The sequence below is a fragment of the Pandoraea sp. CB10b_02 genome (genome assembly GCF_002216225.1).
Taxonomy (GTDB): Bacteria; Pseudomonadota; Gammaproteobacteria; order Burkholderiales; family Burkholderiaceae; genus Pandoraea; species Pandoraea nosoerga.
This window is the reverse complement of the sequence record NZ_NJGW02000003.1, coordinates 287,644-343,230: the sequence shown is the minus strand read 5'-3', so window position 1 is coordinate 343,230 and position 55,587 is coordinate 287,644. Positions and strand designations below refer to the sequence as shown.

The 55,587-nt window shown below is 66.4% G+C and carries 53 protein-coding genes and 1 tRNA gene (1 of these 54 only partly in view); 25 read left to right on the top strand and 29 right to left on the bottom strand.

All coding sequences use genetic code 11. The features are described 5' to 3' along the window. Positions 1–54: 54 nt before the first annotated feature. The 4 genes from CDN36_RS05025 to CDN36_RS05010 all read left to right on the top strand — a co-directional run bounded on the left by CDN36_RS05025 (position 55) and on the right by CDN36_RS05010 (position 4,253). Entirely contained in the window at positions 55–1,194 is a 1,140-nt protein-coding gene (locus CDN36_RS05025; RefSeq protein ID WP_287496137.1) for an extracellular solute-binding protein, read from the top strand. Between the two features lie 121 nt (positions 1,195–1,315). Further along, positions 1,316–2,395: an ABC transporter ATP-binding protein gene (locus tag CDN36_RS05020; RefSeq protein WP_150554549.1), complete on the top strand. Its 1,080-nt coding sequence runs from the start codon at positions 1,316–1,318 to the stop codon at positions 2,393–2,395. Then, positions 2,392–3,291 (top strand): ABC transporter permease, encoded by a 900-nt coding sequence (locus CDN36_RS05015; protein ID WP_150554548.1) that lies wholly within the window; start codon positions 2,392–2,394, stop codon positions 3,289–3,291. The genes CDN36_RS05020 and CDN36_RS05015 overlap by 4 nt, the downstream gene beginning before the upstream one ends. Before the next feature lie 53 nt (positions 3,292–3,344). Further along, the gene (locus tag CDN36_RS05010) at positions 3,345–4,253 is read left to right on the top strand and encodes an ABC transporter permease (RefSeq protein WP_241013917.1); all 909 of its coding nucleotides are present in this window, start codon (positions 3,345–3,347) and stop codon (positions 4,251–4,253) included. A gap of 110 nt (positions 4,254–4,363) precedes the next feature. On the opposite strand, the gene CDN36_RS05005 is transcribed toward CDN36_RS05010, so the two are convergent. Then, positions 4,364–5,398, bottom strand: coding sequence for a cation diffusion facilitator family transporter (locus CDN36_RS05005; RefSeq protein ID WP_287496136.1), 1,035 nt, complete (start codon positions 5,396–5,398; stop codon positions 4,364–4,366). A gap of 205 nt (positions 5,399–5,603) precedes the next feature. Here CDN36_RS05005 and CDN36_RS05000 point away from each other — a divergent pair, with 205 nt between their 5' ends. The 3 genes from CDN36_RS05000 to CDN36_RS04990 all read left to right on the top strand — a co-directional run bounded on the left by CDN36_RS05000 (position 5,604) and on the right by CDN36_RS04990 (position 7,834). Further along, a complete protein-coding gene (locus CDN36_RS05000) occupies positions 5,604–5,996 on the top strand; it encodes a COG4315 family predicted lipoprotein (RefSeq protein ID WP_287496135.1) in 393 nt (130 codons plus the stop codon). 264 nt (positions 5,997–6,260) lie between these two features. Continuing rightward, entirely contained in the window at positions 6,261–6,863 is a 603-nt protein-coding gene (locus tag CDN36_RS04995; protein ID WP_287496134.1) for an RNA polymerase sigma factor, read from the top strand. Further along, on the top strand, positions 6,863–7,834 hold the full coding sequence (locus CDN36_RS04990; protein ID WP_287496133.1) for an anti-sigma factor family protein: 972 nt from the start codon (positions 6,863–6,865) through the stop codon (positions 7,832–7,834). Before CDN36_RS04995 ends, CDN36_RS04990 begins: the two co-directional genes overlap by 1 nt. A gap of 73 nt (positions 7,835–7,907) precedes the next feature. Here the strand turns inward: CDN36_RS04990 and CDN36_RS04985 are convergent, their stop codons facing one another. Both CDN36_RS04985 and kdgD read right to left on the bottom strand, forming a co-directional pair. After that, entirely contained in the window at positions 7,908–9,482 is a 1,575-nt protein-coding gene (locus CDN36_RS04985) for an aldehyde dehydrogenase (NADP(+)) (protein ID WP_287496132.1), read from the bottom strand. 9 nt (positions 9,483–9,491) lie between these two features. Continuing rightward, the gene (kdgD, locus tag CDN36_RS04980) at positions 9,492–10,403 is read right to left on the bottom strand and encodes a 5-dehydro-4-deoxyglucarate dehydratase (protein ID WP_150556632.1); all 912 of its coding nucleotides are present in this window, start codon (positions 10,401–10,403) and stop codon (positions 9,492–9,494) included. Positions 10,404–10,868: 465 nt separating this feature from the next. Between kdgD and garD the strand changes: the two genes are divergently transcribed. Then, positions 10,869–12,401, top strand: coding sequence for a galactarate dehydratase (garD, locus tag CDN36_RS04975; RefSeq protein WP_287496154.1), 1,533 nt, complete (start codon positions 10,869–10,871; stop codon positions 12,399–12,401). Between the two features lie 74 nt (positions 12,402–12,475). Here garD and CDN36_RS04970 read toward each other — a convergent pair whose 3' ends face one another. Further along, positions 12,476–12,952 carry a nitrate reductase associated protein gene (locus CDN36_RS04970; RefSeq protein ID WP_287496131.1) on the bottom strand — a complete coding sequence of 159 codons (477 nt, stop codon included), beginning with the start codon at positions 12,950–12,952 and terminating at the stop codon, positions 12,476–12,478. A 430-nt stretch (positions 12,953–13,382) separates the two neighbouring features. Between CDN36_RS04970 and CDN36_RS04965 the strand changes: the two genes are divergently transcribed. The 3 genes from CDN36_RS04965 to CDN36_RS04955 all read left to right on the top strand — a co-directional run bounded on the left by CDN36_RS04965 (position 13,383) and on the right by CDN36_RS04955 (position 15,709). Beyond that, the gene (locus tag CDN36_RS04965) at positions 13,383–13,697 is read left to right on the top strand and encodes a hypothetical protein (RefSeq protein ID WP_287496130.1); all 315 of its coding nucleotides are present in this window, start codon (positions 13,383–13,385) and stop codon (positions 13,695–13,697) included. Between the two features lie 23 nt (positions 13,698–13,720). Continuing rightward, positions 13,721–14,692, top strand: a complete 972-nt coding sequence (locus CDN36_RS04960; RefSeq protein WP_287496129.1) for a hypothetical protein — start codon at positions 13,721–13,723, stop codon at positions 14,690–14,692. 123 nt (positions 14,693–14,815) lie between these two features. Continuing rightward, positions 14,816–15,709 carry a DMT family transporter gene (locus CDN36_RS04955; protein ID WP_287496128.1) on the top strand — a complete coding sequence of 298 codons (894 nt, stop codon included), beginning with the start codon at positions 14,816–14,818 and terminating at the stop codon, positions 15,707–15,709. 36 nt (positions 15,710–15,745) lie between these two features. On the opposite strand, the gene CDN36_RS04950 is transcribed toward CDN36_RS04955, so the two are convergent. The 6 genes from CDN36_RS04950 to CDN36_RS04925 all read right to left on the bottom strand — a co-directional run bounded on the left by CDN36_RS04950 (position 15,746) and on the right by CDN36_RS04925 (position 21,014). Beyond that, positions 15,746–16,579 (bottom strand): DUF4088 family protein, encoded by an 834-nt coding sequence (locus CDN36_RS04950; protein ID WP_150556637.1) that lies wholly within the window; start codon positions 16,577–16,579, stop codon positions 15,746–15,748. Between the two features lie 485 nt (positions 16,580–17,064). Further along, on the bottom strand, positions 17,065–18,066 hold the full coding sequence (gene egtD / locus CDN36_RS04945; protein ID WP_150556638.1) for an L-histidine N(alpha)-methyltransferase: 1,002 nt from the start codon (positions 18,064–18,066) through the stop codon (positions 17,065–17,067). Then, on the bottom strand, positions 18,066–19,427 hold the full coding sequence (gene egtB / locus CDN36_RS04940; protein WP_287496127.1) for an ergothioneine biosynthesis protein EgtB: 1,362 nt from the start codon (positions 19,425–19,427) through the stop codon (positions 18,066–18,068). The genes egtD and egtB overlap by 1 nt, the downstream gene beginning before the upstream one ends. A 172-nt stretch (positions 19,428–19,599) precedes the next feature. Continuing rightward, positions 19,600–20,124: a chromate transporter gene (locus tag CDN36_RS04935; RefSeq protein WP_150556639.1), complete on the bottom strand. Its 525-nt coding sequence runs from the start codon at positions 20,122–20,124 to the stop codon at positions 19,600–19,602. Positions 20,125–20,211: 87 nt separating this feature from the next. Beyond that, the gene (locus CDN36_RS04930; protein WP_287496126.1) at positions 20,212–20,814 is read right to left on the bottom strand and encodes a chromate transporter; all 603 of its coding nucleotides are present in this window, start codon (positions 20,812–20,814) and stop codon (positions 20,212–20,214) included. Then, positions 20,811–21,014 carry a hypothetical protein gene (locus tag CDN36_RS04925; RefSeq protein WP_174966446.1) on the bottom strand — a complete coding sequence of 68 codons (204 nt, stop codon included), beginning with the start codon at positions 21,012–21,014 and terminating at the stop codon, positions 20,811–20,813. The genes CDN36_RS04930 and CDN36_RS04925 overlap by 4 nt, the downstream gene beginning before the upstream one ends. Before the next feature lie 93 nt (positions 21,015–21,107). On the opposite strand from CDN36_RS04925, the gene CDN36_RS04920 reads away from it, so the two are divergent. From CDN36_RS04920 to CDN36_RS04905, 4 genes are all read left to right on the top strand, one after another. Next, a tRNA-Leu gene (locus tag CDN36_RS04920) sits at positions 21,108–21,189 on the top strand. A gap of 222 nt (positions 21,190–21,411) precedes the next feature. Beyond that, entirely contained in the window at positions 21,412–21,753 is a 342-nt protein-coding gene (locus CDN36_RS04915; protein WP_287496125.1) for a DHCW motif cupin fold protein, read from the top strand. Between the two features lie 707 nt (positions 21,754–22,460). Next, positions 22,461–23,177, top strand: a complete 717-nt coding sequence (locus CDN36_RS04910) for an SDR family oxidoreductase (protein WP_150556640.1) — start codon at positions 22,461–22,463, stop codon at positions 23,175–23,177. A 1,068-nt stretch (positions 23,178–24,245) separates the two neighbouring features. Continuing rightward, the gene (locus CDN36_RS04905; RefSeq protein WP_287496124.1) at positions 24,246–26,402 is read left to right on the top strand and encodes an autotransporter family protein; all 2,157 of its coding nucleotides are present in this window, start codon (positions 24,246–24,248) and stop codon (positions 26,400–26,402) included. A gap of 55 nt (positions 26,403–26,457) precedes the next feature. On the opposite strand, the gene CDN36_RS04900 is transcribed toward CDN36_RS04905, so the two are convergent. The 3 genes from CDN36_RS04900 to CDN36_RS04890 form a co-directional block, all read right to left on the bottom strand. After that, complete coding sequence (locus CDN36_RS04900; RefSeq protein ID WP_287496123.1) at positions 26,458–27,369, bottom strand: bifunctional GNAT family N-acetyltransferase/nucleoside diphosphate kinase regulator; 912 nt, start codon at positions 27,367–27,369, stop codon at positions 26,458–26,460. A gap of 196 nt (positions 27,370–27,565) precedes the next feature. Further along, positions 27,566–27,718 (bottom strand): zinc ribbon-containing protein, encoded by a 153-nt coding sequence (locus tag CDN36_RS04895; RefSeq protein ID WP_150556643.1) that lies wholly within the window; start codon positions 27,716–27,718, stop codon positions 27,566–27,568. 17 nt (positions 27,719–27,735) lie between these two features. Then, the gene (locus CDN36_RS04890) at positions 27,736–28,206 is read right to left on the bottom strand and encodes a CBS domain-containing protein (protein WP_287496122.1); all 471 of its coding nucleotides are present in this window, start codon (positions 28,204–28,206) and stop codon (positions 27,736–27,738) included. A gap of 481 nt (positions 28,207–28,687) precedes the next feature. On the opposite strand from CDN36_RS04890, the gene CDN36_RS04885 reads away from it, so the two are divergent. Next, positions 28,688–29,287, top strand: a complete 600-nt coding sequence (locus CDN36_RS04885; RefSeq protein WP_287496121.1) for a hypothetical protein — start codon at positions 28,688–28,690, stop codon at positions 29,285–29,287. A 139-nt stretch (positions 29,288–29,426) separates the two neighbouring features. Here the strand turns inward: CDN36_RS04885 and CDN36_RS04880 are convergent, their stop codons facing one another. The 5 genes from CDN36_RS04880 to CDN36_RS04860 all read right to left on the bottom strand — a co-directional run bounded on the left by CDN36_RS04880 (position 29,427) and on the right by CDN36_RS04860 (position 33,134). Beyond that, positions 29,427–29,921 carry a c-type cytochrome gene (locus CDN36_RS04880; RefSeq protein WP_353846848.1) on the bottom strand — a complete coding sequence of 165 codons (495 nt, stop codon included), beginning with the start codon at positions 29,919–29,921 and terminating at the stop codon, positions 29,427–29,429. 232 nt (positions 29,922–30,153) lie between these two features. Then, entirely contained in the window at positions 30,154–30,954 is an 801-nt protein-coding gene (locus CDN36_RS04875) for a transporter substrate-binding domain-containing protein (protein ID WP_150556647.1), read from the bottom strand. Between the two features lie 38 nt (positions 30,955–30,992). After that, positions 30,993–31,721 carry an amino acid ABC transporter ATP-binding protein gene (locus CDN36_RS04870; protein ID WP_150556648.1) on the bottom strand — a complete coding sequence of 243 codons (729 nt, stop codon included), beginning with the start codon at positions 31,719–31,721 and terminating at the stop codon, positions 30,993–30,995. Beyond that, entirely contained in the window at positions 31,705–32,358 is a 654-nt protein-coding gene (locus CDN36_RS04865) for an amino acid ABC transporter permease (RefSeq protein ID WP_287496120.1), read from the bottom strand. Before CDN36_RS04865 ends, CDN36_RS04870 begins: the two co-directional genes overlap by 17 nt. Next, entirely contained in the window at positions 32,355–33,134 is a 780-nt protein-coding gene (locus tag CDN36_RS04860; RefSeq protein ID WP_150556650.1) for an amino acid ABC transporter permease, read from the bottom strand. Before CDN36_RS04860 ends, CDN36_RS04865 begins: the two co-directional genes overlap by 4 nt. A gap of 616 nt (positions 33,135–33,750) precedes the next feature. On the opposite strand from CDN36_RS04860, the gene CDN36_RS04855 reads away from it, so the two are divergent. The 6 genes from CDN36_RS04855 (at position 33,751) to ubiA (ending at position 38,860) form a co-directional block, all read left to right on the top strand. Then, positions 33,751–34,212, top strand: a complete 462-nt coding sequence (locus CDN36_RS04855; protein ID WP_287496119.1) for an Lrp/AsnC family transcriptional regulator — start codon at positions 33,751–33,753, stop codon at positions 34,210–34,212. 193 nt (positions 34,213–34,405) lie between these two features. Beyond that, positions 34,406–35,014, top strand: coding sequence for an iron transporter (locus tag CDN36_RS04850; protein WP_150556652.1), 609 nt, complete (start codon positions 34,406–34,408; stop codon positions 35,012–35,014). 97 nt (positions 35,015–35,111) lie between these two features. After that, a complete protein-coding gene (locus CDN36_RS04845; protein WP_241013913.1) occupies positions 35,112–35,435 on the top strand; it encodes a cupredoxin domain-containing protein in 324 nt (107 codons plus the stop codon). Positions 35,436–35,493: 58 nt separating this feature from the next. After that, positions 35,494–36,330: an FTR1 family iron permease gene (locus CDN36_RS04840; protein ID WP_150556654.1), complete on the top strand. Its 837-nt coding sequence runs from the start codon at positions 35,494–35,496 to the stop codon at positions 36,328–36,330. A 185-nt stretch (positions 36,331–36,515) separates the two neighbouring features. Then, a complete protein-coding gene (locus tag CDN36_RS04835) occupies positions 36,516–37,859 on the top strand; it encodes a 4Fe-4S binding protein (protein WP_174966451.1) in 1,344 nt (447 codons plus the stop codon). A gap of 128 nt (positions 37,860–37,987) precedes the next feature. Next, the gene (gene ubiA / locus CDN36_RS04830) at positions 37,988–38,860 is read left to right on the top strand and encodes a 4-hydroxybenzoate octaprenyltransferase (RefSeq protein ID WP_150556656.1); all 873 of its coding nucleotides are present in this window, start codon (positions 37,988–37,990) and stop codon (positions 38,858–38,860) included. Positions 38,861–38,887: 27 nt separating this feature from the next. Here the strand turns inward: ubiA and proC are convergent, their stop codons facing one another. Together proC and CDN36_RS04820 are read right to left on the bottom strand one after the other, a co-directional pair. Continuing rightward, positions 38,888–39,700 (bottom strand): pyrroline-5-carboxylate reductase, encoded by an 813-nt coding sequence (proC, locus tag CDN36_RS04825; RefSeq protein WP_287496118.1) that lies wholly within the window; start codon positions 39,698–39,700, stop codon positions 38,888–38,890. 113 nt (positions 39,701–39,813) lie between these two features. Then, entirely contained in the window at positions 39,814–40,527 is a 714-nt protein-coding gene (locus CDN36_RS04820; protein ID WP_287496117.1) for a YggS family pyridoxal phosphate-dependent enzyme, read from the bottom strand. 210 nt (positions 40,528–40,737) lie between these two features. Between CDN36_RS04820 and CDN36_RS04815 the strand changes: the two genes are divergently transcribed. After that, positions 40,738–41,235: a glutathione peroxidase gene (locus CDN36_RS04815; protein WP_287496116.1), complete on the top strand. Its 498-nt coding sequence runs from the start codon at positions 40,738–40,740 to the stop codon at positions 41,233–41,235. Between the two features lie 164 nt (positions 41,236–41,399). Here the strand turns inward: CDN36_RS04815 and CDN36_RS04810 are convergent, their stop codons facing one another. Continuing rightward, positions 41,400–41,768, bottom strand: a complete 369-nt coding sequence (locus CDN36_RS04810) for a hypothetical protein (RefSeq protein WP_287496115.1) — start codon at positions 41,766–41,768, stop codon at positions 41,400–41,402. Positions 41,769–42,006: 238 nt separating this feature from the next. Here CDN36_RS04810 and CDN36_RS04805 point away from each other — a divergent pair, with 238 nt between their 5' ends. Beyond that, entirely contained in the window at positions 42,007–43,551 is a 1,545-nt protein-coding gene (locus CDN36_RS04805) for an aminotransferase-like domain-containing protein (RefSeq protein WP_287496114.1), read from the top strand. A gap of 1 nt (position 43,552) precedes the next feature. Here CDN36_RS04805 and glcE read toward each other — a convergent pair whose 3' ends face one another. From glcE to CDN36_RS04785, 4 genes are read right to left on the bottom strand one after another with little or no spacing between them, the layout of a single operon-like run. Beyond that, positions 43,553–44,725 carry a glycolate oxidase subunit GlcE gene (gene glcE, locus CDN36_RS04800; protein ID WP_287496113.1) on the bottom strand — a complete coding sequence of 391 codons (1,173 nt, stop codon included), beginning with the start codon at positions 44,723–44,725 and terminating at the stop codon, positions 43,553–43,555. Then, positions 44,725–45,594 carry an ion transporter gene (locus CDN36_RS04795; RefSeq protein ID WP_150556663.1) on the bottom strand — a complete coding sequence of 290 codons (870 nt, stop codon included), beginning with the start codon at positions 45,592–45,594 and terminating at the stop codon, positions 44,725–44,727. Before CDN36_RS04795 ends, glcE begins: the two co-directional genes overlap by 1 nt. Before the next feature lies 1 nt (position 45,595). Then, a complete protein-coding gene (locus CDN36_RS04790; RefSeq protein WP_287496112.1) occupies positions 45,596–47,197 on the bottom strand; it encodes an FAD-linked oxidase C-terminal domain-containing protein in 1,602 nt (533 codons plus the stop codon). Between the two features lie 7 nt (positions 47,198–47,204). Continuing rightward, positions 47,205–48,626, bottom strand: a complete 1,422-nt coding sequence (locus CDN36_RS04785; RefSeq protein ID WP_287496111.1) for an FAD-binding oxidoreductase — start codon at positions 48,624–48,626, stop codon at positions 47,205–47,207. Positions 48,627–48,945: 319 nt separating this feature from the next. Here CDN36_RS04785 and CDN36_RS04780 point away from each other — a divergent pair, with 319 nt between their 5' ends. Further along, entirely contained in the window at positions 48,946–49,509 is a 564-nt protein-coding gene (locus CDN36_RS04780; RefSeq protein WP_287496110.1) for a cob(I)yrinic acid a,c-diamide adenosyltransferase, read from the top strand. Positions 49,510–49,602: 93 nt separating this feature from the next. On the opposite strand, the gene aroG is transcribed toward CDN36_RS04780, so the two are convergent. The 4 genes from aroG to CDN36_RS04760 form a co-directional block, all read right to left on the bottom strand. Then, positions 49,603–50,676 carry a 3-deoxy-7-phosphoheptulonate synthase AroG gene (gene aroG / locus CDN36_RS04775; protein WP_150556666.1) on the bottom strand — a complete coding sequence of 358 codons (1,074 nt, stop codon included), beginning with the start codon at positions 50,674–50,676 and terminating at the stop codon, positions 49,603–49,605. Positions 50,677–51,119: 443 nt separating this feature from the next. Next, positions 51,120–52,580 (bottom strand): metalloprotease TldD, encoded by a 1,461-nt coding sequence (gene tldD / locus CDN36_RS04770; protein WP_287496109.1) that lies wholly within the window; start codon positions 52,578–52,580, stop codon positions 51,120–51,122. A gap of 76 nt (positions 52,581–52,656) precedes the next feature. Next, positions 52,657–53,505: a carbon-nitrogen hydrolase family protein gene (locus CDN36_RS04765; protein ID WP_287496108.1), complete on the bottom strand. Its 849-nt coding sequence runs from the start codon at positions 53,503–53,505 to the stop codon at positions 52,657–52,659. 76 nt (positions 53,506–53,581) lie between these two features. Further along, positions 53,582–55,587, bottom strand: the end of a protein-coding gene (locus CDN36_RS04760; RefSeq protein WP_287496107.1) for a YhdP family protein. It continues 2,374 nt past the right edge of the window; only the last 2,006 of its 4,380 coding nucleotides appear in the window; its start codon lies beyond the right edge, outside the window; it ends in the stop codon at positions 53,582–53,584.

The window sequence follows — 55,587 nt, the reverse complement described above, 5'->3', positions numbered from 1 at the left end:
AACGTAAAGGAGACAGCATGGCCTTCAGCCGCAGGGGATTCTGGCAACGCACGCTTGGCGCACTGGCATGTGCCGCCGTATTGGGGGGGGGTCGCGACGGGCGCGTGCGCCGCGCCGGTTACGCTGAACATCGTGGACGTGGCGGGCAATCTGGCGCTCACGCAAAAGGGCTTCGAAGCCTTCCGCGATAAATATCCGGATCTCGTCTCGAAGATCACCTTCACGAACGCTCCCGCGCCTCAACTGCCGGGCAAGATCAAGGCCATGCAGGCCGCCGGGCGGTCCGATATCGACATCGTGCTGACCGGCACGGACGCGCTTGCCGCCGGCATCCAGCAAAACCTCTGGCAGCGTCTGCTGCCCGATTACAGCGCCAGGCTGCCGGGCGTGCTCGACAAGTACGCCCCGAACGTGCGCGCGATGCAGGAGCTCTCCAAGGGATATGGTTTGACGGTGACGTTCATGCCGGCCGGCCCCCTCGTCGAATACAACCCGGCCAAGGTGCCGAACCCGCCGAAAACGCCGGCCGAGCTGCTCGCGTGGTGCAAGGCGAATCCCGGCAAGCTGATCTATGCGCGTCCGGCCAACTCGGGCCCGGGCCGCACGTTCCTCATGGGGCTGCCGTACCTGCTCGGCGACAAGGATCCGCACGATCCGGTCAAGGGCTGGGACAAGACGTGGGCCTTCCTCAAGGAGCTCGACACGTGCATTCCGTATTACCCGGGCGGCACGTCGGCCGTGATGAAGGAACTGGGCGAGGGCAGCCGCGACATGACGCTGACCGTCACGGGCTGGGACATCAATCCGCGTGCGCTGGGTATCGTGCCGGCGGCTTTCAGGATTCAGGCGTTCGACCATATGACGTGGGTCAACGACGCGCACTACATGGTCGTACCTAAGGGCGTGCCGAAGGAAAAGATGGACGTCATCCTCAAGCTGATCAACTTCATGCTCGAGCCGGCGCAGCAGGCCCTCACGTATGACGACGGCTACTTCTATCCCGGCCCGGCGGTGAAGGACGTGCCGATCACGTCGGCGCCGGCGAAGAGTCAGGAAGTGATCGTCAAGTACGGCCGTCCGGAGTACCGGAAGATGATCGCCGACTTCCCGCACGCCGTGCCGCTCGATGCCACGGCAATGGTCGCCGCCTTCCAGAAGTGGGACGCCGAGATCGGCGCGCAGAAGTCGAAGTAACGCAGTGCGGCGGCGCCGGAGTGGCGCCGCGGTGGGGCGCGGCGGCAACCGGAGGCGGTTGCCGTCGTGCCGCGTAGGCCGGCGCACAGGGCGCCGGGGTGAGAGTCTCAAGGGTTTCGTCATGAAGCACAACTTTCAGCAACTGCGCCTCGATCACGTGGCGCGCAGTTTCACCAATGCCGAAGGACAGTCCGTGGCCGCGTTGAACGGCCTCGATCTGACCATCGAACGAGGTGAGTTCATCGCATTGCTCGGGCCGTCCGGCTGCGGCAAGTCCACCGCGCTCAATTGCATCGCCGGGCTCACGCCGCTGACCGGCGGCGCGATCTGGCTCGACGACGAGCGCATCGACGTGCTGCCGAGCGAGAAGCGCGGTTTCGGCATGGTGTTTCAGAACTACGCGCTGTTTCCGCACATGAGCGTGCTCGAGAACGTGGGCTTCGGTCTGCGCATGCGCGGCGTGCCGCGCGCCGAAATCGAGGCGCGAGCTCGCGAGGCGCTGCAGCTCGTGCAGCTCGTCGGCCACGAGCGCAAGCTGCCGGGGCAGCTCTCGGGCGGCCAGCAGCAGCGTGTGGCGATCGCGCGCGCCATCGTGATCGAGCCGCCGGTCGTACTGATGGACGAGCCGCTGTCGAACCTGGACGCGAAGCTGCGCATCGAGATGCGCGCCGAGATTCGCCGCATCCACGGCAAGCTCGACCGCGCGACGATCTACGTCACGCACGATCAGGACGAGGCGCTGTCGATGGCCGATCGCATCGTGGTGATGAAGGAGGGGGTGGTGCAGCAGATCGGCGCGCCGCGTGAAGTGTACGGCCGTCCGCGCAACCTGCACGTGGCGCGCTTCATGGGCTATCGCAATGTGCTCGACGTCTCGATCACGTCGGCGCAGGGCGATCATGCGCGCGTGTCGTGCGGCGGCGCGTCGTTCGAGGGCGTGCTGATGGAGCCGCCGGGCAACGGCAAGGTCAGCGTGGCGATTCGTCCGGACGATTTCGAGCACGCGCAGGCGGCCAACGATAATGCGTTCGAAGCGGTCGTCGAGACGGTCGAGTACGGCGGCCGCGATTCGTTGCTGCGCGTCGCCTCGCCTTTCGGGCCGCTGTACGCCCGCCTGCCCGGCGACTACGCCGTGGGCGAGCGGGTCCCGCTGCGCGTGCCCGCCGAGCGCACGCTCGTGTATGCGGGAGAACGCGCATGAGTGCCGTCGCTTCCACGGCTTCGAGCACCCGCGTGCTCACGCCGGCCGCGCGCTTCGATGGCCGGGGCTGGCTCGTTGCGCCGGCGCTCGTGTGCCTGCTCGCGATGTTCGTGTACCCGTTCGCCTACGGCCTGTTTCTGTCGTTTCAACCGATGGAAGGCGGGGGTGTCCTCGCGAACTATCTCAAGTTCTTCTCCGAGCCGACGCTGTGGCCGACGGTGCTCATCACGCTCAAGCTCGCCGTGCCGGCCACCCTCATCAACGTGGGCGCCTCGATTCCCGCGGCGTTCGCGCTGCGCCGAAGCACGCGCGCATCGAAGTTCGTGACGATGCTGCTGGTCGTGCCCGTCACCCTCGGCACCGTGCTCATCGCCGACGGCATGCTGACCTACTATGGCCCGAACGGCTGGTTCCCGCAGGCGCTCCACGCGCTGCATCTGTACAGCGATGAAGTACGGCTCACGCACAACTACTGGGGCGTGCTGATTTCGCTCGTGATCTCGGGTTTTCCGTTCGCGTTCTTGCTGATCCTGTCGTATGTCACCGGCATCGATCCGACGCTCGCCCGCGCGGCCGGCACGCTCGGCGCCGGCCCGTGGCAGCAGTTTCGCCTGATCTATCTGCCGCTGCTCGTGCCTGGGCTGACCATGGCCGCCTGCCTGTCGTTCGTGCAGGCCTTCTCGGTGTTCCCGTCGGCCGTGCTGCTCGGCGTACCGGCGGGGGCTACGCGGGTCGTGTCGATTGCCGCGTATGAGGCGGCGTTCGAGAGCTACGACTACTCGCTCGCCTCGTGCGTCGCGATCGTGATGGGCTTCGTCCAGCTGCTGATCGTGGCGGGCATGCTCGGCGCACGGCGCGCGTTCTACAGTGGCCCCACCACGGGAGGCAAGGGATGAGCACCGCAGACAAACCCATGGCCGGCACGCTGGCCGCGCAGAACGGAGATTTCATGACCACGCCTTCGCCCCTGAGCCGTCCGGCGACGGCCCCTGCTGCACCCGCAAGGCGCGCTCGCATGCGCCGCGAAGGCCCGGGTTCGCGCCTGTGGCGCGCGGTGGTGTGGGGCGCGATGATCTTCTTCCTGGTGAACGTGGGGTTGATGATCGCGACCGTGGCGATGAATTCGTTTGCCACACGCTGGTTCGGCACCCCGCTGCCCGAAGGCTTCACGCTGCACTGGTACGCGCAGGCGTGGCGCGACTTCCAGCTCGCCGATGTGCTGTGGGTCACGCTCGAAGTCGTCGGCGCCGTGGTGGTGCTGTCGATCGCACTGGGCGTGCCCGCGGCCTATGCGCTGGCACGGGCGCAATTCCCCGGCAAGAAGCTGGCGATGCTGGTATTCCTGCTGCCGCTGATGGTGCCGCCGGTCACCTACGGCATTCCGATGGCGACCGTGCTCTACAAGATCGGCCTGGGCGGCACGCTCGCCGGCGTGATCCTGGCGAACCTCGTGCCGTCGCTGCCGTTCGTGATTCTGGTGATGACGCCGTTCATCGAGCAGATCGACCCGAATCTGGAAGCCGCTGCCCGCATCTTCGGGGCCAATACGCTGAAGTACTTCCGTCACGTGTTGCTGCCGCTGCTGGTGCCGGGCATTCTCGCCGCCGGCCTGCTCGTGCTCGTGCGCACCATCGGCATGTTCGAGCTGACGTTCTTCACCGCGGGGCCCGATACGCAAACGCTCGTCGTGGCGCTTTACTACGCGGTATTCTCGACCGGGGTGCGCGCGCCGCAATCCATCGACGCGATGGCGATGATCTACATGGCCATCACGCTGCTGTGGGTGCTGATCGCGCTCCAGTTCGTGAGCCCGACGCAACTGGTGAGCCGCGTGAAGGAAGCGCCTAAGGGCGAGTGATTCCGGCAAGTCGTTGCGCGTTCGGGGCGAGTGCCCCGGGGCGTTTCGGGGCGCGCTCCAACGCGCTCCAACGCATTCCGGACGCACTCTGCGCCGGAAGGGATGTCCGTTCAGCACCGGCCCTCGGGTCCGGGGCCGTCCGGGCATCCTTCGTCTTCCACCTGCACCGTGACGTGATCGACCGCGAAGCGCGTCGCGAGACGCTGCTGCACGGCGACGACGGCCTGGCGGGTGCTTACGCCCGCCGCGGGATATACATGCAACGTCACCATGTGCCGCTCGCCCGTGATCGACCACGCGTGGATGTGGTGCGCATTCCTCACTTCGGGTACGTTGGCTTCCAGATCCCGTTTGATGTCCTCCGAGCTGAGTTCGGCGGGCGCGCCTTCGAGCAGGATGTGCGCCGAGGACTTCACGATGCCCCAGGCGCTCTTGAGGATGATCACCGCCACGAAGATCGACAGGATCGGGTCGATGGGCGTCCAGCCCGTGGCGAGAATCACGCACGCGGCCACGATGGCGGCAACCGAGCCGAGCATGTCGCCCAGCACATGCAGCCATGCGCCGCGCATGTTGAGGTTGTCGCGGTTGCCGCCGTGCAGCACGGCGAATGCGGCAATGTTCGCGAGCAGGCCGGCGAACGCAACGACCAGCATTGGCATGCCGACGACCGGCACCGGTTGGTAGAAACGCCGGATTGCCTCGAAAACGATCCACGCCGCAATCACGAATAACGCGCAGCCGTTCACGAACGCGGCAAGCACCTCCAGTCGCTTGTAACCGTATGAGAGTTGCAGCGTCGCCGGTCGCTTGCCGTAATGGATGGCGATCCAACTGAACGCCAGCGCCGCGGCGTCGCTGACCATGTGCCCCGCGTCGGCCAGTAGTGCGAGCGAGCCGGAGAGCAGGCCGCCGATGAGCTCCACGACCATGAACGCCGCGATCAGCACGAACGCGATGCCGATGCGCTTTTGGTCGGTAACGCCGCTGGTGTGGCTGTGCCCGTGCCCATGGCTGTGCCCATGCTCGTGCCCATGGCCGTGAGCGCCGCGGTTGGGAGGCTGTGCGTGGGCGTGCGCATGCCGCGACTCGGCGTCGTGACGGTGCGCATCCTGATTCACGGGGTCGTGGGGAGCATCGGGCATCGCGGTCCTCGCGCGGTGGCGGTGTACGTTGGGCTGAACGACATGCTAACCGAGCGGCCGGAAAATCGCTGCCGGCGGCGCCCCGGGGGTGGCCGCTCGCCGTCGACGCACGGCGCCCGAAAATAATCCGGGCCGAAGGGAATAAAGCCTGGTGGCCGCACGTTCTGAGAGTGTCGACCCCGACAAATCACTCAGGAGCCATGACATGAATCAACGCCAATCGATGTCTGCCGTCTTCTCTTCGCTGCTCGCCGCCGCAGGCCTGTTCGCGGCCGCCGTCGCTCACGCGCAAACGCCGCTCAAGGCCGCCGGCGGCATGCTCGTCGACAGCCAGAACCGCACCGTGTACACGTTCGACAAGGACGTGGCGGGCAGCGGCAAGAGTGTCTGCAACGGCCCGTGTGCCGAGCTGTGGCCGCCCGTGATGGCGCCGGCCGGCGCGAAGGCCGAAGGCGACTACACGCTGGTCACGCGCGACGACGGCAAGATGCAGTGGGCCTACAAGGGCAAGCCGGTGTACCTGTTCAAGAACGACGCGGCCGCCGGAGACACGAAGGGCGATGGCTTCAAGGACGTGTGGCACGTCGTCAAGCCCTGACGCGTCGCGCTGCGTGGCGCCGGGGGGCAAAGCGGGGAGCCGGCCGAAGGGCCTGAGGTGTAGTGGTTCAATGGCGCGCCAAGCGCATGAGGCAGCGCACAGGCTGCAAGGGCGGGTGAGCGGATGCGGGCGGGATGGCAGGCCGGGCGGCGCCATGCAAAGTCGACGCGGCTCAGTATAATTTCGCGGCAACCGTCGGCGATGGGCGCCGGCGCTGCTTCGGACTGGCTCGCCACCCCGCCCTCTTCGCCAGGAAACCCGCCGATGACCGGTCAGGACCTACCCGGGGCGCTCCCCGACTTGCTCCCGGGCTTGCTGCCGCGCCTCTGGGCGTTCTCGCTGCGCATTGCCGGGGATCGCCACGACGCCGAGGATCTCGTGCAACGTGCCTGCGTCCATGCGCTCGAGCGCGAACATCAGTGGCAGCCGGGCACCTCGGCGTTGAGCTGGATGTACCGCATCGTACACACCACGTGGATCAACGAGATCCGTGCGCGGCGCGTCCGCTCGCGAGGCAGCCTCGCGTGGGAGGACGCTGACATCGAATCCATCCCCGATTTCCATGCATCCACGCCCGAAGACCTGGCGAGCTGCCACCAGGTGTTCGGCGCGGTCGATCGTCTGCCGGAAGCGCAGCGCCTCGTGCTGCTGCTCGTGGCTGTCGAAGGGCTGAGCTATCAGGAAGCCGCACTGGTGCTCGACGTGCCGGTCGGCACCGTCATGAGCCGCCTGTCGCGAGCGCGTCGCACGATCGGCGATCAGTTTCGCAACCCGGAAGCCGGGCCCCGCCGCACCGACCGCACCGACCGCACCGACCGCACCGACCGCGTCGATCCGGCTAGCGGCGCACGTGAGGAGGACGCGTGATGCACGAAGACGATATCCGCCTGCTCGCGTTTGTCGATGACGAACTGCCCGCCGAGCAACGTGCCGAAGTGGAAGCGGCCATTGCCGCTTCGCCCGATCTGGCCGACGTGGTCGCGTCGTTGCACGCGTCGCGCCTGCCATATGCCGCGGCCTTCGCGGCACAGTCGATGCCGCCGCTGCCCGAACGCCTCGTCGCGAACGTGGAATCGCTGCTGCGCACACATGCACAGCGCAAGACCCCGGGTGTGCAGACGGCGGGCGCGACGCCGGACGCCCTCGGGTCGCCCGCGGCCGGCGCGCGCGTCGGCGAGGTGCGCGGGCCGGGCGGCCGCCGCCTGCGCGCCTGGTGGCTCGCGGCGGCGTTCGCGGCCGGCGTGGCGGCAGGCGCCGTGGCCTTGCCGCTGCTGTCCTCGCTGCCAGGGGGTGCGCACAAGGGTGGCCCGGGCGAAGCGAGTGTCACGACTGCGTCGGCCGCCCCGCCGAAGTCGCCCCAGGGGGTGACCTGGGTGCGAGCCGCCGCCGAATACCAGCAGATGTACGTGCGCGAGACGATCGCATCGCTGCGTGTGGACGAAAGCGAGACCGCGCGCACCGTGAGCGACATCCGCCGCGACGACAGGCTCGACGTGCGGGTGCCCGACCTGCGTGCGCAGGGCCTGACGTTCAAGCGCGTGCAGCGCCTGCGCTGGCAGGACCGCGCGCTGGTGCAGATCGTCTATTTGCCCGAGCACGGCGATCCCGTGGCGCTGTGTCTGGTGCCCGACGCGCGCGCCGATCAGGGCGTGGCCGAGCAGCGGATCGAGCGCATGGGCGTGCTCACGTGGCGCAAGGCGCAGATTGGCTACGCGCTGATCGGTGCGCCGGGATCGGTCGACCTCAAGGCCGTGGCCGACGCGCTCGCTAATGGGCCCGTCGCGCCGCTCTACGGCTCGCTGATGGAGCGCGATCGGCAGGGCGGACGGGCGTCGTGAGCCCTCGCAGCGCCAGGACGAAACGCCTTCGACATCGAGAAGACGTTCGTCCTTTGCGGCGCGGTGTTCGCGATCAGGCCTGTGAGAGCTCGCCGTCGCGCAGACGCCACAGACCCAGCGGGTTGCCATCGCGCAGGGCTTCGGGCAACAGGGCGTCGGGCAGGTCCTGGTAGCACACCGGGCGCAGGAACCGGTCGATGGCCGTCGCGCCGACCGACGTGAACATGGCGTTCGACGTCGCGGGGAACGGGCCGCCGTGCACCATGGCATGACACACCTCGACGCCGGTGGGCAAACCGTTGGCGAGAATGCGTCCGGCGCGCCGCTCCAGGCTTGGCAGCAGGCGCCGTGCGGCGTCGGTGTCGCCCGCGTCGAGCTGCAACGTGGCGGTGAGCTGACCTTCGAGCCGTTCGGTGACGGCGATCATCTCGTCGAGGGTGTCGCACGCGATCACGATCGACGCCGGGCCGAAGACTTCCTCGTGCAACGTCGGGGTGGCGAGAAACCGGGCCGCCGTCGTGCGAAAGAGCGCTGCCTGTCCCTGGTATCCCGCGCCTGCCTGACCACGGCCGAGCAGCGTCACGTTCGGTTCGCTCGCCAGTCGCGCAATGCCCTTGTCGTAGGCCTGGTGAATGCCGGGCGTGAGCATCGTGCCCGCCGCCTTGGCCGCGAGCGCTTCGGCGGCCGTGCGGCAGAAGCGCTCGAGGGCGTCGCCGGCAAGTCCCAGGACCAGTCCCGGATTCGTGCAGAACTGGCCCACGCCCAGCGTGAGGGAGTCGACGAACGCGCGTGCGATGGCGTCTCCTCGCGCGGCAAGCGCCTCGGGCAGCACGTATACCGGATTGATGCTGCTCATCTCGGCATAGACGGGAATGGGCACCGCACGCGCCTGCGCGATGCGTTGCAGCGCCAGGCCGCCCGCGCGCGAACCGGTGAAGCCGACCGCCGCGATTGCCGGATGCGCGACGAGCGCTTCGCCCACGGCGCGCTCGCCCACGAGCAGCGAAAACACCCCTTCGGGCAGATCTTGCTGTTGCACGGCCGAGCGCACGGCGCGCGCTACGAGCTCGGACGTGCCGAGATGCGCCGGATGCGCCTTGACGATGACGGGGCAGCCGGCGGCGAACGCCGATGCCGTATCGCCGCCCGCGACCGAGAACGCAAGCGGGAAGTTGCTCGCCCCGAACACCGCGACAGGGCCGAGCCCGATCTTCGCGAGACGCAGATCGCTGCGCGGCAGCGGCTCACGCGCGGGTTGCGCCGGGTCGATGGTGGCGCGCAGGAAGTGGCCGTCGCGAACGACGCGCGCGAACATGCGCAACTGACCGACGGTGCGGGCGCGCTCGCCTTGCAGGCGCGCGAGCGGCAGCCCGCTCTCGGCATGCGCGCGCTCGAGCAGCGAGTCGCCCAGATCGAGAATGGCTTGCGCGACAGCCTCGAGGAAAGCCGCTCGCTTGGCGAGCGGCAGCGAGCGGAACGGATCGAAGGCCGCGCGGGCGAGTTCGCAGGCGCGCTCGACATCTTGCGCCGTGCCCGCGCCGAACGTCGGCGTGAGCGTTTCGCCACGCGCCGGGTCGAACGCTTCGAGCGTTCCGGCGCTGCCGCGCACGTCGGCGCGGCCGATCAACATCTCACCGGTGATCTGCATGGGCGCCCCTTAGCCTTCGACTTTCTGGATGAGGGCGTCGAGCGCTTCGAGCTCGGCCGGCAGCAGGTCGGTCAGCGGCGCGCGCACCGGACCGGCGTCGTGTCCCACGAGCTTCGCGCCTGCCTTCACGATGCTCACGGCATAGCCGGCGCGGCGGTTGCGGATTTCGAGGTAGGGCAGGAAGAACGTGTCGAGCAGATGGCCGATCGTGTCCTGATCGTTTTCGCACACGGCCCGGTAGAACTTCATTGCCGTTTTCGGGATGAAGTTGAACACGGCCGACGAATAGACCGGCACGCCCAGCGCGCGATACGCCGCGGCATAGACTTCGGCCGTCGGCAGCCCGCCCAGATACGAGAACCGATCGCCCATGCGGCGACGAATCTGCACCATGCGTTCGATGTCGCCCACGCCATCCTTGAAGCCGATCAGATTCGGGCATTTCTCGGCGAGGCGCTCGAGTTCGTCGGCGCCGAGTTTCGAATTCGCACGGTTGTAGACGATCACGCCGATCTTCACCGAACGGCATACCTGTTCGACGTGCGCGGCGATCCCGTCGAGGCTGGCTTCGGTGAGGTAGTGCGGCATCAGCAGCACGCCCTTGGCGCCCAGGCGCTCGGCTTCCTGTGCGTATTCGATGGCCAGGCGGGTCGGGCCGCCCGCGCCCGCGAGAATCGGCACCTTGCCCGCGCAGGTGTCGACCGCGGTCTTGATCACGGCACTGTAGTCCTGCGGTGTGAGCGAGAAGAATTCGCCCGTGCCACCCGCCGCGAAGAGCGCCGTCGCGCCGAACGGCGCCAGCCACTCCAGACGCGCCGCATAGCCGCGCGCGTTGAAGTCGCCATTGGCGTGAAAGTCGGTCACGGGGAAAGACAACAAGCCGTCGGAGACGATCTGCTTGAGTTCTTGAGGTGCGGTCATTTCCAGAGTTCCTGTCGGCCCGCGGGGCCGGATTCGGTGATTGAGAAGGCGCTCGAACCCGCGCTTGGCGCTGAGTTATATGTCATCGTATAACATGTCATTCGAGGGAACAAGAGGTGAGTGCCGTCGGGGACAGTGGTATAAACCCGCAAAAGCTATCGAAAAGCGTGATCGAGGGATTCTCCCGCGGCGTCGAAGGCCATGAAAGGCCGCGCGCCGGGAGAATTCTAGATGTATGATGACGCATAAGTGACGGGTGGTTGAAGCGGCATCAACGACGCCCGCGGTCATTGCGACGTGTCGCGCCTCCTGGCAGGTGCGCGCGTCGTTTATCGTCAAGGAAAGTGCAGAGGAGCGAGCAACATGGCAGCAACGACGCCGAAGGGCGACTCAGGGCAGTCGGGCGGCAAGAACGTGGCCGGCGCGGCTGGCGCTGCGCGGGCGGACGCGCCGCGCTACATCCGCATGCAGTCGGAGGACAACGTCGCCATTGTCGTGAACGACGGCGGTCTGCCCGCAGGCAGCCGTTTCCCGGACGGGCTCACGCTCGTGGACGCGGTGCCGCAGGGGCACAAGGTGGCGCTGACCGATCTGGCGCAGGGCGCGCCGGTGATTCGTTACGGCGTGGTGATCGGCTACGCGGCGCGCGCGCTGCCCGCCGGCAGTTGGGTGAACGAGCGCAATCTGACGATGCCCGAGGCGCCGTCGCTCGACCGTCTGCCCATCGCGAACCGAGTGCCGGCCGCGCTGCCGCCGCTCGAAGGGTTCACGTTCGAGGGGTATCGCAATGCCGACGGCTCGGTCGGCACGCGCAACATTCTCGCCATCACGACGACCGTGCAATGCGTGGCAGGGGTGGTGGAGTTCGCCGTCAAACGCATCAAGGAGACGCTGCTGCCGCAGTATCCGAACGTCGACGACGTGGTGGCGCTGGAGCACACCTACGGCTGCGGTGTGGCCATCGACGCGCCGGATGCGGTGGTGCCGATCCGCACGCTGCGCAATATCTCCACCAATCCGAACTTCGGCGGCGAAGTGATGGTGGTGAGCCTGGGGTGCGAGAAGCTGCAGCCCGAGCGTCTGCTGCCGGCGGGCAGCATTCCTATCGAAAGCACGGACGACCAGGGGCGGCCCGACACCGTGTGTCTGCAGGACGAGGCGCACGTCGGCTTCCTCTCGATGATCGATTCGATCCTCGCGACCGCGCGCGTGCATCTCGAGCGGCTCAATGCGCGGCGTCGCGAGACGGTGCCGGCGTCCGAGCTCGTGGTCGGCGTGCAGTGCGGCGGCAGCGACGCGTTCTCTGGCGTCACCGCCAATCCCGCCGTGGGCTTCGCCACCGATCTGCTCGTGCGCGCCGGGGCGACGGTCATGTTCTCGGAGGTCACCGAAGTGCGCGACGGAATCGACCAATTGACCTCGCGCGCCGCGACGCCCGAAGTGGCCGAAGCGATGATTCGCGAGATGGCCTGGTACGACGCGTATCTCGAGCGCGGTCGCGTGGACCGCAGCGCGAACACCACGCCCGGCAATAAGCGCGGCGGCCTGTCGAACATCGTGGAAAAAGCGATGGGCTCGATCGTGAAGTCGGGCACCGGGCCGATTCATGGCGTGGTCTCGCCCGGCGACAAGCTCGATCGCACGCGCCAGCGCGGCCTCATTTACGCGGCCACGCCCGCGAGCGATTTCATTTGCGGCACGCTGCAACTGGCGGCGGGCATCAATCTGCACGTCTTCACAACCGGGCGCGGCACCCCCTACGGGCTGGCGGAAGTGCCTGTCATCAAGGTGGCGACGCGCTCGGATCTTGCGCGCCGCTGGCACGATCTGATGGACGTCGACGCGGGACGCATCGCGACGGGCGAGGCCACCATCGAGGACGTGGGCTGGCAGCTCTTTCACCTGATGCTCGCCGTGGCCAGCGGCGAGAAGACCTGGGCCGAACGATGGGGGCTGCACAACGCGCTCACGCTGTTCAACCCCGCGCCGGTGACCTGAGGCGAGGGGGTGACGCGCGACGCCGCATGCAGGCGCCACACACAGGTGCCGCATGCAGGCGCGGCGCGCGGGGCTCAGAGGTCCGCTTGCGTCCTCGCGAGCCCGAACTCGAGCATGGCCGGCACGAAGCAGTGATTGAGCGTGTCGCGGCGCGAGAGCTTCGTGAGCACGTAGCGTCGAAATGGCGTGAGCGTCGCCCAGTCGCTGACCTCGGGCGGCAGCAGGTCGGCCATCTCGCATTGCCTGAGCAACCCCGGGGGCAGGGCGTTCGTGTCGCGCCACGCTTCGGGCGCGGGGTCGACGCTGCGCTCGATCGCCTTGCCCAGATGCCGCCGTGCGATCTCGTCGAGGCGCGCGGCGAAGTCGTCGTCGCCAGGCGGGCACGACGCGAGCGTCTCGCGCGCTTGCTGCGGCAGTGACTGCCAGTCCGCCAGCGACAGGTGCTGGCCGTTCCGATCCAGATTGAAGCGAATCGCCATCGTGATGAATTTCAGGTTCTCGCAGGCTTCGATCTCGAAGACGAAGATCGGCAAACGCTGATAAAGATGCATGACGGATACTCCTCGCGTGGCGACGTATGGCGTGCCGTCGATTGTACTCGCGGCTTGGCGGGCGTGACGGTAGCCCGCGCCGTGTGACGGGATGCCGGCGGCCTTGCCGACGTCTTCTGCATCGATGGCTTGGGAAACGTCTGAATTTTGTGCGGGAGCAAAGGCTAGCGGAACCGGTCCCGAACCGACGCCGCACGGGGCGTGGGCTCGATCGGCACGTCGTTTCCCAAGGGGGAACGAGAGTGCGCGCTCTGCATCGTTGTGAATAATCCTAGCGTCCCAAAGTCTTCCGCAGGCGCCGCAGGCTTATTTGAGGTAGACGCTTTTGTCATCGCGCCGACGAGGTGTCTGGCGCGAGCGGCTGTCCCCCGGGGCACCGTCGCCTGCGTCACTTGCCATGCTGCAAACGCTGCATTCGCCAGGAGCCGCCATGCCCGCCCGTCCTTCGTCCCCGCCGTTCCCTTTCCTTCCCGTCGTGCTGACGTCGCCCCCGGCCGCGCGCACGCGTGCGTCGTCGTCATCTGACGCGACGGTGCGCACGAATCGTCCACCCACGACTCGTTCACCGAAAGCCGAGGCGGCCGACGCCTCGCGTGCTGTCGCCAACGCCAGGCCGCGCACGAGCCCACGCGCGGGCGTGGCGTTGGCGCCGCCCGCACCGGGCATCGATGGCGGAGTGCGCGTGGAGATCGTGCGCCGTATCGCCCGCGATGAAGTGACGTTGCTCGGCGCGATCGTTCGATGAGTCCGACGCCCGATACGTCAGCCATGCCCGCCACGTCCGCCGTGCCGGACGCCGGCGGCGCCCGGCGCATTGCCACGGCGTCGGGCAACGCGGTATGGGCGATGGTCTCGCCGCACGCGCGGTGGGCGAGCGACGCGAACACCGTCACGGTGTCGAGCTCCGAGGTCTCCTGCTCGGTGCATGGGGCCGCCGACGACGCCATGCTCTGGCTCGAGCGCATGCGGCACGGCGTGCTGCTCGCCGAAGCGCCCGCGCCGGGTACGTGGCTGGCGGCGCTCGTCGACGAAGATCTCGTGCATTTGCTGCCCGCCACGCACCCCGATGTGATTCCGGCCTTCGGGCGCATCTGCGACGCGTGGGTGCGCGGCGTTTTCGCCGTGCCGTTCTGGGCGCGGTTCCTCGCGGGCGAGTCGAGCGAGATCCAGGTGCTCGCGTTTCTCGCGCAGCTCTATCATCGCGCGGCGGGCGCGGACGTCCATTACCGGATCGCGGTCGAGCGATGCACCGACGCCGTGCTGCGGCCGATACTCCTGCGCCAGTATCGAGAGCAGCGCGGGCAGGCGACGATGCTCGCCGCCGGGCTGCTGCGCTGCGGACCCGCGGCGCGCACGTTTCTCGACAGCGGTGCCTTCGATGCCACGCATGCGCTGATCGATTTCATCATCGACGCGGCAGGCGACATGCCGACCTACGTCGGATGCTGCTCGCTATGTCAGGCTCCGGCCACGCTGCGCGCGGCGAGCGAAATCGAAGCGCAATTCGACGAGCTCGCGCAACGCTATCCATTTGCCGCCGAGGGCTTCGCGGCGGTGTGCGCGCACGCGCGGCACGATGCGAGCGTGTGCGGCGGCGCGCCGCTGCTCGCGCAATGGGTCGAGGAGGCAGGCGTGCCCGACACCGCGGCGCGACTGCGTTGGCTGCGCGGCGCCCATGGCGTTGCGGCCGCCTACCGGACGATGTTCGAAGCGCTGCACCGGCTCGACGAAGACGTCTGAGCGGGGCGCCGGGCAATATTCGATTCGGGCAACCCATCATGTCCCCGAACGGGGCGCGCGACTCGTATAATGGCGCTCCAACGGCGGGGGCGGTTGCGGCTTCGCGTCGTCTGCCCCCTGACCATGACAACCCATCTCGCCTACCTCGCCGCGCTCGGTGCCGCGCTCTGCTGGGCCTGCAGCGGCATGATCGCCATCACGCCCGTGCGCCAGGCCGGCTCCTTCCCGTTCAACTACGCTCGCATGCTGCTGGTCTTCGCGATGCTCCTCGCGGCGCTCGCGGTACTGCGCGGCTGGCCTTCGCTGACGCTGGAGCAGTGGCTGCGGCTGACGGCGTCAGGGCTGATTGGCATTCTGGTGGGCGACACGATCCTTTACACGTCACTCGGCCGGCTCGGGCCGCGACGCAACTCCATCATCTTTGCGACGAATGCCCCGATGACGGCGGTGCTCGGTTACTGCTGGCTCGGCGAGGCGCTGGGCTGGCAGGCCGTGGCGGGGGTGGCGCTGGTGACGGCCGGCGTCGCGATGGCGATCGCGTTCGGCGGCCGCCGCGAGGACGCGCATCACTGGGAGTCGGTGCGAGGCGACGTGCGTGTGGGCGTCGCCATCGGCCTGACGGCGGCGCTGTGCCATTCGATCGGCACGTTGATCGCGAAGCCGGTGATGGCGGCGGGCGTCGACCCGGTCGGTGCGTCGGCAGTGCGCGTGGGCGTGTCGGCGCTGGGGCTGACGATCGTGGCGGCGCGGCGCGGGCGCGCCGTGTTCTCGGCGTTCACGCCGGGCACGCTGGCATTGACGGCGGCGTCGGGCTTCGTGGGCGTGGCGCTGGGCATGACGCTGTTGCTCTACGGCATGGGGCACGGCAACACGGGCGTGATCGCGACGCTCTCGGCCACGACGCCGGTCATGGTCCTGCCACTGCTGTGGATGCGGACGCGTCAGCGCCCGGCGCCCGGCGCCTGGTGGGGCGCGCTGATCGCGAGCGCCGGCGTGGCGCTGATCTTCAACCGGTGAGCTGGCCGACCCGCGTGCTCCTGCGCGCTGACGCGCTCAACGCGTGAGCGGCGATTGCAGCGGATCGGAGTTTTGACGTGCGATATCGGGCGCGGTCACTGCGGCCATCGCGGGCGGGGCCGGCGGGGCGTCCGTGCGCGGGCGCGCCGGCGTGAGCAGGCGACGCAGCCAGGCGGCCAGGCGTTCCAGCACGCCCGGATCGTCGTTGAACAGTTCGGGGCGCAGCACGCGCAGGTAATCGAGAATCTGTTCGGCTTCCTGACTACCGACCGAGCCATAGATCACGGCGAGATCGAGCAGCGCGCGCAGTTCGCCGAGTTTCTCCCGCGCCTGCAGCGAGCGGGCAGTCTCCACGGCGCGCTTGGCCTCGAATACGCGCTCGCGCAGCACCGATGCGGTGCGCCACGCGGGCGTCTGCAGCGTGGCTTCGAGCGTGCGCAGGTCCTGTGCGGAGCTCACGATCTGCCCGGCGAGCGATTCGACGATGCGCTCCTCTCCCTTTGCCTCGCGCACGATGCCCTCGGCCCAGCGGCTCGCCTGGCGCGACATGTCCTCGCGCGTCCATTCGGGGCGGGAGACGAAATAGAAACCGTGCTGGCGCGCCTGATTGAGAATGATCGAGACGACGTCCGGAAACTGCTTGTCGAAGGTGCGTTTGGCCCACGCGTAGTGACCGCCCGCGAGCAATTGCGCCACGGCGGCTTCGGTAAGCGGCACGGTGCTGTCGAGCAGCCGGGCGCGCAGGAAGTCGTCGAAGGGCGGCGGCGTGAAGTGACGGTCGACGGCGGCGGAGATGCGCACGAAGGCGTCGAAATCCTTCTTGAGGTCGGCGAGGGCGCTATCGGACAGGGTGAGGGCAATGCGGCTCATCGTAACGGGCTCCCGGCCACTGCAGCGATGGCGCGAGGCCCGCGCATGCGCGAGCCTGCGTCGGCCCGTCGGGCGTCTGCCTGAGTGCAGCGGGCGAGAGGCGCTGTCGCCGAAGCCCGTGCCACGTGCATCCCCATTGCGCGTGAAGTCATGTGCAGCGATACGTGTAGTCGGTGCGTCGCGGTCGTGGCCGCGCGCTGTGAAGACAGCCTCCGATGTACCGCGCAGCGTCGCGGCATGCGTGGCCCCATCTGGCGCTATTGGCGGCGATTCTAGCGTATGCGCCGCCAGCGAGTCACCGCATGCCGGCCGTGCGCGCGCGGAATTCACAATTCGCGTTTCCGCAAGGCATACGGCATGGCCTGCCTGCTTAACGGCATATCGGCGCAGAACTTTAGCGATTCTGTCGTTATTTTTCGTCAACGCACTGGTCGTGCCCGACAAGGCGACGCGGGAACCCGGCGCCGCCCCAATGGAGCGCGCTCTCAGGGGGCCTCGACGCTTGCCGCGGGACGCAGCAGATAGACGGCGAACCGCTCGCGGGTGTCGAGCCAGACGCGTTCGATGTCCCAGCCCGCGGCGCTGGCCAGCGCCCGGAACTCGGCCTGCCCGTACTTGTAGGAGTTCTCGGTGTGGATGGATTCGCCGGCGGCGAACGCGAAGCGGCGGCCCAGCACGCTCGCCTCGCACGGGCGCTGCGCGACCAGATGCATCTCGATGCGGCTCGCCTTGGCATTGAAGCGCGCTTCGTGCCGGAAGGCGTCGAGCGGAAGATTGCCGTCGAGCTCGCGGTTGATGCGGGCGAGCACGTTCAGGTCGAACTCGGCGGTCACGCCCCGAGCATCGTCATAGGCGGGCAGCAGCACGGCCGGATCCTTGCAGGCGTCGACGCCTACCACCATTCGACGGCGCGCACCGAGCATCTTGGCCACGTGCGCGAGGAAGGCGGCCGCTTGCGCCGGCGCGAAGTTGCCGATCGTCGAGCCGGGGAAGAAGCCCAGGCGCGGGCCATGTGCGGTGGCTTCATCCTGCAGTTGGGGCGGCAGCCGGAACGGTCGCGTGAAGTCGGCGCGCACGGGCAGGATCGGAATGCCAGGGCAGCGGCGGGCCAGCGTGGCGACGGCGTCGTCGAGAAAATCGCCGGCGATATCCACCGGCACGTAGGCGCGCGGCGTGATGAGGGCGTCGAGCAGCAGCGGCGTCTTGCGGCTCGACCCGCTGCCGAATTCGACGACGACGGCGTCCGGCCCGACCACGTCCGCAATGGCGGCGGCGCACTGAGCGAGCAGGGCGGTTTCGGTGCGCGTCTGGTAGTACTCGTCGAGTTCCGTGATGGCTTCGAACAGTTCGCTGCCGCGCCGGTCGTAGAGCCAGACACTCGGCAGCGACTTGGGCGTGTGGCCCAGACCGGCGAGCACGTCCGTGGCGAAGGCGTTCTCAGGCAGTGACGGGCAAACGAACGCCGTAGCTTGGGTAGCTTGCGACATCAGCGATCCTCCGCGAGCCTCAGGCCGCAGAATTGCCAGCGCTGATGCGGGTAGAAGAAATTGCGATACGTGGCGCGCGCGTGACCGGGCGGCGTGGCGAGCGAGCCGCCGCGCAGCACGAACTGGCCGCACATGAATTTGCCGTTGTATTCGCCGACGGCCCCCGCTGCCGTCCGAAACCCCGGATAGGCGACATATGGACTCGCCGTCCATTGCCATACCGGGCCGAAGCACTGCTGCATCCGTGAGGTGGGCGACGCCGGCGACGATGCCGACGCGTCATCCACGGCGATTGCCGCAGCCATCGCCGATCTCACCGCGACTTCCCACTCCTGCTCTGTCGGCAGCCGCTTGCCCGCCCAGCGCGCGAACGCGTCGGCCTCGAAATAGCTCACGTGCTGCACCGGCGCGTTGTCGTCAACGGGCTGCATGCCGGCGAGCGTCATCGATTGCCATTGGCCGTCGTGCAGTTCCCAGTAGAGCGGATGTGCCCAACCTTCACGTTGCACTGTCGCCCACCCGTCCGAGAGCCAGAGGCCCGCCATGCGGTAGCCGCCGTCTTCGATGAATGCGCGCCATTCGCCGTTGGTCACCACGCGCGACGCGATCGCAAACGGCCGCAGCAGCACGTCGTGCGCGGGTGTCTCGCAGTCGAACGCGAAAGTGTCCCCCGAATGCCCGATGCGATGCTGCCCCCCGTCGTGAGCGATCCACTGCAACGGGCCGGCGTCGTGCACCGGAACGGAGGGCGGGCGATGGGCAGGACGCAGCGGGTTCTGCGCGAACAGGTGCAGCAGGTCGGTGTGCATGAGCTCCTGATGCTGCTCCTCGTGATGGAGGCCAAGCGTGACGAGCGCGGCGACCTCGCGCGGCAGGTCCGCGTGCAGGAACCTCTCGTGCATGGCCGCGTCGACGTGATTGCGATAGCGCAGCACTTCGTCGAGCGTCGGGCGCGTGAGCAGGCCGCGTTGCGGACGCGGGTGGCGCGGGCCGGCGGCTTCGTAGTAGGAGTTGAAGAGGTAGGCGAAGCGCGCGTCGTAGGGGCGGTAGCGCTTGCCGAAGCGCGCAGCCGACTCGCTGAGCAGGAACGTCTCGAAGAACCAGGTCGTGTGAGCGAGATGCCACTTGACGGGACTGGCGTCGGGCATCGACTGCACGGTGGCGTCGGCGTCCGAGAGGCCCTGGGCAAAGGCGACCGACGCGGCGCGCACGGCGTCGTAGCGCTCGGCTAGCGTCCCCGTGCGGCTCGTGTCGCCGTGTGGCGCGACGCGGGGCGTGCCGAGCGCGGCGCGTGCAGGGGAATCATTGAGGGAGGTGCCGGAGGGCGCCTCGGCTTGCGACGTACAACAGGGGAGGGTCATGGGACACACCGTGTTGTGAAACGTGCTGCCTATTGTAGACCCGTTGCTCCGCGGGTGTGTGACGGTTCGTAACGAGACTTGCCAGCCGCTTGCGGGCGGCCACGGGCGGCCGGCGAGCGGTCGGGGAGGCGTTGACGCCGGCCGGCAGGCCGGTGCATCGATGCATCGCGCCTTACATCAGCCAGCCCGTCAGCCCTAGCAGACTGCCGCCTGCGACGAGCCACAGCGGATTCCAGCGCGTGCGCAACGTGATGACGATGGCTGCGATTGTGACGAGTCCGCGCGCGACGTTGACGTCGACTTCGCGCGCGAGCACGGCGCTGCTCGCGGCCAGCAGACCGACGGTGATGGGGGCGAGGCCCGCGCGCACGGCGCGCACCCATCGCGAGCGCTCGTGCCGGTCGACCCAGCCCCCGACGAGATAGGCGAGCAGTGAGCTCGGCGCGCATTTGGCGAGCGTGGCGCTAAGCGCGCCGGGCAGTCCCGCCGCCTGCAGGCCGATCAGCGTGACGGCCATGCCGTTCGGGCCGGGAGCGGCCTGTGCGAGCGAGAAGAACGTGACGAACTGGGCATCGGTGATCCAGTGGCGCGTTTCCACTGCATAGCGGTGGATATCGGCAAGCGTGACGTTGGTGCCGCCGACGGCTAGCAGCGACCAGAGCGAGCCGTGCAGGAACAGGTCGATGAGTGTGTTCATGAGACGCGGTGTGGGCGATGGCGGTCCGGCGATGTCGGATTGGCGCGGCCGGGTGGGCGGTGTCGGATGGGGGGCGGATGGACGCTCTCAGCAGGGCGGTGTGGCGGCGTCGCGGCGCTGCGACCGGTACGCGGTCACGACGGCACACGGGCCGAGCACGGCCAGCACGAGCAGCAGCGGCAAACCGAGCAGGAAACTGGCGATGAAGGTGGCCGCCGCGAAGGTCAGCGTGCTCCAATGCCGCTGCAGTCCTGCGAGCAAGCGCACGGCCGTGGCGATCACGAGGCCGGTGGCGGCGGGCATCAGCCCCGAGAGCAGGTGCTGGACCAGCGGCGTTTGTCCCCATTGCGCGTAGGCGAAGCCGATCAGAATGATGACGATGGTCGGGCAGAAGTACAGTCCTGCGACAGCAGCCGCGGCGCCGCGCGGGCCGCGAAAGCGCCGGCCGAGGACGGTGGCGATATTGGCGACGTTGGGGCCGGGCAGGAGTTGCGCGAGCGGGAGGAGTTCGGCGAATTCGCGGTCGCTGAGCCAGCGGCGCTGGTCGACGACCATGCGCCGGGCCCATGGGAGGACGCCGCCGAAGCCGGTGGCGCCGACCGAGCCGAAGGCTACGGCCAGTTCCCAGCAGGACGGGCGATGTGCGGTGGCGTTGTTGTCAGAGGTGCCTGATGTGGCGAGTTGCGTCACGATTGTCCGTTGCCGATCGAGCCATGAATTTCGTGTTCGAGACGCACGACTTCCTGAGCGACGAGCGCAATGGCGTTCCGGATTTCCATGAGCGCGACGTAGAGGGCCTGCGCGTTTTGCGGGGATTGCTGGGCGACATCGCGCGCGGCGGTTTCGATGGCGTCGAGCGACAGGGCGATGCGGTCGAGATTCTCCAGCATGGGATCGATCTCCATTGACGCGCACGGAGCGTGCATACGCCCATGATACCCAACTGACGTATCCCGGTGGGGGATGTTAGAATGCGTGCCCTTGCCGGGGTGATGAAATTGGTAAACATAGCGGACTTAAAATCCGCCGCCTTCGGGCTTGCCGGTTCAAGTCCGGTCCCCGGCACGCCTACTCCAATTTTGATGCAGTTTGAAGGGCCTTTTTTGAAAGGCTGAAGTCGGCCATGAAGGGACGTTCGACATTGCCACGTAGTTCGTTGACAATAAGCCCCCCGATTGCGTAACACTCTTGCTCGAGCCAAGCCGTCGGACTGCCGCAATGACGCACCGAGCGCGATGGCTAATCAGCTGATGCTTACGAGACTAATTTAGACGGGGAAATAGCGCCATGAAAATGGACGCATTTGTATTCGGCACGACCAACTGGGCGGAAGTCGAAAGGACAGAGCACAGAGGGGAAACTGGTGTAGCTTATTGGCGTACGCGATTTTTCGGGGAAAAGCCGAATCAAATCCGAGTGCGGATGGTGGAATATACCCCCGGCTATCTGGCGGACCATTGGTGTCAAAAAGGGCACGTTCTCTTCTGCCTGGAAGGCGAGTTGGAAACAACCCTCGAAGATGGACGGAAATTCGTTTTGACAGCCGGCATGAGTTATCAGGTTGGCGATAACGCGGAGCCACATCAGTCCTATACGAAGACGGGTGCCAAGCTCTTCGTTGTCGACTGAGCGGCCGCTATTGAGCGCGTCAAAGGACCGCTGAGGTCGGCCGAGGCCCAGCGGGCGCCAGGCTGGCGGGGTCCGTAGTAGAGGGGGCTGCGGTCACCCTTATGCCGGCCGGGTCGGCGTCAGAGTCCGGCCAGAAACGGACATCGCTCCAGGTATTCCCAATACTCCTTCCGCTCAGAAGTTGGCTTTCGTGAGACGTTGGGGGGTGTGAGGATGCCCCGCCTCGTATCGGTGCTGCCACAAATGGAGAAGTGCCAGCAGACTCACGGCCCGGAGAAAAGCAACGCGCTGTTCCAATGTATCAAAGCTGCTGTCCGTAGCGCCGAGCCACAATCTTGAATGCCAGTCCTCAACACTTAAGCGGACATTCGCACCCGGCCGTGAGCCGTCCGCTTCGGGTCGGAATCGGCCAGTCATGACGAAAAATTTTCCTCGGCGAGAACTCCAGCATCGGTGCACCAAACGTGCACCGATTGACCATAGGTTATTGATATTACTGCTTATTGGATTCTGGTCCCCGGCACGCCTAGCCCGCCATATCTCGAGGGCTTGGGCTTCTCTCCTTGTCCGCATTCGGCCAGCCGCGGTTGATCAGGCGGCGAGATCAAGTTCGTTCACGCCGCCACACGAAGTGCGGGACGCCGCGTGCCTTTTCAGCGAAAATGGGGATCCTCGTACCATTACCGACTGATTCGATTGGGGGGAAAGTGGCAGAGCAGCGAACCGCACTTGTAACTGGCGCAACGAAGGGGATTGGTCTAGCCCTGAGCAAGCATTTGCAGGAGACCGGATGGAGCGTCATCGGCGTCGCGCGCCATGCGGCGGAGGGCTTCCCCGGGCGGCTTTTTACGGCGGATTTGGCCGATGTTCGACAAACAGGCGAGGTAATGGCGCAAATCCTGGCGGCATCAAGAATTGATGCGGTGATCAATAATGCCGGTATTGCCCTTCCGCAAAAACTCGAATCTCTGGATCTGCCATCTCTTGAGGCCGTATTTGACTTGAACGTCCGGGCTGCGGTCCAAGTTACTCAGGCCTGCCTTCCCTCACTGAAACAGTCGTCGGCGGGGCGCATCGTGAATGTATGCAGTCGCGCGATTCACGGTGCGCGTGACAGGACTTCATATGCTGCCGCAAAGAGCGCATTGGTCGGGGTCACGCGTACTTGGGCGCTCGAACTGGCGCCGCTAGGCATTACCGTCAACGCCGTGGCTCCCGGCCCCGTTGAAACGGAGCTTTTTCGTTTGACGCGCCCGGTTGGCGGAGACGAGGAAAAAAAGATTCTCGCTACCATTCCCATGGGGCGCTTGGGCAAGCCGGAAGAGGTGGCGTCCTTGATCTCATACCTCATCTCAGACGGCGCATCCTTCGTTACGGGTCAGGTAATTGGCGTAGACGGAGGCGGAAGTTTGGGGGGGCGCTAGGACACGGCCTCGTAGCCACAACTGACCGCTTGGGCAGGAAGCCTCGTTCTGCTCATGACAGTTTGGGAAAGTCTGCAATGCGTCGGAATCGGCCCTCCGCGACGATCCATTTCCCTCGGTGAAAACTTTCGCATTGGTGCACCAAACGTGCACCGATTGCGGGCGGTTATTGATCCAATTGGCTATAGGTTTCCTGTTCCCGACACGCCTCCTCCATTTGATGCAGTTCAAAGGGACTCCTATGAACGGCTGAAGTCGGCCGGAAGCGGTCCGTCGACGTGATCGGGCATCTGCGTAGGACTTTAGTCCAATGCGGTCCGCTCGGCACTGGGGCACATTCCCTTCATTCGAAAAGAAAAAGAAAGGAATTAGGGAATGAACAACACTCATCCGCGTACAACGGGCGCCAAGGCTGAGGGCATTCAAACAAAGGAATCGGCACACCCGCCGCTCAGACTTGGTCTGAGGCAAAGTCGTCTGCGCGTCCCGCTTGTTGTCACTACGCTCAGTCTCTTCGTAAGTTCAGGACCGGCACAGGCGCAAAGTCTCGGTGGCGCGGGAGGTCTCGGTAGCGTACGGGGAGGCGCCGGGGGGGTACAGGGATCTAACGGCGAGACGTTAATGATATGGGGCAGTCCTACCGCCTATGGTGGGGCCGGAGGTTCAGGCGTGTTTCTCGGGCCAACCGGAGTCATCATCGGCAACTCTGGCGGAGCCGGGGAAAGCTATGTGCAATTTGGTAGCCCCCGCGGCGGCGGCGGCGGCGGTGGCGGTGCCGCTGCGGCATCAGGTTCCGATCAGGTCTTGGACGGCGAATTACTGGGCGGAAGCGGCGGGCGTGGAGGAGACACAGTGCTTTTATCCGCTTCGGGTGACGTCTCCGCCTCGACTAACGTCGGAGCGGGAGGGGGTGGCGCGGGCGGTAATGGAGCGGACGTACTCTCAGGGCGCGCTACGGTTCTCCGAAACGCCACCATTGGTGGCGGCGCCGGGGGAAGCGGTGGAGACGCTCAGATGGGGGATGCCGGAGGCGGTGGTGACGGTGGTGTAGGTGTTCATCTTAGCGGTATGTCCGCCCTCCAAAACGAGGGAAGCATTATTGGCGGCAACGGTGGTCTTGGCGGGCGCAACTATGATGATGTGTATGGCCACGTCATCTCTCGCGGCCGTGCGGGCGCGGGAGGCGTCGGCGTCTACGCGGACGGCGGCAACTCGATCATTAACGCAGGCACAATTGCCGGTGGTATGAGCGGTGATGGCGTGACCCAAGCCCCGGCGATTCTCTTTGCAGGTAGCAATAATTCGCTGGAGCTTTGGGCAGGGTCCGCTATTTCCGGAAACGTTGATGCGACGGCGGGCACGAACAATGCCCTCATCCTCGGGGGCGCCACGGATTCGAGTTTTGACCTCTCGCAGATCGGTCTCACCGCGCAGTATCGCGGCTTCCGCGTTTTCAGGAAAACCGGCACGAGTCTCTGGACGTTGACCGGAACCGGCGCGTCGATCACACCATGGAGCGTTGAAGCGGGGACGCTGCAAGTTGGCAGCGATGCCAGCCCGAACACCCTACTCAACGGTGATGTACAGGTCGACAGTGCTGGTACGCTGCGCGGTCGTGGCACGATTGTTGGCAATGTCACAAACAATGGCATCGTGCGCCCGGGTGCTTCCATCGGTACGCTGACCATCGATGGCAATTACGTCCAAAATGCCAACGCGACATTGCTCGTCGACGTATCGAATGCCCCGACCACGAAGGGGCAGACAAGCGACACCGGCTACAGCCGATTGGTCGTTACCGGCAACGTCACCCTCAGTCCCGGCGCTAGCATCAGCCTGAGTGGTACCGGCGCCGCTTACGGTTTTGCCCTCGCGCAGCGCTTCGTGGTGATCCAGGCGAGGACTGGTGCTACCGTGAGCTACAACGCCGGTTTGCTGAACTACGGCGTGAGCGATGCACGTTATGCGCTTACGGGCGCCGACGTGACGGACGCTGCGTCGGGGGCGAGGAACCTCGTCGTCACCGTAGGTGCTCAGCCCGCTGAGCCGACAATTCCTTCCGATGCGGGTGCCACCCCGTCGATCCCGTCACCGATCCGGCCAACCACGCCCGCTGCTATCGCCTCGCTTGGCGGCCTGCAAAGCTACACTGGGGTCGGCAATCTTGCGCTGCTCAATCTTTACAATGCGTCGCTTGCTATTGGCAGCGTGAGCGAAGCCAATCATGCGGGGGCACAGCTATCGCCTGCGCACCAACTTGCCGCCTCACGGGCGGCCGCCGCGCCGACGTTCAACACGTTGAGCCTTGTGGGCGCCCGCGCCGACTCGTTGCGTCTGGCGCAGTCCGGGAGTCGCGGTGTCGCCACGGGCGATGGCGCACCAGTGTTCGGTCTATGGGGGCAGGGCTTTGGCGGTCATGCGAGTCAGGGCATGGTTGACGACATCGCAGGCTACAGCGCGAACTATGGCGGCCTGATGCTCGGTGTCGACCGGGCGATCGGCGACAAATGGCTCGCGGGCGGCGTATTCTCGTTCAGTCACACGAAAATCAACGGTTCGGACGACAACTCGGGCAGTTCAACGCAGGTCAACGGCTATGGCTTGCTCGCTTACGCCAGCTATTTTGGTTCGCCGTGGTATGTGAACCTGTCCGGCGGCGTCGTGCAGCAGCGTTACAACACCACGCGCGTAATGGATTTCACGGGATTCTCCGGTGTCGCGAAGGGTGCGTTTTCCGGACAGCAGTACGTCGCGCGCACCGAGTTCGGGTATCCACTTGCGCTGGGCAGCGGCACGCTCACGCCGCTCGCGAGCCTGACCTATAGCTATCTGCATCAAGGCAGCTATACGGAGACCGCAGGCAACGGTGCGGCACTCTCCGTTGGCACGGCACACACCAGTTCGCTTCGCAGTGCATTGGGCGCACGACTGGAGAAGGCGTATGCGACACGTTATGGCGACATCATGCCGTTCGTGCAGGTGCAGTGGATTCATGAGTTCGTGAACTCGCGTGCGCTCACCGGTGCGAGCTATGCCGGTGACTTCACCGGCGAGACCGCCTTCACCGCAGTCGGTCCGTCACCGGTTCGTGATCTGGCTGACATCACGCTAGGGGCGACGCTGATGCGTCGGAACAATCTCTCACTCACCGCTCGCTATGAACTTCAGGCGGGCGCGCGGTTCGTTTCCCAAACGGGTAGCCTGCGGTTGCAGCAGCGGTTCTGAGGCGCTGGCGTGCTGTGGTGCGGTGCGACGCAAGGGCTCGCTTGCAACGGCGTGCCTATCGATGAAAATCGCCCGCCGCTTCAGGCTGATACAGCACCTTCTCGATCCGGATGCAACGCGTGCGCTCGCGCACCCGCCAGTCGATGACATCGCCCTCCCGGTAGCCGAGAATCGCGGAGCCCACCTCTGAGCGGATCGACAGTTTCCTGGCGCTGCCGTCGGCGTCCTGCGGGTAGACCAGGTCCACCTCCATTTTCTCGTCGTCCAGATGCAGCACCGCCCGCGAGTTCATCGTGATCACGTCGCCGGCGACTTCCCGCGCGCCGACGATGACGGCTCGCTCGATTTCGTGCTCGAGTTCGACCACTTGGGGGCCCGGCTCCCGCGCCACCAGACGCCTGAGCCGCGTCTGATCGATTTCCGTGACGTAAATATCCGCCGGCCCGCCGAGCGCGCCTTCGCGCAGGCGTTGGAGATAACGCTCCGAGCGCATGACGTATGACCTGAGCGTTGGCGTCTCGGTGTCGAGCACAAAGCCGCAGCGCAGAAAGGCCTTGAGCGAGCGCGTGTTGTCCGGGTGAATCTTCGCGATGACCTTCTGGGCGCGCATATCGAAAAACGCGAGCTTCATGCCTTCGCGCAGGGCGCTCGCGCCGAGCCTGCGGCCCCAGTTGTCGCGATTTCCGATCACCAGGACGATCTCGCAGTCCGAACCGGTCTTCACGAGGCGCACGAATCCCACCGGCTGGTCGTGCCGGTCGCACGCCATGAAGAATCGGCCGCCCTGGTTGAACAGATGCGTGAGGATCGGCAACTGGACGCGATCCACGACTTGCTCGATGAAACGGCAGACGTGACGCGAATCGCTCAGATAGCGGACGACATTTTCGTCTTCCAGCCAGTCCATCAGATTTCGCGCGTTGGCCCGGGTGATCTCCGGGCAAAGAGAAATGAAAGGCTCGCTCATCTTCGCCACACGGGGTTGCAAGAATGAAAGCCTTTCACGGCTGCGGCCATGACGGTTCTTTCGACAGAGCGGCCATTCTAAGGCATCCGAACGAAAGGCGCGAGCCGCGCACGCCGCGCGGGCGGCGGCGGGCCCCCTTGGGGCGGCGGACCCGCCCCTGCGCGCGGCGTTGCGCGCGAGCCGGGCGGTGCGCGATCTAAGGCTCGTTACGTCGCGTATCGAACGTGGCGTGGCCGCAGTGCGGGCAGCGGGGAATCGTGTGTCCCTTTGTCACGTGCGTCGTGCGATGGCAGTGGGCGCACCGGAAGTCTCCCGTCTGTTCGGCTTTTTCGCCGGCTTTGGCGGACATGGCAGGAGGCTCCCGGTTCAGCGGTTCGGCTCCGACGGCGACGACACCTCGGCGACCATCTTGCCGCAGGTGGCTTCGTCCGCGGCCTTGGTCGCGATGTCGCCCATCGAGACCATGCCGACGAGCTTCTGGTTGTCATCCACGACCGGCATGCGGCGAATCTGTTCGCGGCACATGGTGTCGCAGGCCTGCTCGACGGTGTCGCCCTCGCGGCACCACGTGGTGCCTTCCGACATGGCGTCGCCCACCTTGGAGTCGGCGCTCTTGCCGGAGGCGACGCATCGCACCGAAATGTCCCGGTCGGTGATCATGCCTTCCAGATGACCGTCGGCGCACACCGGCAGCGCACCGATGTTCAGGTCAGCCATCAGTTTTGCGGCATGCTGGATCGTGTCCTCACGGCGCACGAATGCGGGATCGCGAGTCATCACGTCGCGCAGCAATTGACCGGACGGCGAACGCGACTGTTGCGACTGGTGTGTTTGCATGGTGGATTCCTCCGAAAGGGGCCCCGCTCGCGAGCGGCGGGACCGGATGAAAAGGCGCTGAGCGAAGGGACTTCGCCACGCGCTCCACACCGCCGCATATTGTGTGCCACTACGCGACGTTGCCGGACGTCCGGATGCCGCGCGAGGCCGCCGGGGGCGTCGGGCGGAATTTGCATCGCGTTGCACATTTCGCCCGGTCGGGCTCGGCATGCCCTACGGGCATGCGACGCTCTTCTCACGCGCTCTCGCTCGTCCTTACGCGCTCTCGCTCGTCCTCACGCGCTCTCGCGCGCCCCGGGGGCGGCCGCGTCCCACCGATGCCGCCGGGGGAATTTCGGCTAGTATGCGAACCAGACGCCGTGCGAACGCACGCGTCGTATCGCCGTTCGGCGCCATTCGAAGCCTTGCCGGCCGCCACGGGTGACGGCGTGGGCTCGAGCCGTGCGCGGGCCGTCGGCGCGGCCATCGTCAGGGAGCGGGAATGATGTTCAATCGTGGAATGGGCCGTGCCATGCTGATGGCCGCTTGCGTGGTGCTGCCGACTTGGGCGGCAAGCGCGTGGGCACAGGCGGCGGGGGCCTCGGGGGCAGCGTCGGTGGTGACGTTGCGTGGCGTGTCCTACGAGCATCGATGGTCCAAGGACGGGCAGAACGAATTCACGCCGAAGGGACAGGCGGATCTCGCCTCATGGACCGATATGGTCACCGTCAACGTCCACGACGGCGTTTCGAGCGGCGAGCAGTTGGCCGATATGGCCAACAAGGTGCTGAGCAACTACCAGCGCAACGGCAAGGTGTTGCGCACCGACTCGAAGGCGCGCACCGCCGAGCGTGCCGCCGAGCACCTCATCGTGGCGGTGCTGGGCGCGCCGGACTTCCTCGAGGTGGCCTTTGCGCGCTTCCTGCTGCTCGACGGCAAGGGCGTCGTCGCGGTGTATTCGCACCGCGTCTACGGCAAGCCGGCTGGCCCTGCAATGAGCGACTGGTTAAACGCCAACGGAGCGCAAGTGGAGAAGGATCTGATGGCGTGGAAGGCGGTCCCCGCGCCGGCAGCGCTGGCGCGTCTGCCTCAGAGCCGGTAACGGGCGCGGCCCGCGCGCAACGGCGCATTGGCGAGCGGTGCGCCGAGCACGTTTCGCGCCAACGATGGACTCGCCGTTCCGATAGCCCGAGCGCCGGCCGCAGACCCTCGCGCGGGCTGGCTCGACCGCTCGGCCCGTATCACCTGAACGTATGCAGATACGCGATGAGATCCGCGACCTTGCGTTCGTTGCCGATGCCCCAGAAGCGCATCTTGGTGCCGGGCACGGTCTTGCCCGGATTCGCGATGAATGCGGCGAGCGTCTTGTCGTCCCATACGATGCCGGACTGCTTCATCGCTTTCGAATATTCGTAGTCGGACAGGCTTGCCGCGCGGCGTTTGGCCAGACCGTTGAGTTGGGGGCCGAAGCCCGATGCGGCCATCGGCCCGACCGAATGGCAAGACGCGCAGCGCGACGCGAACAACGCCTTGCCCGCTTCGATGTCGCCGGCCGCGCGTGCCGGCGTGGCGAATGCCGTCAGCGCGAGCGCCAGGGCGCCGGACGCGGCACAGGCGGCGCGAGCAATGCGACGGACGCTGCTGGAGCGGCGGGGTGCGCGAGCGCCGCGGCCTCGCGCGGTGCGGGCAAACGGAGCGGGCGGCAGGGCCGAATCGGCGCGGGGCGGGAAAGTCATCGGATGGCGTGATGCGACAGGGGGGCTTTCTGGGGCTTGCCGGGGCTTGCCGGGGCTTGCCGGGGCTTTCCGGGCTCTTCCGGGGCCTTCGGCAACGAGCCGCTAACTTACCCGTTTCCGTCGCGCCAGGCCAGCGTTTCCGATGCGACGGCATGCGACATCGTGTCGCGGCCCGGCTCGCGCCCTCAAGCGCACGCGAGCCGGTTCAGCCGGTCCGTCGGTGGGCCGAAACTCAGGACGCTGCGATCTTGGTCACGCTGTCAGGCAGGTCACGGCCATGATATTTCTTGTAGATCGCGTTGAGCTTGCCGTTCCTGAGATTGGTCTTCACCCAGTTGTTGATCCACTCCTTGAGCGCCGGCTGATTCTTGTTCAGCGCGATGCCCAGATCGAACTCCTTTTGCGCAAACTTCAGCTCGAGGTGCTTGTCCGGCGCGCGCTTTTGCATTTCGCCCAGATTCGACGGCGTGCTCGAGAAGATGTCGACCTGACCGGTCACCATCGACGTGATCAGCGTGGCGTCGTCTTCGTAGCGCACGATCTGCGCGCCCTTGGCGTTCTGCGTGGTCAGCGTGTCGTTGACGGTCGCACGCGTGAGCCCGATGCGTTTGCCGTTCAGATCCTCGTAACCCTTGATCGGAATGTTCTTGGGGCCGCCCACGATGATCGAGATGACGGCATACGGCACCGAGAAGTCGACCACCTGCGCCCGTTCGGGCGTGATCGACAGGTCGGCCACCACGATGTCGGCACGATTGGCTTGCAGCGTCGGCACGCGCGCCGCGTTCGTGACCGATACGATGTCGAGTTTCACGCCCAGGTCCTTTGCCAGCAGTTCGGCCGTCTCCACGTCCGAGCCCACCGGCTTGAGATTGGCGTCGGCGTATGAGTACAGCGGCGTGCCCATGGCGATCGCCACACGAATCTTGCCGGCCTTCCTGATGTCGTCGAGCTGATCGGCCAGCGCGGCGTGCGCCATCGCACCGAGCAGGACGGCGGCACAGGCCTGGACGAAGCGCGTCTTGAGTTTCATGCTGGAGTCTCCTTGTGATGTCTGGTGAGGCAGGGGATTTACAGCCCGTTCGCGAGGAAGGCGCGCAGCTCTGGCGTTTGCGGGGCGTCGAGCATCTCGCCCGGACCGACTTCCCACACCTTGCCCTGATGCATGTAGATGATCTGGTCGGCCACCCGCTTGGCGAACGCCATTTCGTGCGTGACGAGCAGCATCGTCATGCCGTCGGCGGCGAGGTCTTCCATCACGCGCAGCACCTCGCCGGTGAGTTGCGGATCGAGCGCGGACGTCACTTCGTCGAACAGCATGACCTTCGGCGACATGGCGAGCGAGCGCGCGATCGCCACGCGCTGCTGCTGGCCGCCCGAGAGTTGCTCGGGGTAGCTCCCGGCCTTGTCGGACAGGCCCACCTGCGCGAGCACGCGCTTCGTGACGTCCTCGGCCTCGCCGCGCGGCATGCGCTTGACGTGGCGAAGCGCGAGCATGATGTTCTCGCGCACGCTCAGGTGCGCAAACAGGTTGTAGCTCTGGAAGACGATGCCGACTTCGCGGCGCAATCGATGCAGATCGACGTGCGGATCGTCCACGCGAATGCCGCACACTTCGATGGAGCCGTCGTCGATGGTCTCCAGGCGGTCGATGCAGCGCAGCGCCGTGCTCTTGCCCGAGCCGCTCGCGCCGATGATCGCCACCATCTTGCCGCGCTCCACTTCGAACGACACGCCCTTGAGCACGGGGTTGTCGCCGAAACGCTTGTGAATCTGGTTGACCTTAACGATTGCCGACATTGAGCCTGTCCTCGAGTAGCGAGCTCCAGCGCGAGAGCGGATAGCACAGCAGGAAATAGAACACCCCGACCAGCGAAAACACGAGAAAGGGCTGGAAAATCGAGTTGTTGATGATCTGTCCCGCACGGGTAAGCTCCACGAAGCCGATCACCGACGCGAGCGAGGTCATCTTGATGATCTGCACGAGAAAGCCGATGGTGGGCGGCAGCGACAGGCGCACCGCCTGCGGAATGATCACGAGCCGCAGCGTTTGCCAGCGCGAGAACGACAGACACTCCGCCGCCTCCCATTGCGCACGCGGCATGGCTTGTACGCAGCCGCGCCAGATATCGCCGAGGTAGGCGCTCGTGTAGACCATCAGCGCGAGCGCGGCGGCCACGATGGCGGGCAGTTCGAAGCCGTACACCGACAAGCCGAAGTAGACGATGAAGAGCAGGATCAGCAACGGGATGCCCTGAATCGCTTCGATGAAGACCTGCGCCGGCAGACGCAGCCAGCGGCGCGGCGAAATGCGCGCGAGCATCACCAGAAAACCGCCGGCGCTGCCGAGCACGAATGCGAGGGCCGAGAGCACGAGCGTCCAGCCGGTGGACTGCACCAGATAACCGAAATAGGTCCACGAAAAGTTGGCGATCATGGCGCGCTCCGTTGCGCAGTGTTGGCGCCTGGCGCACCCTGGCCGGCGGTGCGCGACATGGCCGCACGCCGGCGCGCCGCCAGCGCGGTTTGCGCCGCGGCGCGGCGCACGGTGCGGCGGCGCTTGAAGAAGTACTCGCCCGCCGCCCACGCCACAAGCTTCACGAGCAGCGACAGCGCGAGGTATAGCGCGGCGACCACGATGTAGGTCTCGAGCGACCGGAAGGTGTCCGATTGCACCGTATTGGCCACCGCCGTGAGCTCTTCGGCGGAGATTTGCGAAGCCATCGCCGAGGCCTGCATCATCAGGATGAATTGCGTGGTGAGGGCCGGATAGACCTTCTCGATGGAGGGTTGGAGCATGACGTGCCACGCAATACGCCACTTCGACAGGCCAAGACACTCGGCGGCCTCGATCTGTCCGCGCGGCACCGCTTCCAGGCCGGCACGGATGATCTCGGCCGCGTATGCGCCGATGTTGATCACCATGGCGATGACGGCAGCCGCGAACGTCGGCATGTGCACGCCGACGCTGGCCAGCCCGAAATACAGCAGAAAGATCTGCACGAGGAACGGCGTGTTGCGCACCGATTCGATGTAGACGCCGCACAGGCGAGAGAGCCAGCCACGGCGGCTGCGCCTGGCGAAGGCCACGAGCGTGCCCACCGCCGTGCCGATGACCACGGCCAGCACGGTCATCTTCAACGTGAGCCACGCCCCTTCGAGGAAAACCGGCCAGTAGGGCAGCAGCGGGGCGAAATTGAATGTGAAGTGCATGGCAAACGCCTGTCTCCGGTGACGTTCGGGCCGATGCACCGCGCCATACTGCCAGGCTCGGGGCATCCGCGATTGCGTGATCGGCCTTTCTTGTATGTCGTCATATAAGTGATGTGATTTTGCGCAGCGCGAAACGACGCTGTCAATAGCGGCGGGTTGCGGGGATACCCTTGGGTACTGCGATGATTAGTGCAGGACTAGTGCAGGACTAGTGCGGGATTTTGGACGGAATGACCCATGCGACGGTGATCTGGCGGTGCGCGGGTGAGGCCGGTTCAACACCGGATTGAGGTGCGGCGTGCGGCAATTTGTCGTCGTATCTCTTTGTTGAGTCAGCCTCAACGGAGGGAACCGGACATGTAAGCTCTATAATCGCGCATTGCCGCCGGGCCTCAGGTGTCCGGGGCGCCCCGGCGATCAGCCGCCGTGATGACACACAGACCAACATGACGACCACGACCGCACGCACATGCCTTGCCCCGCCCCGCTGCCGCCGTCATGGGCCCCGGTACGGCGGGCCCGCGTGCGCCCGTGGCGCGAGCGAGACGGTGCCGACTCTGTGTGCCGACAACGGCATGGGGCCCCCCGGTGAGCCGCCGCGGACAGGGGAGGCGATGTGACGCTGTCCTCCACGTCGCTCGACGAGCTTGATCGCAATCTGCTGGCGCTGCTGCGCGTGAACGCCCGCGAGAGCGCGGCGAATCTGGCGCGCCGTCTGGGCGTGGCGCGCACCACGGTGCTCGCGCGCCTGAGTCGACTCGAGCGCACGGGCGTCATCGCCGGCTACACCGTAAGGCTCGGGCAGGACGCCGCTGGCGGCAGCCTGCAGGCGTGCGTGGGCATCAGCGTGCAGCCGCGCTCCGGGCGCGACGTCTTGCGACGGTTGAACAAGATGCCGGAAGTCCATTTGCTCTGCTCCGTGAGCGGTGAATTCGATTACGTCGCCTGGCTGCATGCGGCGTCGGCCGATCAGCTCGACGCGCTGCTCGACGCCATCGGCGAAATCGATGGCGTGACGCGCACGACCACCTCGGTCGTCCTCGCGCGCAAGATCGACCGGGGCGGTGTGCTGCCCTGAGGCCGCGCGCCACGGTAATTTTCCGTAACCCGCGCCCTAAGAATCGCCGGCCGGCCCGTCCGGCGGCGTTCGGCCGCCACTTCACCTGTCCCGCCCCGTGCGTTCCCAGTGGTCGGCGTTTGTCTGGCCATGGCGATAGTGCTAAACTTATTGAGAATTGTTTGCATTAACTTCTTCACCTTCCGGAGTGTGTATGCGCGTGAAATCCCTCGTGGCAGCGGTGCTGCTGGCCGGTGCGGCCACCATGGCTCAGGCCGCCGAGTTCCCGATCGGCAAACCGCTGAATGTGGCGGGCATGGAAATCAACACCGTCTATCTCCAGCCGATCACGATGGAGCCGGCCGGCATGATGCGCGACGCCAAGGCGTCGGACATCCACCTCGAGGCCGACATTCACGCCATTGCGAAGAACCCGAACGGCTACGCCGAGGGCGACTGGATTCCGGGTCTGGAAATCACTTACAAGCTGCAGAAGGCCGGCAGCACGAAGGTCATCGAAGGCCTGATGATGCCGATGGTCGCGAGCGACGGCCCGCACTACGGTGACAACGTCAAGCTCGACGGCCCGGGCAAGTACACGCTGACGATGGTCGTGAACGCTCCGGGCACGCTCGCCGAGTTCGGTTGCAAGATGGGCGCAGCCGCGCCGGCCGCAGGCGCGCACGCGGCGCACGGGGGCATGGGGCCGTGGTGCTTCGGCCGCCACGTCGACAAGGAAACGGGCGTGGGTCCGTGGTTCAAGCCGATCACGAAGACGGTCGAATTCACGTTCGCCGGTGTCGGCAAGAAGGGCGGCTATTAAGCCCGGACAACTTTGATGCAGCGTTGGCCTGCGGGTCAGCGCTGTTTTCGTTTGGAGCACAGGGATGAATCAACGCATCGCGCGCCTGGGGCCCACGATGGCGGCCGTCGCGCTCACCTTGTTCACGTTGGGCGGCCCGGCGCTTACCCGCGCGGACGACCTGCCTACGTTCAAGCTGGAAATGAACAACGGCAAGCTCAATCCGGCGCGCATCGAAGTCCCGGCGGGCAAGCGCATCAAGATCGAGGTGCACAACACCGGATCGAACGCCGTGGAATTCGAGAGTCTGCAACTGCGCAAGGAAAAGGTGCTGGCGCCAGGCGCGCAGTCGTTTGTCGTGATCGCGCCGCTGCAGCCGGGCGAGTACAAGTTTTTCGACGATTTCCATCAGCAGGCGCAGGGCGTGATCGTCGCCAAGTAAGCGCGCGGGAGTCGTGTTGGTCACACGGTAAGACAAGTCACACAAGAGGAATCGCACGATGGGTCAGGTCATGTTCATCGTCTGGCGCGAAAGCGTCGAGGCATTGCTGGTCGTAGGCATTCTCCATGCCTGGCTGGCCAACCCCGATCATGGGGCGAGGCGCGGCCTGCCCTATCTGTGGGCCGGCGTCGCGCTGGGCATCGCCGCGGCCGTGGCACTGGGCGCCGCACTTGTCGGCTTCACCGAAGTGCTCTCGGGCGACGCACAGGATTACTTCCAGACGGCGATGGTGCTCATCGCCTGCGTGCTCATCGTGCAGATGGTGTTCTGGATGAAGCGCCACGGGCGCACCCTCAAGCGCGACATGGAATCGTCGCTGAAGAAGAGTCACGACCAGGGCACCTGGTGGGGCGTGCTCGTGCTCGTCGCGCTGGCCATCGCCCGCGAAGGCAGCGAGACGGCCATCTTCCTGTACGGCATCGGCTTCGGTCAGCAGGGCAGCGTGCCGCTCTCGATGTGGCTGGCCGTGCTGATCGGTTTCGCGCTCGCGCTCGTCACGTTCTGGCTGCTGCAACTCGGCGGCAAGGTCTTCTCGTGGCGGCTGTTCTTCCGCGTGACCGAAATCATGCTGCTGTTCCTTGCCGCCGGCCTGCTCGAATCGGGACTGGATCGCCTGATTTCGCTCGAGCTCGTGCCCACGCTGGTCGACCAACTGTGGGATACTTCCGCGATTCTTGACGACGCCAGCCCGTTCGGCAGCCTGGTGGCAACGCTCACCGGCTACCGCGCGCATCCGGCCGGCATGAACCTGTTGGTCTATGTCGTGTACTGGCTGTGCATCTGGGCGCTGCTCAGGCGAGCGGGCGCACCGGCAAAGCAGGTCAAGCCCGCCTGAGCGGGCAGCGCGCACCGGCGGGATTGCCGCGCGGTGCGCCCCACGGGCTGAACGGACACGCCGCACGTGGATTTCGCGGCAATCACCAGATCCGGCAGCCCGGCCAAGGCAATCCCCCGACGTAAGAGTTGAGCATGAGCATCGCCATACCTGTCCCGAACCGACTGGCCCGATTGGGCCTGTGGATGCAACGCCACGGCAAGCTGATACGTGGCGTGCAGTGGGTCATCGTGCTGGTTTATGCGTTTCTCATCTGCGTGCCGGTCCTGCTGCCGCTTCCCGACGAAACGGCACACATCCTCGACAATCTCACCGTCTTCGCGCAATTCACGTTCTGGGGCATCTGGTGGCCGTTCGTGCTGCTCAGCATGGTGCTGATGGGGCGCGTCTGGTGCGGCGTGCTGTGCCCGGAGGGCACGCTGTCCGAATTTGCGAGCCGCCACGGGCGCGGCCGCGCCATTCCGCGCTGGATGCGTTGGGGCGGCTGGCCCTTCGTGGCTTTCGCGGGCACCACGCTCTACGGGCAGATGGTCAGTGTGTATCAGTACCCGAAGGCCGTGCTGCTGGTGCTCGGCGGCTCGACCGTGGGCGCCATGGTGATCGGTTACTTCTACGGCCGCGACAAGCGCGTGTGGTGCAAGTACCTGTGCCCGGTCAACGGCGTGTTCTCGCTGCTCGCGCGCCTCTCGCCGTTTCACTTCAAGGTCAACGAGGACGCCTGGCGCCAGTCGTATCACACCAACGGTCACAAGATCATTCCGGTCAATTGCGCGCCGCTCGTGCCGCTGCGCAACATGAAGGGCGGTGCGCAGTGCCATATGTGCGGTCGCTGCGCGGGCCATCGCGACGCCATCTCGCTCGTGAGCCGCTCGCCCAGCGAAGAGATCGTGACCTTCGGCGCCACGGAAAACAACAGCCTGTGGGACAGCGTGCTGGTCATGTACGGACTGCTCGGCGTGGCCATCGGCGCCTTTCACTGGACGGTCAATCCGTGGTTCGTCGCGACCAAGACTGCGATTGCCACATGGCTCATCGATCGCAACATCATGTGGCCGTTCGAAACCAACGCGCCTTGGTTCGTGTTCACCAACTACCCCGACCAGAGCGACGTGTTCACATGGCTCGATGGCGGCATGGTCGTCACTTACATCCTGGGCAACGGGCTGATTCTCGGCCTGGCGTTCACGATCATCTTCGCGCTCGCCAATCGTGCGATGGGGCCGTGGCAGACCTCGCGCTTCAACCATCTGGTGCAGTCAATCATTCCGATTGCCGGCGCCGGCGTGTTCATTGGCCTGTCGGCGACCACGATCAGTCTGCTGCGTGCCGAGCATCTGCCGGTGTACTGGGCCAACGACGTGCGCGCCGCGATTCTGGCCGCCACCACGCTGTGGAGCCTCTGGCTGGGCTGGCGCGTGACCGGGCGGCACACGCGCTCGCCGGGGCGGCGTCTGGCCGGGATGGCCGGCGTGGCGGCCGCGCTGGCGCTCGTGAACTGGCTCTGGCTGCTGATGTTCTGGATCTGGTGAGGGCCTGGCGTGACGTGAAGTGACGTGACGTCCGGCCGCCGGACGGCAGCCGTGCCGTTGGCGGGCCCCCGCCGGTGGCCTACAATGTCGTCACAAGTCTTTCTGTGTAGTCTTCCCGTGTGACGCCCATGTTGCTCGCTCAACGCCTTCCGCTGTATTTCCGCCTCGTTCGCCTCGACAAGCCGATCGGCACCGTGCTGCTGCTCTGGCCGACGCTCTCGGCGCTGTGGATCGCCTCGGACGGGCGTCCCGAGCCCTGGATGGTGGTGATCTTCACGCTCGGTACCTTCCTGATGCGCTCGGCCGGTTGCGCCATCAACGACTATGCGGACCGCGATTTCGACAAGTTCGTCAAGCGCACCAAGGAACGTCCGATCACCTCGGGACGCATCCGCGCATGGGAAGCGCTCGCCGTGGCCGCAACGCTCGCGCTCGTGAGCTTCCTGCTGATCCTGCCGCTCAACGCACTCACCAAGGGGTTGTCGATCCCCGCGCTGTTCGTGGCGGGCACCTATCCTTTCACCAAGCGCTTTCTCGCCATTCCGCAGGCGTATCTGGGGGTGGCTTTCGGCTTCGGGATTCCGATGGCCTTCGCCGCCGTGCAGGATCAGGTGCCGATGCTCGCGTGGCTGTTGCTGCTCTCGAACGTGTTCTGGTCGGTCGCATACGACACCGAGTACGCGATGGTCGATCGCGACGACGACCTGAAGATCGGCATCAAGACATCGGCCATCACGTTCGGCCGCTTCGACGTGACAGCCATCATGATCTGCTATGCCGCAGCGCTCGGCATTCAGGCGGGCGTCGGCGTGTGGCTCGGTTTCGGCTGGCCGTTCTGGCTCGGCATGGCGGTCGCGGCGAGCTTCGCCGTCTACCACTACTTCCTCATTCGCGGCCGCGAGCGCATGCCTTGCTTCGCCGCGTTCCGGCACAACAACTGGCTTGGCGCCGCGGTCTTCGCGGGCATTGCCGGGCACTATCTGCTGAGCGCCCGAGGCTGAGGCCCGGCGCGCCCGGCATGATGGGCGTCAGGCGTCGCCCAGCTCGTCGCCCAGTTCCTTGGCGCGCGTGTTGGCGGCATGCACGCCGCGCACGATTGCAGCCTTGATGGCGTCGCGATCGAACGAACTCAGGGCGGCAAACGTCGTACCGCCCTTGGACGTCACGCGTTCGCGCAGCACGCTCGCCGGCTCGCTCGACTGCGCGGCCAGTTGCGAGGCGCCTGCAAACGTGGCGATGGCGAGCTGACGGCCCTGCTCGGGCGTGAAACCCAGTTCCTCGGCGGCTTGCTCGAGCGCTTCGATGAAATAGAACACGTAAGCCGGACCGCTGCCCGAGATGGCAGTCACGGCGTCGAGCTGGCTCTCCTTTTCCACCCAGACGATCTGGCCGGCGGCGCTCAACACGGTCTCCGCGCGCTTGCGTTGGTCCGAATCCACGCCCGAAAGGGCGGCCAGACCGGTAATGCCCATGCCGATGAGCGCCGGCGTATTGGGCATGCAGCGCACGATCTGGTTGTGCCCGCCGAGCCAGCGCGCCAGGTCGGACGCGCGAATGCCGGCGGCAATGCTGATGACCAACTGGCCGTTCAGATGCGGCTGGAGCGCCTGCGCGACATCCTTGAGCACCTGGGGCTTGACGGCCAGCACGAGCGTGTCGTAATCGCGCAGGCGATCGTTCGGGGCGCCGGCGGTGTCCACGCCGTACTGCCCGGCGAGGCCCTCGCGGGTCGATTCGTTGACGTCGATCGCGAGAATGTCGCGCGGGGCCGTGCCGCGCTTGACGAGTCCGCCGATCAGGGCGTTGGCCATGTTGCCGCCGCCGATGAATGCAATTCTCATAACCGTCCTTTGCGTTGCGTATGTCGTAACCGTCACTACCTGTTGCCGCGGCGAACCGTCGCGAGGCGTCTGTCGACGCGTCGATCCCGGAAGCCGCAGGGGCCACACGCCGATTACGCCCGGGGGCCGTAGTCGCGTGCGCCGAAAATCGCGGTACCGATGCGGACCATTGTCGCACCTTCGGCGATCGCCGCTTCGAGATCGCCGGACATGCCCATCGACAGCGTGTCGAGTGCAAGACCGTCGGCGCGCAGCGCGTCGAACAGCTCGCGCACCGCGCGAAACGGCGCGCGCTGACGCGCCGGGTCGGTCTGCGGCTCGGGGATCGCCATCAACCCGCGCAGCCGCAGGTTGGGCAGGGCAGCGATGGCGCGTGCGACGGCCGGCACGTCTTCGGGCGGCACGCCGCTCTTGCTTGCCTCACCGCTGATGTTGACCTGCAGGCAGACCTGCAGCGCGGGCATGCCGGCCGGGCGCTGCGCGCTCAGACGCTCGGCGATCTTCAGCCGGTCGACGGAATGCACCCACGCGAAGTGCTCGGCCACCGGGCGGGTCTTGTTGCTTTGCAGCGGGCCGATGAAGTGCCACTCGAGCGGCTCGCCATCCACCGTCTCGCGCGCCAGCACCGCCATCTTTTCGAGCGACTCCTGCACGTAGTTCTCGCCGAACGCGCGTTGGCCCGCCGCGGCCGCCTCGCGCACCGCGTCGGGGCCGAACGTCTTCGACACGGCAAGCAGACGCACGCTGCCGGTCGGCCGGCCGGCTTGGGCGGTGGCGTTGGCAATCCGGGAAAGGACGTCGTCGAGGTGTGCGGCGATGGTCGACATGAGGCGGTTCAGGTGGCGCTAAGCGTGTCGCTGATGCTGAGGGGGGCGCGTCGGGCAGACGTTGTCGGTCAACGATTATAGCCGTGGCGCATGCGCAGGTGCTACCCCGGAAAAAACGAGGTGCTACCCGGGGGAGGATGGCGCAGGCCGCGCGCCGGAGCCCGCGGGTTGTGGCAGACTCGCCATGCCGACATCCACACGGAGTCAGAAATGAGCGCGGATTCACAGCAGCTCTACGATTTTTCGGTCAATACGCTCGCGGGCGAGACCGTCAGCCTGTCGCGCTATCGCGGCAAGGTGCTGCTCATTGTCAATACGGCGAGCGAGTGCGGCTTCACGCCGCAGTACGCCGGCTTGCAGACGTTGTACGAACAACTGGGCCCGCGCGGGTTCGAGGTGCTCGCGTTTCCTTGCAACCAGTTCGGCAAGCAAGAGCCGGGCGATGCGCAGGCGATTCGCAGTTTCTGCGACCTGCGCTTTCACGTGACGTTTCCGATGTTCGCCAAGATCGACGTCAAAGGGCCGGACGCCGCGCCGCTGTACCGGTATCTGACGCGGAAAAAGCCCGGCGTGCTGGGTACGAAGGCAATCAAGTGGAACTTCACGAAGTTTCTCGTCGACGCGTCGGGCAATGTGGTTGCGCGCTACGCGCCGACGGTCAAACCGGAAGCCATCCGGGCCGACATCGCGCGGCTGTTGCCGGCCTGAGGCCGGCGCGGGTAGGGCGCGAACCTGGTCGCCGTGCCGTCGGACGGTCGGACGGTCGGAACGCCGGACCCCCGGAATGCGGCAGCCGCGCCACCGGGCAAGGCGCTCGATGTGGCAAGGACCGCGACGTGGCAAGGACCGCGATGTGGCAAGGACCGCGACGCTTAGCGTGCGGCCGATCTCCACCATGCGAGCAAGCCGCGCCACACGCTCGCGAGCCACGTCGTCGTTCGCACCTCGGGTGCGATGTCGTGACATGCGAGCTCCGCGCCATCTTCGCTCTCGATCAGCAGCCAGCCGGTCGTCTCGTTCACGTAGGCCGCACCGGCGCCCAGGGACGTCGGCGCGGCCCACACCGTGGCGGCCAGCCATCGCGGCGCGGGTGTGAGCCGCGCGCGGCCGCTGCGCACGTGGAAGATCGCGCCTTCGCGGGCATACACGTGAAACGCCGCGCCGCGTGCGAGCGTGAGGCGCTGGGGCAGGGCGTCGTCGGCCGGACTCGGGGCGCGCCGGCAGGCGCCGGCCGTCCGCATGCTCCGGACGCTCCGGGACAGACCAAAATCGTGGGAAACGAAGGGGATGGGGCGCTTTGACATGAGGCTCTCCGGGCGTTGAACAGGTGAGTACAGCGTATCGACCGCACCAGCGCGCCGGTAGGCACACGGATCATGGCCTGCGCCCGTAACAGAGGGGCGTCCGGTGATCTGTTACGATGCCGATTCACTGAATCTGTATCTGTTATGGTCGAGTGCAATGTCAGATGATCGGCGCATGGAAGCCGCCACCCCCACCACCACCCCCGCCGTCGCGCTGCCGCAGGCGTCGGCGGCGCTCAGCCGCGCCGCTGGATCCGCCGCCCAGGCGGCGCCCGGCGAGCGCACGCCGCTCTACCGCCAACTCGCCGACCATTACCGCCGCGCCATCGAAGCCGGCACGCTGGCGCCCGGCGATCGCATGCCGAGCGTGCGCGTGCTGATGGATCGGCATCAGGTGAGCCTGTCGACGGCGCTGCAGACATGTCGTCACCTCGAAGCGCAGGGCGTGCTCGAAGCGCGGCCGCGCTCCGGGTACTTCGTGCGTACTCCGGCGCGTGCGAGCGTCGCGCTCGTCGCCGAGCCGCGCGAGTGGGTGCCCGATCTGGCGCAATACGTGGGCATCAACCAGCGGGTCTCGTCGATTCTTGCACGCGGTCTGCAGGCGAACATCAAGGTCAATCTGGCGGTGGCGCACGGCTCGGCGTCTCTCTACCCAGTCGCCGAATTGCGGCAAGCGACGATTCGCGCGTTGCGCGATCATCCGACGCTCTATGGCGAGCCGCCGCCCGGCGGCGGCGAACCGCGTTTTCGTGCGGTGCTCGCGAGGCGCGCCCTCGAAGCGCGCATGAGCATCAATCCCGACGAGATCGTCGTCACGCACGGCTGTATCGAGGCGATCAATCTCGCGCTGCGGGCCGTCGCGGGCGCCGGCGACGTGGTCGCCGTCGAATCGCCCACTTACTACGCGCTGCTGCAGACGCTCGAGAGCATGGGCATACGCGCGCTCGAGATCCCGACGAGTCCGCAGACGGGCATCTCCCTCGAGGCGCTCGACCTCGCGAGCCAGACCTACGACAACATCAAGGCCGTCATTGTCGTGCCGCACTTCCAGAATCCGCTGGGGTCGGTGATGCCGGACGCGCACAAGGCCCGTCTGGTGGCGTGGGCGGAGTCGCGCGGCATCGCCATCATCGAAGACGACACCTACGCGGCGCTCGGCGACGACGACAACATTCCGGCGGCAATTCGTTCGTGGGACAACGGCGGCAATGTGATCCACTGCGCGTCGCTGCACAAGACCCTGGCGCCCGGCATGCGGCTCGGCTGGATTGCGGCCGGCAAGTGGCAAGGACGCGTGGAGATGCTCAAGTATGCGCAGACGCGTCCCAATGAGGCGCTCGCGCAGATTGCGATGGGCGAATTCATGGACTCGCCGCGCTACGACCGGCATCTGCGCCGTCTGCGCGCGCAGTTGCGGGAGCACCGCGCCGCGATGGCCGACGCCATCGCCACGTATTTCCCGACCGGTACACGGCTGACGCTGCCTGCCGGCGGGCTGAGCCTGTGGGTCGAGATGCCTGGTGGCGTGAATTCGGAGCAGCTGTTCGACGCGGCGTTGGCCAAAGGCATTCGCGTGGCGCCGGGCAGCCTCTTCTCGAATTCGGCGCGCTACGATCACTTCTTGCGCGTGAACGGCGGCCAGCCGTTCACGCGTGAGGTCGAGCGCGCGGTGCGCACGCTCGCGAGCGAAGTCGCGCGTCTGCTCGACGCCAAACGGTGAGTCAGAACTCCGGGTACATCCGTCCCGGATTGAAGATGCCCGCCGGATCGAAGACCGATTTCAGGTTGCGGTGAATGCGCATGACAGGCGCCGGCAACGGCGTGAACACGCTCACGCCGGGCTCGCCGTAGCGAAAGAGCGTGGCGTGGCCGCCGTCCTGCCTCGCGGCCGAGCGCACGATTTGCGCGTCGGCGTCGGTGATCCACCAGCGTTGCGCGCCGCCCCATTCGATCAGTTGTTTGCCCGGCAGGCGATGCGGTTCGGCCGTCGACGGCACCGCCAAACGCCATAGCGCTTGCCCCGGTCCCGCATCGGCGAAGAAGTTGTCGGTCTGCTCGCGGATCGCGTGCCAGAACTTCGCGGCGTGAATCGCATCGACCAGTTCGCCCCCCATCTTCACGCGCGCCGCCTTGATCGCCGCCGATGCGCCGGCGAGCCGGATGACCAGCAAATCGCTGCGCCAGGCGCTGCCCGTGATCGGCAGCGGCTGTCCGCCCCATTCGTTGAGCTTGCGCACGGCGTCGACGGCGTTCATCTCGAACTGCAGGGTGAGTTCGGCAAACGGCTGCGGCAACACCTTGAGCGAGACTTCGAGAATGAGACCCAGTGTGCCCAGCGATCCCGCGAGCATGCGCGAGACGTCGTAGCCGGCAACGTTTTTCATGACCTGACCGCCGAAGTTCAGCACGTGCCCGCGCCCGTCCATGAGCTTCGCGCCGAGCACGAAGTCGCGTACCGATCCGACAGCGCTGCGCCGTGGCCCCGCCAGGCCGGCGGCCACGGCGCCACCGATCGTAGCGCCCGGGCCGAAATAGGGCGGCTCGAATGGCAGCAACTGATTGCGTTCGGCAAGCGCGGCCTCCACGTCGGCGAGCGGCGTGCCGCAGCGCGCCGTGATGACGAGTTCGGCCGGATCGTAAGCGACGATGCCGCGGTAGGCGCGCGTGTCGAGCACATCGCCCACGCGTTGCTGCCCGTACCAGGCCTTGGTGCCGCCACCGCGCAATTGCAGTGGCGTGCGGCGCGCGGTGGCCTGCTCGATGATCGTGCGAAAGCGCTCGAGCGTCTCCTTTGGCGAAACCGCGGGCGCGGCCGCGACCGATGCGCACGACGGTGTGGGGGAGTCCGGGGCGAGCGAGGCGCCCGGCGAGGTGGGTGGGGTGGTGTCGGTCATCAGCTCGGTTCCGGCGGCGGTGGCATGTCGGATTGATAGGGCCCCAATTCGCTACCGCAATGCTTGCAGTAACTCGCGTCGGGATCGTGACCTTCGGTGTGGCATTGCGCGCAGGTGCGCGTGGTAATCGTTCTCTTGCGCATGACCGAGTGGATCTCGGCGCCCATGATGCCGGTCGGAATGGCGATCACGCTGTAGCCGAGCAGCATCACGAAGCCGGTGATCGCCTTGCCCAGGCCGGTGACCGGCACCACGTCGCCGTAACCGGTCGTCGTGAGCGTGACGATGGCCCAGTAGATGCCCACCGGTATGCTCGTGAAGCCGTGCTGCGGCCCTTCGATGATGTGCATGAGCGTGCCGAAGATCACCACGATGATCGAGATGAAGCCGAGGAACACGAGGATCTTGCGGCGCGCGTTGTACAGCGCAATGCTCAGGATCCCGGCTTCGTTCACGTAGGCTGTGAGCTTCAGGATCCGGAACGCGCGCATCAGCCGCAGCAGACGCACGTCGATCAGCCCATGCAGTTCGGGCACGAGAATCGCGAGATAGGTGGGCAGGATCGCGAGCAGATCGATGATGCCGTAGAACGAGAGCGCATAGCGCACCGGCCGGTGTGCGCACAGCAGGCGGGCAATGTACTCGGCCGTGAACAGCAGCGTGAAGAACCATTCGAGAATGGCCATCGGCAACGCCGCCGTGTTCTGTACGGACGGGATGCTCGAGACGACCACCGTCAGCACCGACAGGATGATGGCGATCAGCAGGGCGATGTCGAACAGCCGCCCCTCGCGCGTATCGGCCTCGAAGATGATGATGTAAAGCCGCTGCCGCCAGTCGTGCGGCAGCCATTCCGACAGCCCGCGCATGTCAGAACCTCGGCAGATCGGGGTGGGGCAGCAGGCCGCCGCGCACGTGGAGCTTGCCGTACTCGGCGCAGCGCGCCCGCGTCGGGATGCCCTTGTCCGGATTGAGCAATCCGACCGGGTCGAACGCACGTTTCACGCCGAAGAATGCGTCGCGCTCCTCGGGCGAGAACTGCACGCACATAGAGTTGATCTTCTCGATGCCTACGCCATGCTCGCCGGTGATCGTGCCGCCGAGTTCGACGCAGGCTTCCAGAATGTCGCTGCCGAACGCTTCGGCCCGGCGCCACTCGTCGCGATCGTTGCCATTGAACAGAATGAGCGGATGCATGTTGCCGTCTCCCGCGTGAAAGACGTTAATACAGCGCAATCCGTACTGTTGTTCCATACTCTCGATGCGTTTGAGTAACGTCCCAATCGCACGGCGTGGAATGGTGCCGTCCATGCAGTAGTAGTCCGGCGAGATGCGTCCGGCGGCAGGAAACGCGTTCTTTCGGCCCGACCAGAAGCGCAGTCGTTCCTCTTCACTGCGAGAGATCTGCAGACGCGTTGCCCCGGACGTGCGCAGCACGTGCGAGATGCGCATGATCTCTTCGGCCACCTCTTCGGGCGTGCCGTCCGACTCGCACAGCAGGATGGCCGCGGCATCGAGATCGTAGCCGGCATGCACGAATTCCTCGACGGCCTGCGTGGCGGGCTTGTCCATCATCTCCAGTCCGGCGGGGATGATGCCGGCGGCGATAATCGCGGCCACGGCGTTGCCGCCCGTCTCAACATCGTCGAAGCTCGCCATGATGACTTGCGCCGTCTGCGCTTTGGGCACCAGCCTGACGGTGATTTCGGTTACTACGCCGAACATCCCCTCGCTGCCGATGAACACCGAGAGCAGATCGAGACCCGGTGCATCGGGCCCGAGCGAGCCGAACTCGATGGCCTCGCCCGACATGGTGATCGCGCGCACGCGCAGCACGTTATGCACCGTGAGGCCGTACTTCAGGCAGTGCACGCCGCCGGAGTTTTCCGCGATGTTGCCGCCGATGGTGCAGGCGATTTGCGAGGACGGGTCCGGTGCGTAATACAGGCCGTAAGGCGCAGCGGCGTCCGAGATCGCGAGATTGCGAACGCCAGGCTGCACCGTTGCCGTGCGCGCATAAGGATCGATCTCGATGATCTTCTTGAACTTCGCGAGCGAGAGCACCAGGCCCTCGGCCATCGGCATTGCACCGCCCGACAGGCTGGTGCCGGCGCCGCGCGGCACGACGGGGATGCCGAGTTGATGACAGGCCTGCAAAATGCGCTGGACCTGCGACTCCGTCTCGGGCAGCACCACTGCCAGCGGCACGCGACGATACGCGGCCAGGCCATCGCACTCGTATGGCGTGGTGTCCTCGCGGCGATGCAGGATGCAGTGGGGCGGCAGGATTTGTGCGAGCGCGTCGAGCAACTGCCGCTGCCGTGCTTCCAGGACGCGGGTGGCGTCGGCGCTTTCGTTCGCTGTGCCCGCCGTGCCCGCCGCAGCCGCCGAGGGTGCGGCGCCGGCGTGGCCCGCGGCCGTGCCCGCCTGAAGCGGGCTGGAGGGTCCTTGCGAGGTGACGGGCGCGTTCATGCGGCCCTCAGTCCGCCGGGCGCAACCGGAAAATCTTGCCCGGATTGAGCAGGTTGTGCGGATCGAGCGACGTCTTGATCGCGCGCATCACGTCGATGGCGTCCTCGCCGTGTTCGGTCACGAGAAAGCCCATCTTGTGCAGCCCTACGCCGTGTTCGCCGGTGCACGTGCCGCCCATGCGAATCGCGCGCTCGACGATGCGCTGGTTGAGCCGTTCGGCCTCCGCGATTTCTTCGGGCTTGTCCGGGTCGATCAGGATCGCCACGTGGAAGTTGCCGTCGCCTACATGGCCCACGATCGGACAGGGCAGGCTCGACGCACGCAGGTCTTGCTCGGTCTCGCCGACGCACTCGGCCAGACGCGATATCGGCACGCACACGTCCGTCGTCACGGCGCGGCAGCCCGGCTTGAGCTGCAGCATGGCGAAGTACGCGCTGTGGCGTGCGCTCCAGAGGCGATTGCGGTCTTCGGTGCGAGTGGCCCATTCGAAGCCGGTGCCACCGTTTTCCCTGGCGAGCATCTCCACCGTCTCCGCCTGTTCCTTCACGCCGGCGTCGCTGCCGTGGAATTCGAAGAACAGCGTTTGCGTTTCGGGCAGTTCGAGCTTCGAATGCTTGTTGATGGCGCGCACGGCCAGCGCGTCCACGAACTCCACGCGCGCCACCGGCACACCGAGCTGAATCGTCTGGATGACGCAGTTCACGGCGTCCGTCATGCTCGGGAACGAGCAGATCGCCGCCGACACGGCTTCGGGCTGCGGATACAGGCGCACCGTGGCTTCGGTGATGATGCCCAGCGTGCCTTCGCTGCCGACGAAAAGACGCGTGAGGTCGTAGCCCGCCGACGACTTGCGGGCGCGCGTGCCCGTGTGGATCACGCGGCCATCGGCGAGGACGACCGTCAGTGCGAGGACGTTCTCGCGCATCGTGCCGTAGCGCACGGCATTGGTGCCGGACGCGCGCGTGGCGCACATGCCGCCGATGCTCGCATCCGCGCCCGGATCGATCGGGAAGAACAGTCCGGTGTCGCGCAGGGCCTCGTTGAGCGCCTTGCGCGAGATGCCGGGCTGCACGGTAACCGTCAGGTCCTCGGCATTGATCGAGACGATCTGGTTCATCTCCGAGAGATCGAGCGACAGCCCACCCTCGACGGCGAGCAGATGCCCCTCGAGCGAGGAGCCGGCGCCATACGGAATGATGGGCACGTCGTATCGGGCGCACAGTTTGACGATCTGCGAGACCTCTTCGGTGCTGTGCGCGAACGCGACCGCATCGGGAAGCATGGGATCGAACGGAGATTCGTCGCGGCCGTGATGCTCGCGCAGCGCGTCCTTGGTGCTGATGCGCTCGCCCAGCAGGGCTTGCAACTCGCTCAGCAGCGCGTCGGGGAACGGACGCCTTGCAGCGAACGGCAGATGGGGGTGATTCACGGCTTTCTCCTTCGGGTCTCCGGGGCCAGCGCCGTCAGGCGGTGGCGCGCTCCATATCGGGCGGGGTCTCGGACACGCCATGGCGCGCCCCTGACACCTCATGAGCGGGGATTTTACGCCGTGACGGCGTTTTTCCCCACCCTTTGCGTCATATCATACGGACTTGCCGCGCCAGCGCGCCATCGGAATTGCCCGAAAAATGGGCAGCCGCGCGCCGGCCGGTTAATGTCAACCAGGCACGGCAAGCGGTCCCGGTGGCCGGCATCGGGCGCCGGCGGGCCGCACGGGCCGCATGTGCCGCAAGGGCAGGTATCGGAAGATGGGTAATCGTTTGAGCAAGATCGTCACGCGCACGGGCGACGGCGGCAAGACCGGCCTCGGGGACGGCGCGCGGGTGGACAAATCTAGTGCGCGCATCGTCGCCATCGGCGAGATCGATGAAACGAATTCGCATATCGGCGTGTTGCTGTGCGAAGCGCTGCCGGAAGACATCCGCGCGCTGCTGCTCGACATCCAGCACGATCTGTTCGATCTCGGCGGCGAACTGAGCATGCCGCGTCACACGCTGCTTGGCGAGGCCCAGGTGGCCAAGCTCGACGATTGGCTCGCACGGCTCAATGCCGATCTGCCGCCGCTGCGCGAGTTCATCCTGCCCGGCGGCACGCGTGCCGCGGCGCTGGCCCATGTGGTGCGTACCGTGGCGCGCCGGGCCGAGCGGGCGATGGTGGCGCTTGGCGCCGAAGAGACGGTGGGGCCCGCCCCGCGTCAGTACATCAATCGGCTGTCCGACCTGATGTTCGTGCTCGCCCGGGCACTCAACCATGCGGGCGGCGGCGCTGACGTGCTCTGGCAGCGCGCTCGCGCCGGCAACGCCGCGGGCTGACCGCGCACGGGCGTTCGCGCCGCACCCGCGCTCGGTTCCGCTCGGGTCCGCTCGGGTCGTTTGCCGGCGGCGGTGCACCGGCATGAGCGCCGCTCAGTTGCCGGCGCCGCGTGCCAGACGGCGCGCCCGCACGGCGTCGGCGAGCGTGTCGAGCACCTTCAGGCTGTCTTCCCAGTTGATGCAGGCATCGGTGATGCTCTGCCCGTAGGTGAGCGGCTGGCCGGGCACGTGGTCCTGGCGGCCGGCCACGAGATGCGATTCCACCATCACGCCAATGATGCGGTCATCGCCGGCGGCGATCTGACGCGCGATGTCCTCGCACACCGGGATCTGGTTTTCGTGCTTTTTCTGGCTGTTGGCGTGCGAGGCGTCGATCATCACGCGCGCGGCCAGTCCCGACTTGGCGATCTCTTCGCAGGCGCTTTGCACGCTTGCGGCGTCGTAGTTGGGCGCCTTGCCGCCGCGCAGGATCAGGTGGCAGTCCTCATTGCCCGAGGTCGACACGATGGCCGAATGCCCGCCTTTGGTGACTGACAGGAAATGGTGCGGCTGCGAGGCGGCCTTGATGGCGTCCACGGCGATCTTCACGTTGCCGTCGGTGCCGTTCTTGAAGCCGACCGGGCACGACAGCCCCGAGGCCAGTTCGCGGTGCACCTGCGATTCGGTGGTGCGCGCGCCGATGGCGCCCCACGACACCAGATCGGCGATGTACTGCGGGCTGATCATGTCGAGATATTCGGTGCCGGCGGGCAGGCCCAGTTCGTTGATCTGCGCGAGCAGATCGCGCGCGAGGCGAAGACCGTCGTTGATCTTGAAGCTGTTGTCCATGTGGGGGTCGTTGATGAGCCCCTTCCAGCCGACCGTCGTGCGCGGCTTTTCGAAGTACACGCGCATCACGATTTCGAGCTCGCCCTTGAGGCGTTCGCGCTGTTCGACCAGGCGCGAGGCGTATTCCAGCGCAGCCTTCGGATCGTGGATCGAGCACGGGCCGATGATCACCACGAGACGGTCTTCCATGCCATGCAGCACGCGGTGAATGGCGCCGCGCGAGCGGTGGATGAGGTCCGCGCTCCGTTCGGAGCAGGGGTATTCGCGAATCAGATGCGCCGGCGGCGTCAGTTCCTTGAGCTCGCGAATGCGGACGTCATCGGTGTTGTGGGGAGGCATGGTCGTTTTCTCCTGGGCAGTGCTGAGTGCGTTTCGTTTCTTGGGATACGGGTCAAAAAAAAACCGCCAGACTCGCTGGCGGTTTTTCAGGATTCGTTTCGTTGCTTACTGCTGCAAGTACCCCTCTCCATCCGCCAGCGGTGTGAGATTCGCAAAAAAGTAAAAATAAAACTTGCTGGCGATCATGAATGGGTCTCGGGTGTTGCACCGCGAACTTGCGCCGTGCACAGAAACAGCTTTATACGCCGAATCGTATGGCGCTGCAACAGCACCATCACGCTAAAGCAGCGAAAAACGCGCGGAAATGTCGCAATTCTGTTGCCTCTTTTGCGTCGATAAAACGAGTTCTCTGGAAAACATGCGAAGACGCCCGGTTTGGGCCGGGCGTCTTGCTAAGCTTTGCGCATTTTTTGCGTTGCGCCAAACGCGGCGCGAACGCGGCCTCAGGCGGTGCCGCCCACGGTCATGTTCTCGATGCGCAGCGTCGGCTGGCCCACGCCGACCGGCACGCTCTGACCTTCCTTGCCGCACACGCCCACGCCGGAGTCGAGCGACATGTCGTTGCCGATCATGGTCACGTCCTTGAGCGATTCGGGGCCGTTGCCGATGAGCGTCGCGCCCTTGACCGGGTAGGTGATCTTGCCGTCCTCGATCATGTACGCCTCGGACATCGAGAACACGAACTTGCCGTTGGTGATGTCGACCTGCCCGCCGCCGAAGTTCACGGCATAAAGGCCGCGCTTGACCGACTTGATGATTTCCTCGGGGTCCTTGTCGCCGCCGAGCATGTATGTGTTCGTCATGCGCGGCATCGGCAGCGCCGCGTATGACTCGCGGCGACCGTTGCCCGTGACCGGCATCTTCATCAGGCGCGCGTTCATGCTGTCCTGCATGTAGCCCTTCAGGATCCCGTCTTCGATCAGTGTGGTGCACTGCGTCGGGTTGCCTTCGTCGTCGATGTTGAGCGAGCCGCGGCGGTTCGACAGCGTGCCGTCGTCGACCACGGTGACGCCCTTGGCGGCCACGCGTTCGCCGAGGCGTCCCGAGAAGGCGGACGAGCCCTTGCGGTTGAAGTCGCCCTCCAGGCCGTGGCCGACCGCTTCGTGCAGCAGCACGCCGGGCCAGCCCGGGCCGAGCACGACGGTCATGGCGCCGGCCGGGGCGGGGCGGGCGTCGAGCTTGACGATGGCGCCGTCGACCGCCTCCTTGACGTACTTTTCGAGCAGTTCGTCCGTGAAGTAGCCGTAATCGAGGCGCGCACCGCCGCCGCTGTTGCCGATCTCGCGGCGTCCGTTGGACTCGACGATGACGGTGACCGACACGCGCACGAGCGGACGAACGTCGGCCGCGATCACGCCGTCGCTGCGCGCGACGAGCACGACATCGTACTCGCCGGCGAGGCCCGCCATGACCTGCGAGACGCGCGCGTCGCGCGCGCGGGCGAGCTTCTCCACGCGCTCGAGCAGCGCGACCTTGCCGTTGGCGTCGAGCGAGGCGAGCGGGTCGGCAGGCAGGTACAGGCCGTGGCCGCTGGCGCTCGAGAGCTTGCTGCCGACCTTTACGCGTCCGCGTCCGGCCGAGGCAATGCTGCGCGTGGCGGCAGCCGCGTCCTTGAGCGCGACCTCAGAGATGTCGTCCGAGTACGCGAAAGCGGTGCGATCACCCACGATGGCGCGCACCCCGACGCCCTGATCGATCGAGAACGACCCCGATTTGACGATGCCTTCCTCGAGACTCCACGCTTCGCTGCGCGTGTACTGGAAGTACAGGTCGGCATAGTCCACCCGGTGCGTGAAGATGTCGCCGAGCGCGCGTTGCAGGTGGCTTTCGTCGAGGCCATACGGCGTGAGCAGGAGCTCGCGCGCCGTGGCCAGGTTCTGGATGCCGGTGTCGATGATTTTCATGCGGTGTCAGGCCAAGGAAAGGTATTCGGTGGATGAGGGCGAATATGGGAGCCAGTTGGGGGCGAAAGCCCGGAAATCAACCTCGCAGCACGCGGTGCCGCCACGCGGGCAGGCTCTCGCGCACACTCGCCAGCCGTGCGGGATCGATGTCGCCGACGACCACGCCGGCGCCTTGCGTTTCACGCTGGGCGACGATATCGCCCCAAGGGTCGATCAGCATGGAGTGTCCCCAGGTGCGCCGCCCGTTCTCGTGGTGGCCGCCCTGCGCGGACGCCAGCACGTAGCACTGGTTCTCGATGGCGCGCGCACGCAGCAGCAATTCCCAGTGCGCACGGCCCGTGGTGTAGGTAAAGGCGGCCGGCACCACCACGAGCGTACAGTCGCCCATGGCGCGGTACAACTCGGGAAAACGCAGGTCGTAGCACACCGACAGGCCCACGCGGCCAAATGGCGCTTCGAAGGTGCGTACCGCCTCGCCGGGGCGAATCGTGCGCGCCTCGTCGTAGGCCTCGTCGCCCTTGACGAAGTTGAACAGGTGGATCTTGTCGTAGCGCGCGGCCGGTGCGCCGTGCGGATCGAACACGAGCGTGGTGTTGAGCACGCGCTCCGGTTCCGGCGCGGCCAGCGGCAGCGTGCCGCCAATGAGCCAGACGCCGTGGCGGCGGGCCGTTTGCGACAGGAAGTCCTGGATCGGCCCGCTGCCCGGCGTTTCGCGCAAGGCAAGCTTGTCCGTGTCGCGCTGCCCCATGTAGCAGAAGTACTCGGGCAGCAGCACCAGTTGCGCGCCGGCGTGAGCCGCCTCGGCGACCAGACGGGCGGCTTCGGCCAGATTGCGCCCAACGTCGGGCGCGCTCACCATTTGCACGGCAGCCACGCGCACGGGCGCGGCCGGGAACTGGGCGGACTGTATTTCGGTACTCGTCATTTCTGGGCGAATCGGGCTCGATTTGAGACGGATATGGGCGGGCGGGAGCGGGCGGCGGCAGGCGCGGCAAAGGCGCTCAATTGCCGCGCATGCCGAGCGATCGCGCGCGGTCTTGCGTCTGCGGCCGGGTCTCCGGCGTTGTTTCGATCTTACTCTTATTGTCGCTTCCCTGTCCGATGACCGGATTGTCCCAGGAACCGGTCACGTGATACCGGCTCGAGAGCGTGCGCGAGAGCTGATCGCCCAGCGCCAGTTGCGCAAAGAAGGAGCCGATGCCCAGCGCCGGGTTGATGATTGCCCACGCAAGCGAGGCCGACGCCGCGTTGATCTTCGGCAACACCAGCACGTTCAGATCCTGCGTCTCGCGCGCGAGGTCGGTGTGGCCGTCGATCTTGATGGTGGCCGCGTTGGCGTTGATGGTCAGGTCGTTCGTCGTGGCCACGCCGGCCTGCATGGTGGCGTTGCCGTCGATGCTGTCGAACGGCAGGCCGCTGCCGATCACGCTGTTGAAGTCGAACGTGATGATCTTGGTGAGCGTCTGCAGCGAGAGCACGCCCAGCAGCTTCGCGAGCCCCGGGTCCGCTTTCAGGATCTGTCCGCGCCGCAGATCGACCTTCACGCGCCCGCCGAGCGTCGGATAGTCGATGGCATCGGGCCCGCCGCGCCAGCCGAAGCGGCCCGACACCGTGCCCGAGCCGTCCTTGAGCGTCTTGGGCAGCCCCAGCCGGTCGAGCAGGCCGCCCGCGTCCTTCACGTCGAGATTGAAGTCGAGCACTGTACGGCGCGGCACGTCCTCGTTGCTGCCGGCGGCCGCCGCGCGCCGCCGCGACGTGCGCCAGTTGCCGCTCACGTCCAGCGTGGCGGCGTTGTTGCTCAGCTGCAGTTTCGTGAGCTGCCAGACGGGCACGCCGTCCTCGACGTCGTTGTGCGCGTTGAGCGTGAGCTTGCCCAGCGGCTTGTCGCGCAGCACGAAATCGTTCGCGACGAGGTCGATGGCGGGGAATTCATCGCTCGGCTCGTCGAGCACCTGCGTGAGAACGTCCTCGCCGTGCTCTTCGCGCGGGATGACGAGCTTCGCGAGCCGCGCGCGAATCGCTCCCGACGGACTCTTCGCGTCGGGCGCATGCCACTCGGCGAAGCCGGACACCAGATCGGACGCGAGGCTGACCTGCCAGTCGCGATCGTTGCGCTGCGCGCCGACGACGAACTCCGGCCACAGGCGCGACATCAGGCGCACCTGCCTCGCGTGCAGCGCGAGGCGCGTGGGAATGTAAGGCGTGAGCGCGCCGAATTCGTCACGCGCGGCCGCGGCGGTGGCGGCCGGTGCGGGCGGCGTGCCTTGCGTGCCGGGCGTGACGGCGGCGCTATCGAGCGAGGCAATCACGCTGCGCCAGGCGTCCACGTCGAGCGTGTCGAACTGTGCGGCCGCCTGCACGCCTTCGCGCGGGGCCGGCACCGGCTGATTGACGCCGATGCCGCCGCGCAGCACGTCGACGCGCGTTCCGATGCGCTGCTGCACGTAGTTGGCCTGCACGCTGCCGATGGCGAATTCGAGCGTATCGATGCGGCGCCCGCCGGGGTTCGGCTGGGGCCGCAGCGTGAAGCGTGCGGGCAGGGACGTCTCCGCACTCTTGCCGAGCGGCGCCGGCAGATTGACGGCGAGGCCGGCGAGCGTCGATTGCACGGCCACTTCCGTCATGCCCTGGCGCACCGCGACCGTCGCGGTGTACGGCGTGCTGCCCGTCATGCGCTTGGCGAGCTGCGCGAGCGAGGCGTTCTCGCGGTTCTCGCGCAGTCCTTGCGCGCTCATCGTGCCGCTGATGTTCAGCGCGATGGTGCCGTCGTCGCGACTGCCGCCCGAGGCGCGCACCTCGCCGCCGAGGAACGTGCCGCGCAGGTTGTCGAGCGAGATGCCACGCTCGGTGAACGCGAGTTCGCCGTCCACGGCGCCGAACGTGGGCAGGCCGCCGAGCAGCGTCACGTCGTTGCGCAGGAAGCGCGCGCGTCCGGTGACCTTCGAGCGGTCGGTGTGCTCGAGCGGCATGGACAACTGCATGGCGAGCTGTGTGGTGCCGCTCGCCC

Bases quoted from the DNA above. Each gene is read 5' to 3' on its own strand.
- CDN36_RS04860 (WP_150556650.1), bottom strand. From the start codon at position 33,134: ATGCACTTCACATTCAATTTCGCCCCGCTGCTGCCCTACTGGCCGGTT.
- tldD (WP_287496109.1), bottom strand. From the start codon at position 52,580: ATGAAAATCATCGACACCGGCATCCAGAACCTGGCCACGGCGCGCGAG.
- CDN36_RS04900 (WP_287496123.1), bottom strand. From the start codon at position 27,369: ATGAGCGAGCCTTTCATTTCTCTTTGCCCGGAGATCACCCGGGCCAAC.
- CDN36_RS04835 (WP_174966451.1), top strand. From the start codon at position 36,516: ATGCAACGCCACGGCAAGCTGATACGTGGCGTGCAGTGGGTCATCGTG.
- CDN36_RS04840 (WP_150556654.1), top strand. From the start codon at position 35,494: ATGGGTCAGGTCATGTTCATCGTCTGGCGCGAAAGCGTCGAGGCATTG.
- CDN36_RS04915 (WP_287496125.1), top strand. From the start codon at position 21,412: ATGAAAATGGACGCATTTGTATTCGGCACGACCAACTGGGCGGAAGTC.
- CDN36_RS05010 (WP_241013917.1), top strand. From the start codon at position 3,345: ATGACCACGCCTTCGCCCCTGAGCCGTCCGGCGACGGCCCCTGCTGCA.
- CDN36_RS04820 (WP_287496117.1), bottom strand. From the start codon at position 40,527: ATGTCGACCATCGCCGCACACCTCGACGACGTCCTTTCCCGGATTGCC.
- CDN36_RS04875 (WP_150556647.1), bottom strand. From the start codon at position 30,954: ATGAAACTCAAGACGCGCTTCGTCCAGGCCTGTGCCGCCGTCCTGCTC.
- aroG (WP_150556666.1), bottom strand. From the start codon at position 50,676: ATGCCTCCCCACAACACCGATGACGTCCGCATTCGCGAGCTCAAGGAA.
- CDN36_RS05005 (WP_287496136.1), bottom strand. From the start codon at position 5,398: ATGCCCGATGCTCCCCACGACCCCGTGAATCAGGATGCGCACCGTCAC.
- CDN36_RS05000 (WP_287496135.1), top strand. From the start codon at position 5,604: ATGAATCAACGCCAATCGATGTCTGCCGTCTTCTCTTCGCTGCTCGCC.
- CDN36_RS04765 (WP_287496108.1), bottom strand. From the start codon at position 53,505: ATGACGAGTACCGAAATACAGTCCGCCCAGTTCCCGGCCGCGCCCGTG.
- CDN36_RS05020 (WP_150554549.1), top strand. From the start codon at position 1,316: ATGAAGCACAACTTTCAGCAACTGCGCCTCGATCACGTGGCGCGCAGT.
- CDN36_RS04885 (WP_287496121.1), top strand. From the start codon at position 28,688: ATGATGTTCAATCGTGGAATGGGCCGTGCCATGCTGATGGCCGCTTGC.
- CDN36_RS04780 (WP_287496110.1), top strand. From the start codon at position 48,946: ATGGGTAATCGTTTGAGCAAGATCGTCACGCGCACGGGCGACGGCGGC.
- CDN36_RS04810 (WP_287496115.1), bottom strand. From the start codon at position 41,768: ATGCGGACGGCCGGCGCCTGCCGGCGCGCCCCGAGTCCGGCCGACGAC.
- CDN36_RS04850 (WP_150556652.1), top strand. From the start codon at position 34,406: ATGCGCGTGAAATCCCTCGTGGCAGCGGTGCTGCTGGCCGGTGCGGCC.
- CDN36_RS04865 (WP_287496120.1), bottom strand. From the start codon at position 32,358: ATGATCGCCAACTTTTCGTGGACCTATTTCGGTTATCTGGTGCAGTCC.
- CDN36_RS04985 (WP_287496132.1), bottom strand. From the start codon at position 9,482: ATGCAGATCACCGGTGAGATGTTGATCGGCCGCGCCGACGTGCGCGGC.
- CDN36_RS04805 (WP_287496114.1), top strand. From the start codon at position 42,007: ATGGAAGCCGCCACCCCCACCACCACCCCCGCCGTCGCGCTGCCGCAG.
- CDN36_RS04895 (WP_150556643.1), bottom strand. From the start codon at position 27,718: ATGTCCGCCAAAGCCGGCGAAAAAGCCGAACAGACGGGAGACTTCCGG.
- CDN36_RS04905 (WP_287496124.1), top strand. From the start codon at position 24,246: ATGTCCGCCCTCCAAAACGAGGGAAGCATTATTGGCGGCAACGGTGGT.
- CDN36_RS04970 (WP_287496131.1), bottom strand. From the start codon at position 12,952: ATGCATCTTTATCAGCGTTTGCCGATCTTCGTCTTCGAGATCGAAGCC.
- CDN36_RS04990 (WP_287496133.1), top strand. From the start codon at position 6,863: ATGCACGAAGACGATATCCGCCTGCTCGCGTTTGTCGATGACGAACTG.
- CDN36_RS04925 (WP_174966446.1), bottom strand. From the start codon at position 21,014: ATGCTGGAGAATCTCGACCGCATCGCCCTGTCGCTCGACGCCATCGAA.
- CDN36_RS04935 (WP_150556639.1), bottom strand. From the start codon at position 20,124: ATGAACACACTCATCGACCTGTTCCTGCACGGCTCGCTCTGGTCGCTG.
- CDN36_RS04890 (WP_287496122.1), bottom strand. From the start codon at position 28,206: ATGCAAACACACCAGTCGCAACAGTCGCGTTCGCCGTCCGGTCAATTG.
- glcE (WP_287496113.1), bottom strand. From the start codon at position 44,725: ATGACCGACACCACCCCACCCACCTCGCCGGGCGCCTCGCTCGCCCCG.
- CDN36_RS04870 (WP_150556648.1), bottom strand. From the start codon at position 31,721: ATGTCGGCAATCGTTAAGGTCAACCAGATTCACAAGCGTTTCGGCGAC.
- CDN36_RS04950 (WP_150556637.1), bottom strand. From the start codon at position 16,579: ATGAGCCGCATTGCCCTCACCCTGTCCGATAGCGCCCTCGCCGACCTC.
- CDN36_RS04960 (WP_287496129.1), top strand. From the start codon at position 13,721: ATGCCCGCCACGTCCGCCGTGCCGGACGCCGGCGGCGCCCGGCGCATT.
- CDN36_RS04965 (WP_287496130.1), top strand. From the start codon at position 13,383: ATGCCCGCCCGTCCTTCGTCCCCGCCGTTCCCTTTCCTTCCCGTCGTG.
- CDN36_RS04995 (WP_287496134.1), top strand. From the start codon at position 6,261: ATGACCGGTCAGGACCTACCCGGGGCGCTCCCCGACTTGCTCCCGGGC.
- CDN36_RS04880 (WP_353846848.1), bottom strand. From the start codon at position 29,921: ATGACTTTCCCGCCCCGCGCCGATTCGGCCCTGCCGCCCGCTCCGTTT.
- CDN36_RS04845 (WP_241013913.1), top strand. From the start codon at position 35,112: ATGGCGGCCGTCGCGCTCACCTTGTTCACGTTGGGCGGCCCGGCGCTT.
- proC (WP_287496118.1), bottom strand. From the start codon at position 39,700: ATGAGAATTGCATTCATCGGCGGCGGCAACATGGCCAACGCCCTGATC.
- CDN36_RS05015 (WP_150554548.1), top strand. From the start codon at position 2,392: ATGAGTGCCGTCGCTTCCACGGCTTCGAGCACCCGCGTGCTCACGCCG.
- CDN36_RS04795 (WP_150556663.1), bottom strand. From the start codon at position 45,594: ATGCGCGGGCTGTCGGAATGGCTGCCGCACGACTGGCGGCAGCGGCTT.
- CDN36_RS04815 (WP_287496116.1), top strand. From the start codon at position 40,738: ATGAGCGCGGATTCACAGCAGCTCTACGATTTTTCGGTCAATACGCTC.
- kdgD (WP_150556632.1), bottom strand. From the start codon at position 10,403: ATGACCGCACCTCAAGAACTCAAGCAGATCGTCTCCGACGGCTTGTTG.
- garD (WP_287496154.1), top strand. From the start codon at position 10,869: ATGCAGTCGGAGGACAACGTCGCCATTGTCGTGAACGACGGCGGTCTG.
- CDN36_RS04955 (WP_287496128.1), top strand. From the start codon at position 14,816: ATGACAACCCATCTCGCCTACCTCGCCGCGCTCGGTGCCGCGCTCTGC.
- CDN36_RS04790 (WP_287496112.1), bottom strand. From the start codon at position 47,197: ATGAACGCGCCCGTCACCTCGCAAGGACCCTCCAGCCCGCTTCAGGCG.
- ubiA (WP_150556656.1), top strand. From the start codon at position 37,988: ATGTTGCTCGCTCAACGCCTTCCGCTGTATTTCCGCCTCGTTCGCCTC.
- egtB (WP_287496127.1), bottom strand. From the start codon at position 19,427: ATGACCCTCCCCTGTTGTACGTCGCAAGCCGAGGCGCCCTCCGGCACC.
- egtD (WP_150556638.1), bottom strand. From the start codon at position 18,066: ATGTCGCAAGCTACCCAAGCTACGGCGTTCGTTTGCCCGTCACTGCCT.